The organism is Massilia pseudoviolaceinigra (assembly GCF_030846505.1).
GTDB lineage: Bacteria > Pseudomonadota > Gammaproteobacteria > Burkholderiales > Burkholderiaceae_D > Telluria_A > Telluria_A violaceinigra.
This window is the reverse complement of record NZ_JAVCWL010000011.1, coordinates 55469-113139: the sequence shown is the minus strand read 5'-3', so window position 1 is coordinate 113139 and position 57671 is coordinate 55469. Positions and strand designations below refer to the sequence as shown.

Below are 57671 nucleotides of genomic sequence, written 5' to 3'. Positions count from 1 at the left end.
AGTGCCGATCTGGTCGGGGTGGAGTCGCTCGGACTGGTGCAGGTATTGAACGACCCGCGTACCAGCATTGCACAGTCGCTGCACGCCATCGTAACAGCAGAGCTAAGTGACAAGGCAGGCTGGGAAACCCTGGTAGCGCTGGCGGACGAGCACGGATTATCGGACATGGTCGACCGTTTTACACAGGCGCTGAACGAAGAACGCGAGCATCTGGCGCTGACCCAAACGTGGTACGAAGAGGCTATCGGGCTCACTTACGGGGATGTGGAGGTCGACGAGCTGCCGGCGCAGTCGCAGTTGCAGTCGCCACCGCCCCCTTAATCCCCGGGCACGACGGCTGGAGGCTTGCGGACTTTCGCGGTGACGGGAGCACCCGATACAACCGGTGTGACCGGTGCGCGTTTCTGCGGCCGATGCGACCGATGCAACCGGCGCGACCGATGCAAACGGCGCAGACGATGAGGCACAATCTGGCCGTAGTGCACGGGTGCGCTACGGCGGCCGGGTGCGCTGCTCCGGTCACGTTCGTTGCGGCGATTGCGTTCGCTGCCGCGGTCGCCAGGGCTGTCGACGGCAGCGTTACACGTGCTTACCCCCCGCCCGGCACCTTGACGACCCGGTTATTCACGCCCGAAATATTCTTTTTGGGTTCGGCAGTCGATTTCCAGCGGACGCTGTTATTCACGCCTTCCACGGTCAGGGGCGCTTTCGGGGCCAGTTGAATCGTGACGGAATTGCCCGAGCCGGACACTTCCAGCGCGGAGCACACGCCCGAGAACGTAATCACGTTGTCGGTTCCTTCGATGACCGCGCGGCGGCCATCGCACGGGAATGAACGTCGATGGCCATTGCCGCTGACTTGAACCTTGTCCTTGCCTGACGCAACGGCGCCAACACTGTCTTCGTCAGCAACAGCCACGCCGGGGGCACCAAAGGCGGCAACGGCCGCCATACCCAATGTAATCAGTACACGTAATGACATCACAACCCTTTCAAGAAATCGTTGCCGAAATTTCAATATTTCAATATAAATTCGACAACTTTCATGTTCCACCGGCGGGCGTTATCGTTACCCATGGGGGAATCCGCTTTCGCTGCGCCGAACAATCTATCATTTCAATGGCAGCTTGACGATCTGGTGTTTTCCCCCACTCAGGTCTTGGTTGGGCTCGCCTGTGGACTGCCAGCGCACCTTATGGTCGGCACCGGCTACCGTCAGGGAGCCCTGCGGCGCAAGTTGCACGGTAACGCTGTTATTCCCGCCCGAAACGTCGAGGCTCGCACACACACCTGTAAAAGTGATAACGTGGTCGGAACCTTCGACCACCGCCTTGCGTCCATTGCATGGGAAGGTACGCTGATGGCCGTTGCCGCTGACTTCGATCACTTCCTTGGTCACGGAAATCGCGCCCACCCCCTTTTCCTGCGCCATGGCAGCGCTGTGCAAGCTCACCCCGGCAGCGAAGACGACGCCAGCGGTGCGCACAAAATTGGTATTAAACAACATCGAGCCCCCCTTATCGAGAAAAAATGTTATCTAAATTCTAGCATTACATTCAAACAAGGCGTACTCATCTGATGGCGCAACGAGCGTGCTCCGCTTGCTGGCTGACGACAAAGATGTGCTCAGGCGCCCGGTTTAGCCCTGGGCGTGAATCCAATCCTTGGCCCGATCGCCGCCATTCGCCGACGCGCCAGGATTTTCGGGCGTGCCGTTTTGTCCTACAATGCTGGATGACCCAAATTTCGCTTGTCCTGCCGTTCGCCTTGCCCCCTCCCGAGCTCGCCCCCGATTTAATCCGCGCATTGCAGGCGCCCGCGCTGGCTGCGCTCATCAGCCGCACCACGTCCCGCCAGCAACTTCCGGTCGATGAGGGCCTGCGCGCCCTGCCCCACGAAGCCTGGCTGGCACGCGCCCTGGCGGCGTCCGGCGACGGCAAACCGGCATTTGCCAGCACCGTCATGAAAGGCCACGGCCTGGCGCCGGCGGAAGGCACCTGGTTCATCGTCCACCCGGCCCACACCCAGATCGCCCGCAGCCATTTGCTGATCGCCGACATGCGCCGCCTGCAGTTGTCCGAGGCGCACGGGCGCGTCCTGTTCGACATCGCCAAGCCTTACTTCGACGAATCCGGAAAAACGCTCCTGTACGGCGACGCGGGTACCTGGTTCATGCGCGCCGACGACTGGGCCGACCTGGAGACATCGACACCCGATTCGGCCGTCGGCCTGAACCTGACCGACTGGATGCCCAAGGGCCCGCCGGCGCGCGCATTCCGCATGCTGCAAAACGAAGTGCAGATGCTGTGGTTCGAGCATCCCGTCAACACCGAACGCGAAGCGCGCGGCCTGGCGGCGATCAACTCCTTCTGGCCGTGGGGTGCGTCCCCGGCCGGCGCCAGTGTCGACACCTCCGCGCTGGCCACCAGTGAATCCACGCCGTGGATGACGGCGCTGGCCGGGCATCCGCAAGCCGCGCCCATCGCGTCGATCGACGCCATGGCCGGGAAATCGATCCTGGTGTGCGATGCCTTGAGCGAAGCGGCCATGTCCACCGACTGGGCAGGCTGGCTGCAGCACATGCATCGCCTGGAGCAGTCCGCCTTTGCCCCTGCGCTGGCCGCGCTCAAGGACGGCCGCGTCAAGCAGCTGCAACTGGTCCTGAGCCACCGCACCAGCCAGATCGCTTTTACCACCACCCGCTTTTCGCAACGCGCCTTCTGGCGCCGCCCGACCTTAGACAGACTGCTGCCATGACCCGTATCACCACTCGCCCCTGCTCTTTCCGTACGTCCGAAATGCTGCGCCAGACCGGCGTGCATCCCGTGCTCGCGCGCCTGTACGCCGCGCGCGGGCTGACCGACGCGCGCGAATTATCGAGTGAGCTGGGCAGCCTGATGGCGCCCGCCGGCCTGCTGCACATCGACGCCGCCGCCGTGTTCCTGGCCGACGCCATCAAGGCTGCCAAAAAAATGACCATCGTGGCCGACTACGATTGCGACGGCGCCACTGCCTGCGCCGTCGCCCTGCGCGGCCTGCGCGCGATGGGCGCCACGGTCGACTACATCGTCCCCAACCGCTTCGAGTACGGCTACGGCCTCACGCCCGAAATCGTGGAACTGACCGCGCGCGAAAAGGCGCCGGATATCATCATCACCGTCGACAACGGCATCGCCAGCATCGACGGCGTGCTGGAAGCGAAGCGGCGCGGCATCGACGTTGTCGTCACCGACCACCACCTTCCCGGCGACACGCTGCCGGAAGCGCGCGTGATCGTCAATCCGAACCAGCCCGAATGCGGCTTTCCCAGCAAGCACCTGGCCGGTGTCGGCGTGGTGTTCTACGTACTGCTCGCACTGCGCGCCGAATTGCGCAAACGGGGCGTATTCGATGCCCAGACCCAGCCCAAGCTGGACAGCCTGCTCGATCTGGTCGCCCTGGGCACCGTGGCCGACGTGGTGCGGCTCGACTCGAACAATCGCATTTTGGTGGCGCAGGGTCTCAAGCGCATGCGCGCGGGCCGCATGCACCCCGGCGTGGCCGCGCTGTTCCGCGTGGCCGGACGTGAAGCGCGCAGCGCCTCGCCGTTCGACCTGGGTTTTGCGCTCGGTCCGCGCCTCAATGCCGCCGGCCGCCTGGAAGACATGTCGCTCGGGATCGAGTGCCTGGTCACCGACGACGACGGACGCGCCTGGGCCATCGCCCAGCAGCTCAACGAAATCAACCTGAAGCGCCGCGAAATCGAGGCCGACATGCAGGACACGGCCCTGCTGCACCTCGACGCTTACGAGCCGGCCGACAGCAACACGATCAGCGTGTTCGACGAATCCTGGCACCAGGGCGTGATCGGCATTGTCGCCTCGCGCCTGAAAGAAAAATTCTTCCGCCCGACGATCACCTTCGCGCCGGGCGCGGAAGGCTGGATCAAGGGCTCGGGGCGGTCGATTCCGGGCTTCCACCTGCGCGACGCGCTCGATCTGGTGTCGAAGCGCGCGCCGAGCCTGATCGACAAATTCGGCGGCCATGCGATGGCGGCCGGGCTGACCATTCGCGCCGACGCGTTCGAGGCGTTTTCCGCGGCGTTCGAGGAAGTCGGGCGCGCCTGGCTCAATACGCAGCAGCTCGAACGCATCATCGAAACCGACGGTCCGCTGGAAGACGCCTATTACACGACGGAATTCATCGGCCTGATGGACGGCCAGGTGTGGGGCCAGGGTTTTGCGCCGCCGGTGTTTTGCGATGAGTTCCGGGTGGTCAGCCAGCGCATTTTGAAAGAACGCCATCTCAAGCTCCAGCTTGAGCGCAACGGCCAGCGTTACGACGCCATCTGGTTCGGCCACACAGCCTCGGTCGGCGAGCGCGCACGCGTGGCATTCCGCCTCGACGCCAATGAATACAACGGCGTCACGCGCGTGCAACTGCTGGTCGAACACGCCGAGCCGGCGTAACTTCGCCTGAACAGGCCGAGCCGGCACAAGCCCGGCGTCCGACGCGGGCGCGGATCGCCAGCGCCAGTTCGCCGATCCGGCCGGCCCCGGCACCGCTTCGCCGGACGCCAGGCATGGCGGACGGGAAGGAACTGATCCGCCCAACCCGAGCGCGGGAGCGTAAGGCCGGCAAGTACGTGTGCGTTTGCCGCGCATAAAGCGCCCGCGCCCTCAGAACAGCCGGGTCATGCACGTCCCCGTGGCGCTCAGCCGGCTCCAATCAAGCTTCCAGCACGAGATACCACTACGCCGGGCTATCCCAGCGGCGAAATCGAGACTTTCTTGCTCGCTCCGAAAACGCCTGAGCAAGCTTAGCTGAGGCGGCGGGCGCGCAATTCGCTTATTTTTCACATCCCCTGCACGGCACAAGACAACGGAGTAATAATGGACTTCGTCCGGCCCTTCGCCATAGATGTGGTCATCGCAAATCAATGCCAGATCCGCGAATGCCAACCTGGTGTCCTCGTTCGGCATGCTTGCGTCGGTGTAGCGGATGTACTTGTTCCAGCTACGATCGTCGAAATCGATCCAAGTCTTCGTTTCCCATACGGACCCTTCTTTATAGCGCGCCGCCACGTAAGCCCATATGCCCACGCCCATGATGCAGGCAAGGTACAGCGAGAAAAGGATGTCCTTTTGCCAGATAATGTTGGACAACCCGCCGAAGGGAGCAAGCAACAGGACGGCACCCGCCACGGCGTAGATCACGGCTCCTAACATCGCATCGGCTGAATGTTCCTTGAGCGTCCATTCCTTCGATTCAAGCTCCCAGCGCAGGCCTTCGCTGAAGTCCGGAAACGCTTCGCCGGTACGCGCCTCCCCACTGGGGACATGGCCGTCCGGCACGCCGACGGCATCCGGCCCGTTTCCGCTCGCTGGTGCATGATTCGACATGGTTCTGCTGGGTTCTTCACTCATGGGTGTGCAAGCAAGCAACTTCGGCGTTTCCGCCCCCGTAAATCAGGACAACTTTTCCAGCATCGCCTCGCCACCTTCAAGCTCCGCCTCCCTGAACTGCCAGCATGAAATTGCACAACGCGCCGCCATGGCCTGGGTAAATGCAAGGCACTCCTTCTCGGTGTCGAAGTGCTCCACCTGGGTCAACGGCCAGGGCTGCCGATAACGGACCAGATTGTTCACCTCACTCAACAAGCTTGTGTAGCCCATCCCATCTTCATACATTTCCGCACGGGATACCGCCGCGACGGCCTTCAGCGGAAGCGACCTCGATTCCAGCGGTTTGCTGCCGTCGAGGTAGTGCCGGCGCGTATTCCACGTACGGTTCCCGAAATCGATCCATTCACGCGATGTCCAGACCTGGCCCGGCTTCGCCTTTTGCTTCCTGTAACCCCACACGGCGCCAGCAGGAACGGCGACCATCCAGATTGCCTGCGTGACGCTGTTTTCCCCGACGATGAACTCCAGAAGCACTGTGAAAAGTTTCGCCAGCGCAAGAGCAACGACGCCGTAAATAAAGGCCGCAGCCCTGGCCATCACCACACGGTCATCCTCCGTCGCTTCCCGCGATTCGAGCACCCAGTGATCCGGTTCGTCGCGGCCAGACGCCCCCCGGCCATCGGCAAATAGTTGATTCACGACGCGGGGGATATGCGCTTCGGGGATAGGGCGAGGAATCTTGGACACGTCTGCTTGACACCACACATGAAGAAATTGGCGATATTATGAGGCTTCGCCGATTTGAAAGAAAAACAATGTTGCTCCTGCCTGCAAGTCTTGCCGCGGCTGTTGCGCTGCATGTCAGCGCGGCCGCGTTACCGCGCACAGACGAGCCGAACAGTACCAGTCATTCTTTGTGCAAGCTCATGAACAGTTTGATGGCGATTGGCTTGCACACGACACGAAGATAGAGTATAAATACTCCATAACCGGAGCCCATCATGAATCTTGCCTTCGCATATCCAAAAAGTCGCTTCGAGCCGGCCGTGCTCATCGACCTGAACGCGCGAGCGGAGCGGGAGCGCCTGTCCAAATCCGCGCTCAAGGGGTTTTTTGCCCTCATGACCGCCTGGAAGTTGCGCGACGAAGATGCCCGCGAACTGCTCGGCGGCATGTCCTCCTCCACTTTCTATGAGTGGAAAAAGAACCCCGACCGCGTCCTCGAAGTCGACCGCATTACCCGCATTTCCTACCTGCTCGGCATCTACAAAGCCCTTCACATTTTGTACGGCGACAAGCTTGCCGACGAATGGGTCACCCTCCCGAATACCAATCCTATCTTTGCCGGACGCACGCCGCTGTCGCAAATGCTGGCGGGTGGTTTGTTATCCATGCAAACGGTACGCAAGCTGCTCGACGCGCGCCGCGGAGGTCTCTGACTTGACGGTCATTCCCAAGCTCACCAATTTGCGGCAGTTCGATACCTGCCGCCTGATCCCATCCCGCTTCGCCGACGTGGAAGATTCCGTGCTCAGCCCACTGGCCGAGGATCGTGATGTCTTGCGCGACCTGTTCGATATCGATAACGCCACCAATGAACGCCTGCGCGGCGAATACGGCAGCCTGCCCGGCATTGGCGTCGACGAACTGGTCTTTGGCGTGCCGAATTTCCGCATCATCAACGCGGCCTACACCTATCCGCGTCCGGAAGGCAGCCGTTTCAACGATGGCGAACGCGGCGCCTGGTATTGCGCCTTCGAGGCTGAGACCGCCCTTGCAGAAATCACCTTCCACAAGACCGTCGAGTACCAGGAAATTGGCCGCTTCGACGACAGCGTGACGTATCAGGCGCTGATCGCCGATTTTACCAGCACATTCCACGACATTCGCGGGGTCGATGCCTTTGCGAGGTATCTCGATCCGACCAGCTACATCGACTCCCAGGACCTCGCCACGCAACTGCTCGAGAGCGGTTCGATGGGCGTGATCTATCCCAGTGTGCGGCATCCCGAAGGCACCTGCCTCGCATGTTTCCGTCCCGCCCTGGTCGGCAATGTACGCAAGGGACAGGCCTACCGCCTTACCTGGTCCGGCTCGCCTACCCCCGTCATCGATATCATCTGAACCATCGTTTTACGATCGACTCCACCTGAACTATTGAGTAACTGTATGAATACCAAGCCTGAAAACGATACCGAACTGCGCGCCAAGATCAACCTCGAAACCGCGCGCCTGCCCTGGTCCGAACTGGAGCGCCATTTTGCCCAAGGCAATGTAGTGTTCGTCAGCGCCGACCTCGACCTGGTCGACGTCGCCGTGCGCATATCGCACGATGACAAAGACAGCATCGCCCGCTGGATGGGCGACGGCAAGGTCGGCAAAGTGTCGGATGCGCAGGCGCAAGCCTGGACCGAGACCGCCGCCGTGTTGTGGACCTCGGTCGTCCATCCTTTCATTCTGGTGCAGCCGGAAAAAGCCGTCCTGCACTGAGCCGATTGCGGCCTGGCGCCGCTTTAGGATCGACCCTAGCACGCCGCGGATAATCTCCCGCCCGACCTGCGAGCCGATGCTGCGCACCGCCGACTTCACCATTGCCTCCACCGGCGATTGGCGCTTGCGCAGCCGTGACGGTTGACCAGCGCCGGCAGCAAATCGCGCAGGCGCGGCGGTTCAGATGCATTGCTTCTGGCAATCGGCAACGGCATGGACATGGCGGCAATCTCCTGGGTGCGAAGGGATATTCATCGTACCTCATGCCTTTGACATCGATCGATGCAAGTTTCCCGGCAATGGTCAAAACGTGATTCAATACGCCCGCAGCGATTTGCCGCAGTTACTCTTCGTCGGAGACCAGGATGCGTTCGATTATTTTTCTTCTTGCCGCGTGACTGTGCGCCAGTGGCGTTCAGGCCGCAGGTGGCATCACGGCTGGCGGCGTTGTTTTGCTGCAGCCTGAACAGGTGATCGGCGCCAGGGTCAGCGTGGAAAAGCTTGCGCCTTACCTCAAGCAAGTGGACGCTGCCGCGAATGGAATATTCAATGCCGCGAAGGCCGTGCCCCCCACCGGTGGATTCCTGGTGGTGGCGATTCGTCCGGGACAGCAATCGAAATTCTGGCTCGATTTCACTCCGCCGCTGCCGCCAGCCGTGGCAAACGGCCTGATCGCCGCCGCGCAAGGCGTGAAACCGCCTGCCGTCAACGGCGGAACAGTGCTGCTCGCGATGAAATATGGCGTCGCCGGTGGCAAGGTGCCAGCGGGTCCAATGCCTTCCCCGGCGGAGTGGGCAACCGTAGCCAAGGCGGCAGGAAAGCCGCTGGAGATTGGCGATCTCGTCGATCGCATCTGGAAGTAAGTGCGAATAGGCGGACAATTGCTGCTGTTTGCAAGAAAAACCCGGAAGAATGGCGGCGGAGCACGCTTTAGTCGGCTGTCTCGATGAGCCGCCGCTTGCGCGGTGCGGACATGAGATAGTTGTCGTCGGATGCCTGCCTATATTGACTGACTGAACACATGACCGTGAGACGAAATTAGATGGCCGATGGCTTGAGCAGATTGCAGGCAAAGGAAGCGATACACAAAAATTGTGGTGCGGGTTGGTTACCTTTGGCTGATGAAGTTTTCGATAAACTACCGTCAAATATCATTATTACCTGTGCCTTTCAAAAATTCGGCGCATTGCGATTTGACTGGGATCCCCGGGACGATGGGGAGTTTGATGCCTTCCTTAAGGATGTGGCACAGCGCAGCTTGGGCATGTGCGAAACTTGCGGGGAAGCTGGTATCGAGATGATTATTGATAGCTGGGTTGTCACACGGTGTGATCCGCATTGCGCAGGATATGTCTGGCGCAGCGACCAGCCTTGATTATTGGGCCGTGAAATGGCAACTCAATGACGAACAGGGGCAACGATTCGAGATCGGAAGCCGGCCGCGATCCGTCGCCACCGCACAGGCGGGAACAGATGCGTTCCCGCCAAGTTTGTATCGCAGCCTGCGGCTCGATCAAACACGTCCACCGACTTGCGTGGAATTAACTAGATCGGGGCGGTACCGTGCGCGACCCGTCGTTCAGACTACCCGCTCCACAAACCCCATGCCAACAAACACCCGTTCCGCGTTGCCGCGTTCCGCCTGAAAGTGGTGCATGCGGCGCTCGGATTTGTTCTTGCCCTCCTCCGTCTTCGCCAGCTCCCCCAACTTGCTGAGCAACAGCTGCGCCGCAAGTCGCTTGTTGGCATGCTGGCTGCGCTCGGTCTGCACCTTCACCGACAAGCCCGATGCCACATGGGTCGCCCGGATCGCGCTGTCGGTCTTGTTCACATGCTGACCGCCCGGCCCTGAAGCGCGCGTCGCTTCATACCGGATCTCCCCGAACTCGGCCGACACGGCCGGCGGCGAAAAGGCCGCGCCGCTCAGGAACCAGTTCTTCCGCTTATGCATCTTGCGGTAAGGACTTTCGCAGATCCACTGGATGCTGCCGCACCAGCGCGCAGCAAGCGCCCCTTCAGGTTCCGCAGGACCGTCCAGCTCCAGCAGCACGGACCGCAAGGTCCCGCCGACGGGGCCGTCGAGCTGCTCCACCACGCTGACCGTCACCCCCGCCTTCTGCGCCTCGCGGCTCAGTTGCGCAAGCGCCTTCGTCACTGCCAGGCAGCATTCCACCGGGCCCGTATTGGCTGTAATTTGTAACCAGATCATCAGCAGCACTCCCCACGCGTTTTGTAGGTCAGCACTGGTTTGCTTCTGGATACCACCCTCACCAATCCCGCGCCCACAAGCGAGCCGAGCACGCTGTCGACATTCTTGTACGCCTGGGGCGCTTCCTCATAAATCAGGGCACGGTCATTGCAGATGACGCGCCCGCCCATCGACGTGCGGCTCAATTGCGCCGGCGTCGCCAGTTTGTCCAGGCGGCCCTTGCAATCGGTACGCATCCATTTGCGCCCTGCTCCGTGCGCCAGCGAATGCAGGCTCAGTTCACCGGCCGACAGCACCGGTTCGATCAGATAGCTGTAGTCGTCGCGCGAACCGGGCAACATCACCAGCCCCTGGTCGCTCGGCGTGGCGCCTTTGCGGTGCAGCCAGCCTGCCTGGCCATCAATGCATGCCGGCGTCACCGTGTTGTGGTGAACGTCGAGCACGCGCACGGCTTCACAACGCAGGCGATGAAAAATCCGCGCCGCGATCAGCGAGCGATTTACTTCCGCATATTCCAGCGCTGCGTCATGTTCGCGCAAATAAGCGAGGGCTTCCGGGCTGGCGTCGGCCAAACCGGCATGACTGTGCGCGTCAACATGCGCGCGCAAAATCACCTGGCCAAGACCACGCGAACCGCTGTGCACCAGCAGTTGCAGGCATTTGCGCGCCAGCGCCGTGCGCCCCATTACCTCTTCATCTTCGACAGCGTCGATGGCCTGAAGTTCCGCGAAGTGGTTGCCGCGACCGATGGTGCCGAGCGAGCGCAGCGGCGCAAGATCCAGACCGGCCGCAGCCAGCGATGCCGACAATGCGTCGATGCGTGCCGGCCAGGATGGATCGAGGCGCTCCAGAGCGGCCCATTCCTCCTCGTCGATCACGTCGTCGAGGTTGCCGATCTGTTTGTCGATCTTGTCGAGTTTGGCCTTACCGGCAAGGATGTCGGTTTGCCACAGGGCCATGCCGCAGCCGATGTCGTTGCCGACCAGTGCCGGATACAGGCGTCCGGTGGAGAAGAAGGCGGCCCCGACGGGATAGCCGCGGCCCGGATGCAGGTCGGGCAAGCCGACCACGCGCTGCATGCCGGCCAGTGCGGCCGTGGTTTTGGTTTGTTGTATTGCTGCGTCTTCGAGCCACAGACGGTCGGACGCGATGATCGAAATACGATCAGAAATTTGCTGAACAAAATTGCCCATGTGATGCCAATCCAAAAAAATACGATACGGGATTGGGCGCTGGCGGAGCGCTGACGATTAACTCGTCAAGGGAGGGCTAAAACGATGCGACAGACGGGCGAATGCCGTCGGTTCAGTGCAGGATATAGCCAGCCAGACCCAGAAAAAGAGCGTTTATGTTCAGTTTTTGCATGATCGATCTCCTTTTCTAAAATGGTTGGCCTGCTTGGGAGTGCGATAGTAGGTGATTTTTTTCGGCGACGCAAGTACTAATTTGCCATGGCTTCGTCACGCGCGGACGTTGTTGCCTAACCGAGGTCTGACCCCGGTTAAGCAACATGTTGACTTAGCGAACGGCGCAGAAGCCGAACGATTGTGTCGCTTTCGGCTGCACTGTCGCGTTGTATCCCTGGCCCGATGCCGTCAAGATCGCGCCAGTCTGGGTGTAGACCGCGTTCCACAGATTGTTGATCTTGCCCTGCACTGGTACCTGGATCTTCCACACCACCGGCGACGTACCGGCGTTGTTCACTGCAACATCGGCGCAATAGCCAGCCGACCAGTCGGACGTGATCTTTACCACTGCCGTGACCGACGGTGTCGGCGTCGGCGTCGGCGTTGGCGTTGGCGTTGGCGTTGGCGTTGGCGTTGGCGTTGGCGTTGGCGTCGGCGTCGGCGTCGGTGTCGGTGTCGGTGTCGGTGTCGGTGTCGGCGTCGGCGTGGGTGTCGGCGTCGGGGTTGGCGTTGGCGTCGGTGTCGGTGTCGGGGTAGGCGTCGCACCCGCCCACAAGTTCTTCAGCAATGCCATCTTGTCCGGCCAGACCGTTTTCCAGTCATCCTGCAAGATACCGCCGGTGTCGCCGCTGTTCGGATTGAGCGTCCAGTAGAACGAACTGATCATGCCGCGCTCTTTCAGGTATTTCACCAGCGCATCCTGCCAGATCTTGTCCTTCGCATGGCCGCCGTGGCCGTACTTGCCGCCCCACTCGCCCAGCACCACCGGATAATCCTTGGCGAACTTGCCCCACTGCTGATCCCAGATCGCAGGCATGTTGGCCGGGAAGTTAGGCGCCCGGAAGTAGTCCATCTCGAACACATCAGGACCGTACACGTGCGGCGACAGCACCAGCTTGTTACGCGGAATGTCGAGCGTCTTGCAGTTCAGCGGTTCCAGGTTGCCGCCCCAGAAATGGCCGTACTGGCCCTGGCAGCCGCCTGAATTGCTGCCAATGCCTTCGACGAAAATGAGCAGGTTGGGATTGACCGCAAGGATGCGCTTCGACGCGCGCTCGGCCGCGAGGTTCCAGTCGGTACGCACATTGCCCGTACCCCAGGTCGCCTGGCCATGCGGTTCGTTCTTGATGTCCAGGCCGATCAGGTTGCGCAGGCCGGAGTAATGCTGGGCCAGGTATTCGAGGTCGGTCAGCCACTGTTCCTCGGTGTACTGCGGCGTGTTCCACAATTCCGAAATCGCGTTGCAATCCGGACGATGGTGATCGAGCAAGATGTAGATGCCGCGACGGTCGACTTCTTTCAGGAACACGTCGAGCCACTGGCGCGAATTCAAGCCCACCAGGTCGGGATTGACCAGCGCGTCGATGTTCGGCTTGACCGAGTCGCGAAAGGTGGCCGGGCACACGGGAATGCGCAGGGCGTTGAAGCCGTTGGCCTGCACCTGGTCGAGCATGCTCTTCCAGTTGCGCGTCCACAGGCCGTGCACCGAGCCGTCATAGGTCTCGAAACCGAACCAGTTCACGCCCTTGAGCACGACCGGACGGTTCGCATCGTCCAAAATCTTGTTGCCGGATACGGTAAAGGCGTGGCCCGCCGTGGCTGCGAAGGCCAGGGCCAGCGACAGTGCCAGTTTGCTTACAACTTTCGGGGTAATCATCGTGCATCTCCAATATAAGTGAGAGGACTTGAAGCGGGCCGGTTAGAGCCCGGCTGGTAGCGGCCGGTAACCGGTGACCGCTGCGACCGCGGCACCCGGGAAGGTGCCGACTAGGGCGTTGTAGCCTTCGGCCGATTTTCCGTAACGGTTGCGGGCATCGGCCAGCGCAATCTCGTCTTGCGGCAATTTGCCGCGCAGTTCTTTGAGTGATGACACCGTTTCCAGCTCGGGCGCGCCACGCGTTCCCGCCAGGCGGTACAGCACGCCGGTCAGCTCACCCTGGTAACGTTTGTAGGTATCGACCGCTTCCGCGTCGTTCAGCACGTCGCTGTTGGTCGGCAGCGCACTGGCGCGCACCAGGCTGGTCCGCGCCTGGTCGATGAAGGCCGGATCGAGTCCGCCGGCCCGCGCCGCGCCTTCGAGCGCCGTGCTGGCCAGGCGCGCGCGCTCCGCGTGGATCTGGGTCAGGTCGCGCCAGGCGTCGGTCCCGCCCGCCCTCGCGGCGCTGAGTGTGTTGTAACTGATGCCGGCGCCGACGCCGGCGACGGCGAGTACGACCGCGAGCACTGCGATTCCGGCTTGTGTTGAACGAATCGTCATCGTCGTCCTCCTCTGTTTTCAAATGCCTGTTTCAAACGCAAAAAATCCGCGCGGGCCACATTCGGCCCGCGCGGACGACTAACAGTTACTTGACAGCGATGGTGCAGCTACGGCCAGCCCAGCTCAGGCCGGTCGGCAGCACTTTCGCGCCGCTGTACGACAGTTGCATGCCGAACTCGACATTGCCGCCGGCAGCGATCGTGCCGTTCCAGGCCGTCGGAGTCACGGTGAACGCACGGCCGCTCTGGGTCACGGTAGCGCCCCACGAGTTGGTCAGCGTAACGTCGTTCGACGCGGTCCAGTTCAGTGCCCAGCCGGTAATCGGCGCGGTGCCGGTGTTACGCAGCGTGACGCGTGGAACCTGGCCAGCACCCCAGTCGTTGGTGGTGTCGAAATCGACAGCGCAACCGCCGGTCTGCACATCCTTGTCCGCTTCGGTGGCCACGGCGTTGACGGCCGCTGCCGTCGGCGCGGTGACTGCGAAGGTGGCGCTGCCGTTCAGGCTATCGGCATCGACTGCCGCGGCAACCGTCACTGGCTGGGTCACGTTCCAGTTAGCTGGCGTGAAGGTCAGCGTTGCACCACCGGCGACCGACAGGTCGGTGTCGCCGGTCAGGCGGGCGACGCTGACCGTGACGTTCGCTTTAGGAGCTGCACCCAGGCGGACCTGGAAGGTGCGCGATGCGCCTTCCGGTACGCTCAAAGGCGCGCCGGTCACAACCAGGCTGACCGGAATCGCGACATCGCGGTCGGACTCGGTGGCCACCGTGGTGGCGCTCAGGTAGCCAGGCGCCGTGAACGTGTAGTTGGCGCTGCCGTTGAGGGCGTCGGCATCCGGTGCGGCGTTGATCGACACGGCCTGCAGCACGTTGAAGTTAGCCGGCGTGAACAGCAGGCTGGTCTGAGGCGTGTTCAGGTCGACGTCGCCGCCGGCTGCCTTGGCGATGGCCACCGTGACGTTGGCGGCAGGCGCCTTCGACAGGCTGATGCGCACGCTGTTCGAGCCGCCTTCCGGCACGCTCAGGGCGCTGGTGCTGGTCACGATCGACGGCGAGTCGCTGCCGCCGACGATGTTGGCGTAATCGGCCAGTGCATTGGCGATGTCGGCCTGAGCCCAGAAGCGGTGGTAGCGCCAGGTTGGTGCCGGGCCGCCGTCCAGGTAAGCTTTCAGCTTGGGCCACTGCGGATCGTCCTTGTATTTCGGACGGATGCTCAGGAACGTCGCGCTCGAATCGATCACCGCGCCCTGGGCGTTGGTGCCGGTCCAGCCCGGTGGAATGTACACGCCCGAACCGGTCGCCGGATCGTAAGGCTGGGTGAAGCGCTTGTAGTCGGCGCGCGTTTCGTCGACCACCAGGCCAACCGAATCCTGGTGCTTGGCCCACATGCGGTCGAGCAGTTGCTTGGCCAGCGTCTTGGCAGGCTGGTTGTTGGCTTTCGCGCCGTAGTAGATCAGGGTACGGGCAAAGGCGGCGGCGATACCGACGTCGTTGGTGCTGTCGACAATTTTCACGCGCAGGTTGGCATTCGCGCCAGGGGTTGCCGCGTTCCAGGTGTCAGGCTGGCCGCTCCATGCCAGGGTATTCGGGATGGTGTAGGTGCCGTCCGCTTTCAGGACCGTGTTGGCCGATGCCCAGGCTACCCACTTGTCGAGAACCGTCTTGGCGCGCGCGTCGCCGCTGGCGTAGTAGTACTCGGCCACACGCTGCATCGACCAGGCCTGGAAGCCGAACCAGGTGTTCGACGCCGGATCGTGGTAGACCGGTTTTTCGTCGTAGAACATGCCGTGGAAGGTCGCGGTGCCTGCCGGTGGGGTCAGGTAATCGCCGCCCCAGCTGTTGGTCGCGCCGCCGGCGATCGCGCCGTCAGCCGATTGCAGCCAACGGTAGAATTCCATCTGGCGGGTCAGGCTCTTGCCCCAATCGCCAGCAGCGCTAGGCGACAGTGGCTTGAATTCGGCCTGGGTCGACAGTGCCCATGCTGCCAGCGGATTCTGGTAGCCGAAGTGGTTGTGGCTCGAACCGATGCGCCATGCCCAGCCGGCGTTGGTGTCGGTTGCGCCGCCCCAGGCGTAGTACCAGCTCATCAGGTAATGCTGATTGTCGCGTTCGCCTTGAGCATTCGGCTGGCCATTGCCGCCTGGGCAGGAATTGGCGTTGGTGCAATTGCCGATCTTTTTGAAGTACTTGTCGAACATGGCGTAACGCAGGAAGTCGCCCATCTTCGCGGCCTTGGTGACCAGATCGGCCACTTGCGCGCTCTTGCCCTGCTGCTTGGCCCAGACCGACGCCCAGTACACGGCTTGCACGGCACGCGCATCGGCGTCAGGTGCATTGGTGTAGCGGAACTGCTTGGCGCGGTTGTTGTCGCCGATGAACAGGCCGAGGAAGCCTTCGCCGCCGCCGTTTTTGCCCCATTTAAAGGTTTCGCACGATGGGTGCGGAACGGTTTCCCACACCGATTCCTGCGAACCGCGCTGGAAGGTGTTGATGTACGAGGGACGCGTGGTGCCGTCGCCGCATTTGCCGTAGCCATACCAGTTATCCACGTCCAGCAGCCAGTGCATGCCGTAGATATTGCTGGTGCCGTAAGCGGTTTTCAGTTCGTTGGCGATCGGATCCTGGCCGACCGGCACGCCGCCGTTCAGCGGCGCAGGGTAGCTCTTCGGCAGGTCGTACTCGGCGGCGTAGGTCGCCGGCTTGCCTGGATTGTAGAAGTTGTTGGTCGGCTGGTCGGACTGCGATGGAATGATGTACTTTTCCATGTTGGCCCAGGCCGCGTTCAGCGGGCCCCAGTCGCCGGTGGCGCGGCCGTACTGCGCTTCCATCCACAGCCAGTAGCTGTACGCTTCCGACGTGGTTTCGTGGCCGTGGTCCGGTGCTTCGACCATCAGCGTTTCAATCGAGTGGTACGGCACGCCTTCCTTGCTGAAGTAACCGTTGGCAGGATCCTTGATCTTCTTGTACTGGGTCAGGAAGCGCTGCGTGTATTCCGCATCGGCGGCGGCGTGGGCCGTTGCCATCATCGGCACGCTGATCGCGGCCACGCTGGCTGCCGTGACGGACAGGGCCAGCAGGCCGCGCATCGCGCTGCGCGCCAGGCGCCGGCCGCTGCCGCTGTTGCGCAGGGCATCGGTGACGGCGTTCAGTTTAATTTGTGACATCGAATTCATTCAGGAGTCTCCTCGCAATTGTCGTACTTTATGGCGTCCGTGAATCACGTACGCCGGCATGGTTGCCGCCCTCTTTCCGGATGCACCGGTACGGATGGCGGATGTTTCATTTTTCTTTCCCGCGTTCCGATCCGTGGCGGGCGGCCATGGCGCGGTTCACGTTGCGCCGGCCGCTACCTGCCGAAGCAGGAATCGACTTGCGCCCGAAGACAGGTGGATGCCTTCGCTGTCCGCATGCGCCGCACCTTCCACTGCCCAGAGCAAGGCTGCGGCGCATACAGGACCTGCACGGTGGGGCCGGCCATGCCGTCCCCGCACTAAGCAGGCTTGAAAACGTTTTCAACTGTTTTTCAAAAAAAACGATCAATTGACCGTTTTTTGTTGAAAGACCCTGGCTGCGGACGTGTCCGGGCCGAGGCCAACCGTCGCTGCGCAAAACAAGCCGTTGGCTAGGTATTGACGCAATGTATCCGCTGCAAAGGTTAAATGTCAAGAACACAAAAATGCGTGTTTTTGCATTGCACATATAGCAATTGCTGAACGAAAACAGGTGTGTTCCGTGTGGAGGGTTTGGGAACCGTTTCCAGAAAAAAGAACAAGTATCTCCTGCAACAGCGGGCCTTTCACAGCTTTCATAGAAAAACAGGGCAAGAAACACGCAAAATAATGATGTTTCTTGACCAATACGACCTGCGAAAAAGAAATGTTAAATTCCATGGCGTGCATATGCCCAGAAGGCCGCTGAACCGCCTGTCGCGCGACGCAAGACGCGTGGCGAAAAACGGACGTTGAGAAATTTAATCACCTTTGAAATCGCTTTCATGCTAAATAAATCTTTACTTGTTAGATTTATCAAAGCGCACCCGGAAAAACACGTTTTCCAGGCCGCTGGCGGTGCTACCATCTTGCGTCTTTCTTATTTCACAACACGTCAGAAAGTAACGCCGCATGCCAGCCTGCCAGATCGACCACATCACCGTCACCGCCCCGACGCTCGCCGAGGGCGCCGCCTGGGTCAGGGAGGCGCTCGGCGTGAGCGCCGCGCCGGGCGGCAGACATCCCATTATGGGCACGCACAACCTGCTGCTGCGCCTCGGCGACGCGCTGTTCCTGGAAATTATCGCGGTTGACCCCGACGCGCCGGCCCCGGGCCGGCCGCGCTGGTTCGCGCTCGATACGCTGGGGGCAGGGTCGGCGCCGGCACTGTCGGCCTGGGTTGCCCGCACCGATAACATTGCCGCTGCCGCCAGCGCAGCCGAAGCGGTCGCTCCTCTCGGCCCCGTCACGCCGATGGGACGCGGCGCGCGCAACTGGCTCATTACCATTCCCGCCGATGGCGGCATGCCGATGGACGGCGTGGGTCCCGCGCTGATCGAATGGGATGCCGGACCGCACCCGGCGGCCGGCATGGCCGACCTGGGCCTGACGCTGGACCGGCTCGAGCTGTTCCACCCAGAGCCGCTGCGCGTGCGCGCCCTGCTCGATGCAATCGGCATGCATGCGCCGGTATCGGTGGTGCGCATCGACGCCGGCGCCAGGCCGTATCTGCGCGCCCATATCGACACGCCGGCCGGGCCGCGCACGCTCTGACAATCCTGACCACCCACATCAACGAGGAAAAAACCGATGAAATTTCTGAACATCGCCGTGGCTGCGGGCGCCGCGCTAAGCTGCACAATGGCCTACGCCGCCAAGGTCACCGAACTCAAACCTACCGACGTCGATGCCTTCCTCTCCAAACCCGGCTACGTGGTCCTGCAACTGACTTCACCTGACCGCGGCTGTAAATACTGCATTGGCGCCGACAAGACCTTCGACCAGGCCGCCGCCGAATCGACCGACCGCAACACCGTGTTCGCGCGCGTGCAATGGCCGCTCTGGCACAAGGCGCCAAAGATGGGCACGCGCATCGGCATCGGCGGCGTACCGCGCCAGATCGTGTTCAAGGACGGCAAGGAGCAGCGCCAGGCCGGCGGCCGGCCCGAAAGCGCGAGCGCGCTGCTGGCCCACATCGAGAAGATCCGCCAGCTGCCGCCGGCGCCGGGCAAAGATGTCACTTACGAGCCGGAGGCTGCGGAAGCGGCACCCGCCCCGCAGGCAGCGCTGACGGCAGCCCAGCAGGACGTGCTGCGTCTCTACACGCGCAAAGACCTGTTGAAGGAACTGGTGGCGGCGTGCGCCAGGGTCGCGCCACCAAAAGCGGCGGCTTACGAACGCGCCTTCCAGACCTGGACGGTTGCCCATGCCGGTGCGCTCAATGAAGCGGCCATGCTGAAACTGTCGCGCACCAGCCGCGAAGACGCCAGCGAGGAAGCCGCGCTGGCGCAGGGCGAAATGCGCACTGTCGAAGCATGGATGGCGAAGGATCTGAACATCACGCGGACCAAGGGGCCGGGCGAGGACAGCTGCAACGGCCTGACGGCGTACCTGGAGGCGGCCAAACGCTGATCCAGGGTGTGTGTGACTGAGCGGCGCGAAGAGGCTCTATTCCGATAACGTTGTAGCGTCGTTTCTGGCAATGCCAGGAACGACGGGACAATTGTGGCTTTCTCTTCGATTCAGTCAGACACACCCTGGTGGCCGTGCGCGCGATGGGCCATCGCGTGCGCCGCTTCGCGCAGGAGCTGGGCGGCGCGCTGCGGGTCGCGCGCATATCCCATCCCGCCTTCCTGCACGTACATGGCGATCTGCTGCAGCGCCTCGGGATGCTCCAGTTCAGCGGCCGCTTCCAGCCAGCGCCGTGACGCGGCCATGTCCCCCGCGCTGCCCTCCCCCGCCGCCAGCATGGCCGACAAGGTGAACATGGCCGGCGCATGGCCGCGCCGGGCGCTCGACTCGATCAGCGCGAAGGCGCGCTGCGGGTCGCGCGCGGTGCCGATGCCGTTGCGGACCATGCGGCCCAGGTCATACGCGGCATCAGGGTCCTGCGCCGCGGCGCCCTGCAAGCGCGCCAGGCCGGACGGATCGAGCGGCTGCGCGTGCGCCAGGGCGCAGCCGCACAGCAGCGCCGCCAGCAGCAGGCGCCGCGTCATTTCGACAGGTCGACCGAGTACAGCGCAAAGCCCTTGCCCAGGCCATCGTCGGCGCGCAGCATCGACACGTTGCCAAGGCCAGCCTGCCGCGCCAGCGGCAGCAGCCCGGGCGCCGAATGGAACACCACCGGCCCCGCAGTGCGCGTTTTGGCGAAGCGCCAGCTGCGCTGCTGGCCGTGCTGCGCGCGCGTCAGGTTCTTCACGTCCTTGATGTAGGCGATCAGCACATCGCGGTTGGCGTCCGGCGCGGCAATCGCGGTCTTGCTGCCGTCAAGTCCCGGAAAACCGCCACCGCCGCTGGCGCGGTAGTTATTCGTCGCCACCAGGAATTCATTCGAGGCGTTGACCGGTTTGCCGCGAAAGCGCAGGTTCCTGATGCGCTGGCCGGGCGCCTTGGTGACATCGATTTCATAGCTGACATCCTTCGACGTCAGCGCATCGAAGTTATAGGTCGGAAAAGCGGTGTTGACCAGCTCCTGCGGCGTCGCCAGCTCCGGGTCGATGGTATTGAAACGCTCCGCCGCCCGCTCCAGCCAGTCCTTCAGTTCCCCGCCATTGACCTTCACCGCGTACAGCGAATTCGGATACAGATACAGGTCGGCCGCATTGTTGAGGGCCAGGCTGCCGGCTTTGACGTCGGTGTAATCGGTCACGCCGGCGGTGCCGCCCTTGAACGGCGACGCCATCGACAGCACCGGCAAGGCCGCATACTGCGGCATGCTGGCCTTTACGTACTTGATCACATAGTCGGTCTGCGCCTGATTGACCACCGTGATGGCCGACACGTCGCCCGCGTCGGCAAAATAGGTCGACATGCGAAAGTGCGTCGCGCCGACCGGCGTTTTGACGTAGCGGATGGTCGCTTCGTGTTCGGCCGCGACGAGCGCGGCGATGGCCGGATCGGGCGCGATGAACGATTTATCGGCCTGCTGCGCGCCGCGCGCCTCCACAATCGTCTTGCTGCGGTCGACCACCCAGCGCTGGCCATCGTACGACAGGTGCAAGCCGATCACGCCGAGGTGCTTGCCCCACAGGTTGGCCATCACGGTCGGCACGCCGTTGACCAGGCCCTTGACCTTGTCCACGCCCGGCAGGTTGAATTGCGGGACCGTGCTGGTCGCGTTCGGGAACGGCAGGTGCGAGTGCCCGATCAGCATGGCGTCGATGCCCGGCACCTTGGACAGATGCCAGTTCCCGTTTTCCATCGACGGCGCGTAGGTACTGTCGTCAAGGCCGCCGTGCGAAATCGCCACCACCAGGTCGGCCCCCTCGGCGCGCATCTCGGGAATGAACTTGGCCGCGGTTTCGCGCAGGCCCTCGGTGTAGACCTTCCCTTCCAGCCAGCGCTTGTCCCACGACAGGATGGTCGGCGGCGCGAAGCCGATGATGCCGACTTTGAGCGTCGCCGTCACCGGCTTGCCGTCGGCGTCCAGAGCGGTGATCTGCTTGTCGATGATGCTGTACGGCGCAAACAGCGGCTTGCGCGTCTTGAGGCTGTAGACGTTGGCCAGCACCTGCGGGAACGCCGGTCCGGCGCAGCGCGGCCTGGCCGCATCGACGCCATCGACCTCGAAGCGGTTGCCGGTCACCTGGCTCAGGTACGCCAGGCCGTAATTGAATTCGTGGTTGCCGATGCCGCCGCCGTCGTAACCGAGCTTGTTCATGACCTTGTAGATGGCCAGCGTCTGGTCGCACTTGAGCGGATTGGCCAGTGCCTGGTAGTCGGCCAGCGCGCTGCCCTGGATGGTGTCGCCGTTATCGAACAGCAGATTGTTCGGGAATTGCCGGCGCGCCTGGGCGATCAGCGAGGCGGTGCGGTCCAGGCCCAGCGACGGCTCCGGGGACAGCTTGAAATAATCGTATCCGAGCACGTTCGAGTGCAGGTCGGTCGTTTCCATCACCCCGACCACTGCGGTCGAGCCCGCGGGCGGGTTGGCGGCGCCGGCGCCGGCGCAGAACATCAGGGGCAAGAGGGGAATGAAAATTTGATAACGCATAGGGGCGCTTTCGGGCAAGTGGGCAGGGGATGGTCTGGGCATCGTATGGCGCATGATACGCAGCGCCGCGACCCCGATCAAGCCAGGCGCACGGCGGGGAACGGAAATGTGGCGCGCTGGGGTATAATCGAAGGTTCGATTTAACCAATTCAATAAGACCGGAAACGCCATGGAAGCCGAACGCATTAACGCCCTCTCCGCCCTGCTCAACGACCTGACGGATCGTGAAGCCGAACTTCGGAGGTATCTTTGACTTCGATAAAAAGTCAGAGAAGCTCGAACAAGTCAACGAAGAACTAGAAGATCCGACCGTCTGGAACGATCCGAAACGCGCCCAGGATCTCGGTAAAGAGAAAAAGGCACTCGAAGGCGTAGTGCACACGCTGATCAAGGCCGACGCCGACCTGAAGGACGCGAACGACCTTTTCGCGATGGCGCGCGAAGAAAACGACGACGACACGCTCGAAGCGGTCATCGTCGACGCCGACGCCATCAAGGCCGTGGTCGAAGCCATGGAGTTCCGCCGCATGTTCGGCAATCCGATGGACGCCAATAACTGCTTCATCGACATCCAGGCCGGCGCCGGCGGTACCGAAGCCCAGGACTGGGCCTCGATGCTGCTGCGTCAATACCTGCGCTATTGCGAACGCAAGGGCTTCAAGGTCGAGATTCTCGAACAGTCCGATGGCGAAGTGGCCGGCATCAAGACCGCGACCCTGAAGGTCGAGGGCGAGTACGCCTACGGCCACCTGCGCACCGAAACCGGCGTTCACCGCCTGGTGCGCAAGTCGCCGTTCGACTCGGCCAACGGCCGCCACACGTCGTTCACCAGCCTGTTTGTGTATCCGGAAGTCGATGACTCGATCGAGATCGACGTCAACCCGGCCGACATCCGCGTCGATACCTATCGCGCGTCCGGCGCCGGTGGTCAGCACATTAACAAAACCGACTCCGCGGTCCGCATGACGCACGGCCCGACCGGCATCGTGGTCCAGTGCCAGAACGACCGCAGCCAGCACCGCAACCGCGCCGAAGCGATGGAAATGCTCAAGGCGAAGCTGTACGAGCATGAACTGCGCAAGCGCATGAGCGAACAGCAGAAGCTCGAAGACTCCAAGACCGATGTGGGCTGGGGCCACCAGATCCGCTCCTACGTGCTCGATCAGTCGCGCATCAAGGATTTGCGTACCAACTTCGAGACTGGCAACACCAAGGGTGTGCTGGACGGCGACCTGGACGACTTCATCTCGGCCTCACTCAAGCAAGGCGTGTGATTCATGACCGCTACCCGACGCGCATTCATCTTCGACATGGACGGCACGATCGTCGACAACATGTCCTTTCACACCGAGTCCTGGATCGCCTTTTTCCAGCGCCGCGGCAAGGACATCGACGCCGACGAATTTTTCCGTGCCACGGCCGGCCGCCAGGGCAAGGAAATCATCCGTTCGCACATGGGAGAGCACCTCAATGACGACGAGGTGCGGGTCCTGAACGACGAAAAGGAACTGGTCTACCGCGAGCTGTACGAGCCGCACCGCAAAACGGTGACCGGCTTCGACGGCCTGATCGCGCTGGCCAAGGAGATGAATGTTGCGTTGGCCGTGGCGACAGCCGCGCCCAACGCCAACATCACCTTCACGCTCGACGGCCTGGACCTGCGCCGCCACTTCGACACCGTGGTCGGTGCGGCTGACGTTGCGCGCGGCAAGCCGCATCCGGACGTGTTTTTGCTCGCGGCCGAACGCTGCGGCGTCGCGCCCGAACACTGCATCGTGTTCGAAGACGCGCCGTTGGGCGTGGAAGCGGCGCGCCGCGCCGGCATGCGCGCGGTGGTGCTGACCACCACCCTGCCCGCCGAGGCCTTTGCCGAATTCGACAACGTCGTCCACATCGCCAGCGATTTTTCCGAGCTGGCGATCGACGCACTGTTTTCGTCCTGATTTATACGTAATCCCATACCTGCATCAACCCACATAGCGATACTCACCATGACTACGGACATCCAAGACCAAGCACCCGCCCCGGCAGATGAAAACAAATTGATCGCCGAACGCCGCGCCAAGCTGGCTACGCTGCGCGAAGGCGGCATCGCCTTTCCTAACGATTTCCGTCCGCAGCACAAGGCGGCGCAACTGGTCGAGGAATTCGGCGGCAAGACGCGCGAGGAACTCGAAGCGACCGAAGTGCCCGTGGTCCTGGCCGGACGCATGATGCTCAAACGCGAAGCCGGTAAAAAAGCCGTGTTCGCAACCCTGCAGGATTCGTCCGGCCCGCGCGCCGACGGCCGCATCCAGATCTACGTCACGCTCGACAAAACCGGCGAAGCGGCCATGGAAGCGTTGAGCCACTACGACCTGGGCGACATCCTGGGCATCGAAGGCACGCTGTTCAAGACCAAGACCGACGAACTGACGGTCAAGGTGTCGACCCTGCGCCTGATCACCAAGTCGCTGCGTCCTTTGCCGGACAAATTCCATGGCCTGTCGGACCAGGAAACCAAGTACCGCCAGCGCTATGTGGACCTGATCACCAACGACCAGGCGCGCCGCACGTTCAAGGCCCGTACCGCCGCCATGTCGTCGATCCGCCGCTTCATGGAAAAGAACGAGTTCATGGAAGTCGAAACGCCGATGCTGCATTCGATTCCTGGCGGCGCCGCAGCCAAGCCATTCGTCACCCACCACAATGCGCTCGACATGGAAATGTTCCTGCGTATCGCGCCGGAGCTGTATCTCAAGCGCCTGGTGGTAGGCGGCTTCGACCGCGTGTTTGAAGTGAACCGCAACTTCCGCAATGAAGGCGTCTCGCCGCGCCACAATCCTGAATTCACGATGATGGAATTCTACGCGGCCTACACCGATTACCAGTGGATCATGGATTTCACCGAAGCGGTGATCCGCCAGGCCGCCATCGACGCGCACGGCACCGCGGAACTGACCTATGGCGGCAAGCCGCTTGACCTGTCCAAGCCGTTCCGCCGCATGACCATCGTCGGCGCCATCAACGCCTACGCGCCGCACTACACCGCGGAGCAGCTGCAGGATGCGGAATTCATCAAGGCCGAACTGCTCAAATTCGGCGTGAAGCCGTTTTCGACCGCCGGCCTGGGCGCGCTGCAACTGGCGCTGTTCGAAGAAACCGCCGAAGCGCAGCTGTGGGAGCCGACCTTCATCGTCGACTACCCGGCCGAAGTGTCGCCACTGGCGCGCGCGTCGGACACGGTAGCGGGCATCACCGAGCGTTTCGAGCTGTTCATCGTCGGCCGCGAGCTGGCCAACGGTTTCTCGGAGCTGAACGACTCCGAAGACCAGGCAGCGCGCTTCCTGGCGCAGGTCGCGGCCAAGGACGCGGGCGACGACGAGGCGATGTTCTACGACGCCGACTACATCCGCGCTCTGGAATACGGCATGCCGCCGGCTGGTGGCTGCGGTATCGGCATCGATCGCCTGATCATGCTCATTACCGATTCGCCGAACATCCGCGACGTGATTCTCTTCCCGCACCTGCGCCGCGAAGAGTAAAACCGAAGGGCGGGCGCCATGCCCGCTTTTTTTTGTAGGTCATACACGCGCTCAACTGCGCGCTTCCACCCGTATCCTTTGCTCCGTCGTCTCCGGCATTGCCGGAACCGACTTCCCGCGCCAAGGCGGCACTCGGCGGGAACGACGGCGATTACCATACCCCTCCGTTCGAACAAACATTCTATCGAACGCCCCCGCACTATCGGTACACTCCTTGATTCCATTGCAATATTACAAACAAGCGAGGAACCCCCATGTCTGCTACCACCTACGTCCCTTACAACGACAATCTGGAACAAAAGCAGGAAAACGAGGATGCGATCATCGACAGCGTGGTCGAATCGATGATGCGCGTAAACATCCGCGTGTTCGACAAACACCGCCACGCCAAGCGCGATGCCCACGCCAAGTGCCACGGCGTGATGGTCGGCCACGTTACCGTCTACGACAACCTGGCCCCGCACCTGGCCCAGGGCGTGTTCGCGCGTCCCGCCACCTACCCGGTCGTGATCCGCCTCTCCACAGCACCCGGCGACATCCACAGCGACAAGCTGCCGTCCCCGCGCGGCATGGCAATCAAGATGCTGGGCGTCGACGGCCCGCAGTTCCTGCCCAACCGCCAGGACGCGACAACGCAAGACCTGCTGCTGGTGAACCATCCCGTGATCGCCTTCGGCCACGCCGCCGCCTACCTCAAGACCCAGAAGCTGCTGGAGAAGCACGCGGACGACCCGGACATGGTGCGCCGCATCGTGGCCGCCCTCGCCCGTGGCGGCAGCAAGGCGCTGCACGCGCTGGGCATCGAGAACCCAGTCGTCGACACGCTCGGCGCGCCCAACAACCATATTCTCGGCGAGACCTTCTTCAGCATGGCCGCCGTGCGCTACGGTGACTACGTGGCCAAGCTGTGCGCCGCGCCGCTGTCGGACAACGTGCGCGCCCTCACCGGCCAGCCGCTCGGCGACGACGCCGACGACTCGGCCCTGCGCAACCTGGTGGTCGACTTCTTCTCCGGCCAGGGCGCCGAGTACGAGCTGCGCGCGCAGCTGTGCACCGACATCGCCACCATGCCGATCGAAGACGCCTCGATCGAGTGGCCGCAGGAAGATTCACCCTACCAGCCCGTCGCCAAGCTGACCATCCCGCCGCAGCAGGCTTTCAGCCCGGCGCGCCGCGTGTTCGCCGACGACGTTTTGTCGTTCAACCCGTGGCACTGCATCGAGGCGCACCGCCCGCTCGGCTCCATCATGCGCGCGCGCATCAAGGCCTATGAAGCGTCGTCCAGATTCCGCCACGAGATGAATGCGCAGCCGCGCATCGAAATCGACAGCATTGGCCAGGTACCGGATTAAGCAATCCCGCAGTCAGCAAGCAGCATCACCATTTTTTTAAGACCCAAGGAGCAATCATGAGCGACATCACCCCACAAAATAAATCTTCCAATGACCTCGCGGACATCAAGCGCAAGGTCCAGGAGGTCCTGGGAGACGCCCCCGACCTGCTCAAGCTCGCGCTCGAAAACATGCTGCGCGAGCAGGATCCGAATACCGAAGGCCACGCGGGATCGGCCGGCCGCATCGGCCGCCAGTCCGGCAAGATCTCCGAACTCACCGCCATGGCCGACCTGAAGCCGGGCGGCGCCGACCGCCTGCGCCGCATCTTCAAACTCGTCAACGGCAACTTCAACGGCGCGCAGAAGGTCTCGACCCTGCACGACATGCGTTTCGTGTTTTTTGAAAACGATACCAAGATCCTCTTCGCCACCACCTACGATGGCGACTGGGATACCTACATCGAAGACTTCGCGACCAAGATTCCCGACCTGATGGACTTGCTGTTTTCGTCCGTCGAAGGCTGGCCGGGCATCACTGATCCGGGCGTGAAAGACTTCATCGCCGGTCACCAGATCACCGCCGACGGCTGGTACGTCGCCAATCCGAACCTGTCGGTCGTCGAAACGCGCCGCCTGCAGAAGCAGAACGACGCGCTCCAGGAATTCCTGGACAAGATTGCGTGAGGTTCCCATGACAATCATCGATACACTCAAAAACCTGGTCCATTCCTCGCCGACGCTGGAACTGGACGATATCCAGGCCACCATCCTCTTCAAGCGTCCCGACCCTTACTACGGCACCCACGTGCTGCTCAAAATCGACGATGCCGCGGGCGGCCGCGCGCTGCTCTCGCGCCTGGCGCCGCACGTGCGCAGCGCCGCTGACGCCCGTACCAACACCACCGCATGGATCGCCGTGGCATTGAGCCACGCGGGCCTGGTGGCGCTGGATACTCCCGAGGATTCGCTGGCCAGTTTCCCGGCCGCCTTCCGCGCCGGCATGGCGGCGCGTGCCGACCGCCTGCAGGACATCGGCCCGAGCGCGCCAGCCAACTGGGAAGCGCCCTACGGCAGCGGCGACGTGCACGTGACGATCTCGATCTTCGCACCCGATGAAGCATCGTGGAAGCATGCGCTGGCCACCGCGCAGAACGAATTCAAGGGTCTCGAGGGCGTGACGCTGCTCGGCATGCACGACTTCGGCGCGCAGCCTGGCAGCCTCAATCCCTTCGGCTACCGCGACAACATCAGCAACCCGGCCATCGACGGCGGCATCGAAGACCTGCTGCCGGGCCAGGGCGACGCGATCAAGGCGGGCGAACTGATTCTCGGCTATCCGGGCGAATCGGGCGTGCCGATGGCGATGCCGCAGCCGGAAGCGCTCGGGCGCAACGGTACCTTCGTCGTGATCCGCAAATACCAGGCCGACGCCGCCGCGTTCAACCGCTTCCTGCGCGATAACGCCGACGACGAAGCCGGCCAGGAACTGCTGGCCGCCAAGCTGGTGGGCCGCTGGCGCAGCGGCGCGCCGCTGACACTGGCGCCGGAACAGGACGATCCGGCCCTCGGCGCCGACCCGAAGCGCAACAACGACTTCACGTACAAGGATGACCAGGCCGGCCTGCAGGCGCCGCACGGATGCCACATGCGCCGCATGAATCCGCGCGACAGCAAGCTGGCCGTGCTGACCGACGTGAATATCCACCGCATCATCCGCCGCAGCACCACCTTCGGCGCACCGTGGCGCGCGGACCTCCTCGAAGACGACGGCCAGGAACGCGGCCTGTTCTTCATAGGGATCAGCGCCAAGGCGCCCGAGACCGTGGAGTTCATGCAGGCCGAGTGGGTGGACCATGGTAATTTCATGGACCTGGGCAAGGAGCGCGATCCGATCCTCGGCCAGCAGGATGAGGACAGCACCTTCACGATCCAGAAACGCCCGGTGCGTCAGCGCATCCACGGCATCCAGACCTTCTGCACGGTGCGCGGCGGCGAATATCTGTTCATGCCCAGTCTGACGGCGCTGCGCTGGCTGGCGGGCGAAGGCCGCGAAACGGCCTGACCGCTGCGCCATGGGGGCGTCGGCTGCCGGCGCGTATCCACTTTATAATGCACGCTCTCTTTTTCAGGACGAGCCACATTGTGAATACCGACGCCAGTTCGACGCCAGTTCGACGTCCCTGGCACGCCTGCGCAGCATGGTCGCCACGCGCGCCGTGAGCGAAGGCCGCACCGATTCCATCTGGCCCGGCCTGCGCTACTACCGCTTTTCGACGCCGCTGCGTTACGACAAAACCCAGACTGTGTCCTGCTGGGCGGCCATCTACAAGGTATCGCCGGCCGGCGTCGTCATCCTCGTCGCCGGCAACCGCGACGCGCGCGGCGCCATCGACGCCCAAGGCGCGGCGGCCCGCTTCGACAACCCGCAAGACGTCGCGGTCGACGCGAATGGCGTTGTCTACGTCAGCGACCAGGGTCGCGAGGCGGCCAGCTTGCGCCGCATCGACGCCGCCGGCAACGTGACCACCATGGCTCTGCACACCTTCCGCGACGGCACCGGTGGCGCCAAGCCAATCACTCTGCGCGCGCCGTCAGCGCTGGCGATTGACGCCACCGCCAACTTGCTGCTCATCGAAGGAAACCTGATCTACAAGCTCACGGCGGGCGGCACCGCCACTATTGTTGCCGGCAGCGCAAACGGCGGATGGGCCGACGGCGACGCCTTCAACGCGCGCTTTTCGTCCCCGTCCGGCCTGGTCATCGACGCGGCGGGCACGCTGTATATCAGCGATACCGGCAACGCCAGCATCCGCAAAATGGCCACCGATGGCAAGGTGCAGACGCTCGCCGGGCGCTACGAGCAGATTGGCTCGGCCGACGGCCAGGGCAACAAGGCCTCGTTCAACCTGCCGCGCGGGATCGACGTGGACGCTGCCGGCAACGTGTTCGTCAACGATGCGGGCAACAAGACCGTGCGCAAGATCGCGCCGTCCGGTGTCGTTACCACCGTGGCGGGCACGCCGGTTCGGCCGCGTTCGAGCGGGTCGATCGACGGCCTCGCCCAGGACGCGCGCTTTTACGCACCGAAGGGAATTAGCGCCGACGCAGCCGGCAACGTCTTCATTGCCGATTCGCTCAACCACGCCATCCGCAGAATCAGCCCGGATGGTGCCGTGACCACCCTGGCCGGTTCGGCACGCGTGAGCGGCACTGCCGATGGCACCGCCGGGCAGGCCAGCTTGCGCCTGCCGACCGAACTGTCCGTTGACGCCAGCGGCAATCTGTTCGTGTTCGACGTAGCCAGCAGCCAGGCCCCGGGTATCAGCCTGGTACGCAAAGTCAGCACGGCCGGCGTGGTCACGACGTTGCAAGTGCCGGTCGACCCGCGCGATGTCACACCGGCCGGCAAGCCTGCCACGGTCACGCTGGCGACACTGACCACCGACGCGGCGGGCAATATCTACCTGGTGAGCAGCGCCACCAACGCCAATAATTATTGCCCGACACCGAAAGATCCGGGATTTTGCGACAGCCTGCGCCGCATCGCACTGCGCCGCATCGCAGCCGACGGCAGCGTCACCACCCTGGCGGAAAACTACAATGGCACCTCGCCGGGCGTGTTGATGCTGGGGTTCCGCTACGGCGGCATGGAGGTCGACAATGCCGGGGCCGTGTATCTGTCGGACCTGGAGAGTAACGTCATCTGGAAGGTAAGCGGCGGCGCAATGACCATCTTCGCCGGCACCCCCGGCAAGGGTGGCGCGAGCGACGGCAAGGAAGAAGCGCGTTTCTCCACGCTTGGCCGCATGGCCTTCGACAAGGCCGGCAACCTGTTCGTCGCCGACACCGGTAACTTCACGATCCGAAAAATCACGCCGGCCGGCGTGGTGAGCACCCCGGTCGGCACGGCGGGCAAGAACGACCTGGCGCTGGGCAGCTTGCCGGGCAGCCTGCCCGCGGTGAGCGGTATCGCCTTCGATGCCAGGGGCGCGATGTATCTCACCGTGGCCGATGGCGTCGTCAAGGTGGTGCTGCCGTAAGCCGCGGCGCGCGTGCGCGCCATGGCGTGGTCGCGATTCGCTATTCCGGCATTTTGGCAAATCCCACCGCGAGGCGGTTCCACCCGTTGATGGTTGAGATCAGCAAGGTGAGATCGACCATCTCCTCGGCGCTGAACTGCTCCGCCAGCGCCGCGTAGCTTTCGCCGGTGTCCGGCTGCTGCGCGAGGCGCGTCATGGTTTCGGTCCAGCCCAGCGCGGCCCGTTCGCGCGGCGTGAAAAACCGCGTTTCGCGCCACACCGACAGCGCATGCAGGCGCCGTTCGGCTTCGCCGCCCTCGCGCGCATCGGTCGCGTGCATGTCGACGCAATACGCGCAGCCATTAATCTGCGAACTGCGCAGCCGCACCAGCTCCGCCAGCGGCTTGTCGATACTCGACGTGGCGATGTATTGTTCAAGCGCCGCCCAGGCCTTGACTGCCTTCGGTGAAGCGGTGTAAAAATCGATGCGTTCCATGCTGACTCCTTTTTGGTAGGTTGATTAGTTGGCCGTACAATCATTAGACGAGCCTGTTGCACCGTTTGTGACAGCTTTCCTCAAAAAAGAATGAACGACACCTTTACCCGCCAGTTCCACCAGCTCCGTCCACGCCTGTTCGGCATCGCCTACCGCATGCTCGGCTCGCGCGCCGACGCCGACGACGCCGTGCAAGACACATGGCTGCGCTGGAACGCCAATGACTCGCGCGCCGCGCTGGCCAGCGCCGACGCCTGGCTGGTCACCGTCGTCACGCGCCTGTGCATCGACCGCCTGCGCAGCGCCATCGCCGAACGCGAAGCTTACATCGGCCCATGGCTGGCGGAACCGATCGTCACGCGCGCGAGCGACCTGCCCGAGTCGCGCCTGGAACTGGCGGGCGACGTTTCGATGGCCTTCATGCTCATGCTGGAGCGCCTCGGTCCAGAAGAACGCGCGGTGTTCCTGCTGCACGAGGTGTTCGAGTGCGGCTACGGGGACATCGCCGCGGCCGTCGGCAAAACCGAAGCCGCATGCCGCCAGTTGCTGCACCGCGCGCGCGAACGGGTGCGCGCCGAGCGGCCGCGCTTTACTGTGAGCGATGCAATGCATATGGATTTATTGGGACGCTTCGTGACAGCCGCCCAAAGCGGCGAACGCGCGCAGCTGGCGCAGTTGTTCGCACCGGACGCCTCGTTCACGGCCGACGGCGGCGGCAAGGTATCGGCCATCCTCAACGTGGTACGCGGCGCCGACAAGATTGCCCGCTTCTACGAGAGCATGGCGCGCAAATATGGGCACCTCACCACGTTCGAGCACGCGGCCATCAACGGCCAGCCAGGCCTGCTGCGCCTTGTCGACGGCAAGCTCGATTCGACCATATCGTTCGATATGGAAGATGGCAGGATCAGCGCGATCTATGTGGTGCGCAATCCCGACAAACTGCTGCGCGCCGGCTGATGCGCAACTCACTACATATATAGGCTTCCTGCTCCGGGCAGGTCCGCAGGCGCTGAAAGTGGCCCTGCCGACGGCTATCAAAATCCGTCAATCTACGCGCAGAAACGTTACAATTCTGGCATGTATTTTATTCAACGATCCACACCGCACAGATGCCAGCACATCATCGCCGCCAACCCATTTCGGTGTGCCGTACTGAGGACAACATTCTCCCTGACCCTGTTCGGACTCGTCGCGCTGCCAGTGAAAACGCACGCGTAAGAGCCGGCAGTCGTGACAGTGACAGCCAAGAAAGCGCCAGTCGTTAAAAAGCTCGATAAGACTGTCTATGACGTTTCCAATATGGCCAGGGCGGCAAACGGTACAGGCCAGGATGTTTTGCAATCGACTTCCGGGGTATCGGTAACGGCCGACGGGCAAATTGCGGTCAAGGGAAATACCCAGGTCACCGTCCTGGTCAACGGCAAGCCGACGGCGATGATGTCCGGTGACGAGCGGGCGGTGGCGCTGCAGACAAGAATCTCAGCGTGCATGGCAACCTGGCGTACCGCCGTGACGGCACGCAGAAATCGCGCCGCTCGGCGGTCGACTGGAATAATCCTGTCAGCGGCCAAGCCGGAAGTACAGTACAGACGTCGGAGATATTCGTGCGCCGCAAAGTCCAAAGCGCGGCACTGGGTGCCGATTATGCCCTCAGCGACACGGATAGCCTCAGCCTGTCGGCACGCTATAACGTCCGCGCGTCGCGCGAGCGTATGGCGCTTCGGGTAAGGCCGGCGCAGGGCGGCATGCAGACCGGGCGGTGGCAGGCATTCAATCCCAGCCTTCACCTGAAATATGCGGCCAGCGACAAAAACGACCTGACGCTCAGCTATCGGCGCAGCCTCCAGCGGCCCGATCCGCGCGATCTGAATCCGTTCACCACCTACGTCGATGCGCAAAACCTGAGCCGTGGCAATCCCGGCCTCAAGCCGCAGCTGCTGACCTCATGGGAGATCGGCACCGACGCGGACATGGAGCACCTGAGCGGCAGCGTGAGTGCCTTCTAACGCACCAGCCGCGATACGGTGGCCGATGCACGCAGTTTTGCCGACAACGTGCTGATCACATCGAAGCAGCATGGCGGCCAGGCGCGTTCGGCCGGCGTTACAGGCTCTCTCGACTGGACGCCTGATGCGAAGTTGAGTCTGGGCATGGACGGCGGCGCCTATCGCGTGGTGCTGTCCACGCCCGATTTGTATGGAGCCGTGCGCCAGGACGGCATCGCGGGCTATCTCAACCTGAGGGCAAGTTACAGCGCAGGACCGGACAATCTGTCGCTCGACGCGCATGGCCAGACATCGAGCATCACACCGCTCGGCCGGCATGGCGCGACCAGCAATGTGAACCTGAGCTGGAAGCGCCAGCTGACCAAGACGCTCAGCCTGACGGTCGACGCCAGCGATATCTTCGATGGCAGCAAGCGCACCTACCGCACCGACGCGAGCACCTTCCGCCAGACTGGCTACGCTCATTTCGCCGCACGGCGCCTCTATGTGGGCTTTGTAAAAAAGCTCGAGTGACGCGAACGACTGCAAAGCGGTGCGCGCCGGCCGGCGCGCACCATGCGGCTTAGGTAACCACCCGGTAGCACGGCGTGTACGCCTTGCCCGGCAACTTCATCCGGCTCTGCGCGACAAACGACGACAGCAGCGCATCCATCGGCCCCATGATGGCGGCGTCGCCATGAATCTCGAAGTGCCCGAATTTTTCGATGGCGCGAATGCCCTCGTCCTTGACGTTGCCAGCCACCACGCCCGAAAACGCGCGCCGCAGGTTGGCCGCCAGCAGATGCTTTTCCTGATTCTTGTGCAGGGAGAGGTTGCGCATGTTCTCGTGCGTCGGCCGGAACGGACGCTGGAATTCCTCGTCGATCTTGAGCAGCCAGTTGAAATAATAGGCATCGCTGCGCGATTTGCGAAATTCGCGCACCTGGCGGATCCCCAGCTGCATCTCCTTGGCCACCATTTCCGGATCGTCGATGATGATCTTGTAGCGCTTCTGCGCTTCCTCGCCCAGCGTATCGGCGATGAACTGGTTAATCTGGATGAAGTAGTCGCGCGCCGTTTCCGGTCCGGTGAAAATGAGCGGATAGGGCATGTCGGCGTTATCCGGATGGAGCAGGATGCCGAGGATGTACAGGATCTCTTCGGCGGTGCCGGCCCCGCCCGGGAACACGATGATCCCGTGCCCGGTGCGCACGAACGCTTCCAGCCGCTTTTCGATATCCGGCATGATCACCAGGTCGTTGACGATCGGATTGGGCGATTCGGCCGCGATGATGCCCGGCTCCGAAATGCCCAGGTAGCGCCCGCCCGACAGGCGCTGCTTGGCGTGGCCGATGGTCGCGCCCTTCATCGGCCCCTTCATCGCGCCCGGGCCGCAGCCGGTGCAGATGTCGAGGTCGCGCAATCCCATCTGGTAGCCGACTTCCTTCGAGTAGTTGTATTCGATCCGGTTGATCGAGTGCCCGCCCCAGCACACCACCAGGTTCGGATTGCGCTGCGGCTGCAGCACATTGGCGTTGCGCAAAATATGGAACACCGAATCGGTGATCCCTTCCGTGCGCGACATGTCGAACTTGGGGTTGTCAGTCACTTCACTGCTGATAAAAATGATGTCGCGCAACACCGCGAACAGGTGCTCGTGAATCCCCTTGATCATTTTGCCATCGACGAAGGCGATCGCCGGGGCGCCCTTGATCTCCAGCTTGATGCCGCGCTCGCGCTGTACGATGCTGATTTCAAAGGATTTATATCGTTCCAGCAGTTCTTTTCCATCGTCGATGGTGCTGCCGCAGTTCAGGACCGCGAGCGCGCAGTTGCGGAAGATTTGATACAGGCCGCCCTGGCTGGTGTCGAGCAGTTTGAAGACTTCGGCTTTCGAGAGCACTTCCAGCTGGCCTTCCGGCGAAATCAGGGTGTCGACAACGTCATGTTCCATAGTACAAATCCTTTTCGATTCGGTGTAACAAACAAGCCTGCAATGCCAATATACGACAACTCGCCGCTCTTGGGGGGCACAAGTTCCGCTGTGCTTGCGCCGCCTCGTTTCATGGCTTAATTAGCACATCTGGCAAAAATTCGCTGAGCATAGTCGATTTACATTAAAATGCGACCCTATTGGAAAACCGGGGTCACGAGCCGCGGCTGTCCATATGATTTATCCAACCATAACCATATTCAGGAGAAACCGCATGAGCGGTGCCGCTACCACACCCCACCAGGAAGTTGTTATCCCGGAGTTCAAGGAGATCTTGGGTCATCCAAGTCCCCTCTGGATGTTGTTCATGACCGAATTCTGGGAACGTTTTGCGTTCTACGGCATCCGCTGGGCGCTCGTGCTATATATAGTCACGCAGTTCTACGATGGTAATCCGATCGGCGAAAAAGAAGCCGGCCTGACATATGGTTCCTACCTCGCGCTGGTGTACGCCGGCGCCGTCTTCGGCGGCTATGTCGCCGACCGCGTCATCGGCTACCAGCGCTCGATCCTGATCGGCGCCGCCTTCATGGCCGCCGGCCTGTTCGCCATCACCATCCCCGACGAGAATATCTTCAAGCTCGGCCTGGCCACGATCATCGTCGGTAATGGCCTGTTTAAACCGAACATTTCCACCATGGTCGGCAAGCTGTACACCATGGACGACCCGCGCCGCGATTCCGGCTTCACCGTGTTTTACATGGGTATCAACGCCGGTGCGTTCATCGCTCCGATCCTGACCCAGATCCTGGCCCAGAAAGTATTCAACACCGGCGATATCCCCTCCTACAAGGTGGTGTTCTTCGCTTCCGGCATTGGTATGCTGATCAGCCTGGTTTGGTTCGCCATCGGCCGCAGCGCCCTCAAAGGGATCGGCGCACCACCGCCGGAAGGCCAGAGCCCGATGCGCATGCTGATGGTCGTCGGCGGCGCACTGCTGGTGATCCCGGTCGTGTACTTCCTGCTCAAGGCAGGCGCCGGCAACCTGCAGATCGTCCTGACCATCCTGTTCCTGATCCTGGCCGGCATGCTGATGGCCGAAGGTATCCGCGACGGCAAGGTCGCGCGCGACAAGACCATCGCCATGATGATCATCTTCGCCTTCAATATCCTGTTCTGGATGTTCTTCGAACAGGCCGGCAGCTCGTTCACCTTCCTGGCCGAGAGCATCGTCGACCGCAAGGGCGCGCTGTCGATCATCACCGCACCGTTCGGCATGACCGAATTCCCGACCGCCTGGTTCCAGAGCGTCAATTCGGTCGCCATCATCGTCTGCGCCCCGATCATCGCCTGGATCTGGGTCGTGATGGCCCAGCGTAACGTGAACCCGTCGATCCCGCGCAAATTCGGCATCGGCATCATCTTCAACGGCCTTGCCTTCGGCCTGCTGATGTACGCGCTGTCGCAACTGGTCGATCCAGTCTCGCTGAAGGTGCCATTCTGGACCCTGTTCGCGGTGTACTGCATCCAGTCCATCGGTGAGCTGTGCCTGTCCCCGATCGGCCTGTCGATGGTCACCAAGCTGGCGCCGACCCGCCTGGTCGGCCTGGGCATGGGCGGCTGGTTCCTCTCGACCGGTATCGGCAACAACCTGTCCGGCATTTTCGCCGGCCACGTCAGCGGCGATTCGGGCCTGTCGGTTGCTTCGGCCCTGAGCGGCTACACCTTCGGGTTCTGGTCGCTGATGATCGGCGGCGTGCTGCTGTTCCTGCTCGCACCGGTGATCCAGAAGCTGATGCACGGCGTGAAGTAAGCGTCGTAGTACCATGAACAACGGCGGCCCACGGGCCGCCGTTGTCGTTTACGACCGCGTATCTACGAGGACTGTTCCAGCGCGCGCTGCATTTCGTTCATCTCCGCCACCAGCCAGGCGCGAAAGCGCTGCACCTTGGGCATGTTCTCCTTGCTGCGGTTGACCATGAAGCGGTAGCCGCTGCCGAAGGGCGCGCTGCGGCAGCTGATCTGGCGCAGCGACCCTTTCAGGATATCCTGGAACGCGATCCCGTACGCCACCAGCGCAATCCCCTGCCCAGCCACCGCCGCCTGCGCCAGCACGCCCCAGTGGCTGTAACCGCGCGAAAAATCGTATTTACCCTTCAAGGCCTTGTTCTCGTTGAGCAGCTGCAGCCACGATTCGGTCGAATTCTCGTACAGAAGCGGGAAATTGGGCAGGTCGGCCAGGGTCAATTCGGCTTGACCCGGCGCCAGCAGATCGGGACTGTAGACCGCGATCAGGCGCTCGCGAAACAGCAGCGCCGGGTCGCCATCGCTCACCGGCCCGTAGCGCACCGCCACGTCGCTGCTGTCGTCTTCCAGGTTGACCGGCGCGTCGTTGGAATCGAGGCGGATATCGAGTTCCGGATACAGCTTGGTAAACCGGTGCATGCGCGGCACCAGCCACTTGATCGCGAACGAATGGGTGGTCGAAATGCGCAGCACCGACTCCTCGTCGCCGCCTTGCAGGGCGCCCACCTTGGCGCGCAGTTCGATCAGCATGCGCCCCACCGCCACCGCCAGCTCCTGGCCCTTGGCGGTCAGGGTCACATGGCGCGGATGGCGGATGAACAGGGCGAAACCGAGGTTTTCTTCGAGCTGCTTGACCTGCTGGCTGATCGCCGCCGGCGTCTTGTGCAGCTCCTGGGCGGCCAGCTTGAAGCTGCCCCAGCGCGCGGCGCAGTCGAAGTCGACCAGGCCGGAAAGCGTGCGCAGCGGCTTCATGCATATCCCATGAATAAGATTTTCTTGCTCATCGGTTCAATTTTTCTCGGTTGTTGAATCGCCATACTAAGCAGAAAATATACTGGAATCAACAAGGGAATGCGATGCGCAAGAATATATTGGTGATAGGGGGTACCCGCTACTTCGGCAAGCTGCTGGTGCAGCGTTTGCTCAACGCGGGTCACCAGGTGACGATTGCCACGCGCGGCATCACCGCCGACCCGTTCGGCGCGCGCATTTCCCGCATCCGGGTCGACCGCCGCAACGAGCACGCCATGCGCGCCGCGTTTGCGCACCTTTCGGCCACTGACGGATACGACATCGTCTACGACCAGATGTGCTACAGCCCTCTCGACGCCGCCATCGCCGTCAAGGTCTTCACCGGCAAGGTGAAACGCTACATCGTCGCCTCCACCATCGACGTCTACCGCGACCTGCTCGGCCGCCAGGATGCGCCGTTCGCGGAAGACGACATCAATATGCTCGCCCAGCCGATCGACACGCGCTATCCGTGGCACGACACCAGACTGGCCACCCAAAGCTACGTGATGGGCAAGCTGCAGGCCGAAGCCTATCTGTACCGCGACGGCTCGCTGCCCCTGGTGACGGTGCGCATAGGCCACGTGCTGGCCGGCGCCGAGGATTTCACCGGGCGCCTGGCCCATTACGTCGACCTGGTGCGCCAGCACGCGCCCCTGCGCTACGCCAATGCGGCCGCCGCCAGTTCCTTCATGAGCGCCCAGGGCACCAGTAATTTCCTGCTGTGGGCCGGCGCCCAGGATTTCCTGGGACCGGTCAACGCGGCCTGCGACGGCGGCCTGTCGGCGTTCGACCTGTACCAGCGCATCGGCATGCTGCTCGACGTGCCGGTGCGCGCGCTGCCGGCCAAGCCGCCGGTTCCCGCCGGCGAACTGAGTCCCTTCGACTATCCGGCCCCGTACATGATGGACACCGCCCGCGCGGCGCAGCTGGGCTACCGCTTCGGCCACAGCGACGACTGGCTCGATCACCTGATCCTGCAGCACGACCTGGCCTTCGTCTGAGCGGTCGCGGGGCCGCGAAAGCGATCGACTATAATTCGCCGGACAGGGCCGTCACTGTTGGCACGGCCCGCCCTGGCGGACATCGTTTTGACTACAGACACCTTTTTCCAGCGCTGGATGACGCGCAAATACATCATCCGCGCCCTGCTGCTGGCCATTGCCACCGGCCTGCTGATGGTACTTGGCTTGCTCGGCTACTTTTATGGCGTGATCGTGCCGCGCGTGCCGGCCATCGACGCGGTGACCGACTACCGCCCCAAGATCCCGCTGCGCATCTACACCGCCGACAATGTGCTGATCGGCGAATTCGGCGAAGAACACCGCGACTTCATCCCCATCGAGCAGGTGCCGCCGATGATGAAAAACGCCGTGCTGGCCATCGAAGACACGCGTTTCTACACGCACGGCGGCGTGGACTGGATCCGCGCGGCGGGGGCGGCGCGCGCCAACCTGCGCGGCGGCTTTCGCGAAGGGGCGTCGACCATCACCATGCAGGTGGCCCGTAACTTCTTCCTCACGCGCGACAAGGTCCTGGGACGCAAGGCCGATGAAATCGCCCTCGCCTTCAAGATCGAGGACGCGCTCAAGAAAGACAAGATTCTCGAACTGTACATGAACCAGATCTTCCTGGGACGGCGCTCGTACGGCTTTTCCAGCGCCGCCCAGGCGTACTTCGGCAAGCGCCTCGACCAGCTCTCGATCGCCGAAATGGCGATGCTGGCCGGTGTGCCGCGCGACCCGGTCGCCAACAACCCGGTCGTCAACCCGCGCAACGCCAAGCAGCGGCAGATGGTCGTACTCAGGCGCATGCGCGAGCTGGGCTACCTCAGCGACGCCCAGTACGCGAGCGCGAAAGAGGAGCCGATGCGGATCGCCGCCAAGCGCCAGGAATTCGACACCCACGCCGAATACGTGGCCGAACTGGCGCGCCAGGTGGTGTTCGACCAGTACCGGGATGACGCCTACACGCGCGGCATCAGCGTCTACACCACCATTCTCAAGGCCGAACAGGACGCCGCCTACGACTCGCTGCGCCGCAACGTGCTGGCCTACGACCAGCGGCACGGCTACCGCGGCCCGGAATCGTTCATCGACCTGCCCTCCGACCCGGAAGAACGGGCCGACGAAGTACGCGAGGAGCTGCGCAAACGCCCCGTCAGCGATGGCCTGATTCCGACCGTGGTGACCGAGGTATCGGCCAAAATGGTCGCCGTCGAAACCATGGACGGCGAGCGCATCGAGATCACCGGCACCGGTTTGCGCTTCGCCGCGCCCGCGCTGGCGGCGGGCGCCAAGGCGGCCATCAAGCTGCGCCCCGGCGCGGTGGTGCGCATCGCCCAGGACAAGAGCAAGGGCAAGGATAAGGAGAAGGACGACAAGCCGTGGTCGATCGTCCAGCTGCCGCAGGTGGCGGCCGGCTTCGTGGCGATCGATTCGGCCACCGGGGCGTACCACGCGCTGGTGGGGGGCTTCGATTACGGCCTGCACAAGTACAACCACGTCACCCAGGCCTGGCGCCAGCCCGGCTCCGCGATCAAGCCCTTTGTCTACTCGGCCTCCATCGAAAAGGGGTATTCGCCGGGCACCCGCATCCTGGACGAAGCGCTCCAGATGCCGAGCGGCGCCGGCGCCACCTGGTCGCCGCAGAACGACGACGGCAAATTCGACGGCGACGTGTCCATGCGGCGCGCGCTGGTGCACTCGAAAAACGTGCCGTCGGTACGCCTGCTGCGCGCCATCGAGGTCGGCTACGGCCATGAATTCCTCGGCAAGTTCGGCTTCGACCTGACGCGCCACCCTAAAAACCTGACCATGGCGCTCGGCACCGGCGCGGTCACGCCCCTGCAGCTGGCCGGCGCGTATGCGGTGTTCGCCAACGGCGGCTTCGCGGTCAAGCCCTACCTGATCGCAAAAATCACGGACGGCAACGGCACCATCCTGCTCGAGACGCCGGTGCCCGCGGTCGGCGAAGAGAGCACCCGCGTGATCGACCAGCGCAACGCCTTCATGGTCGACAGCATGCTGCGCGACGTGACACGCTTCGGCACCGCCGCCGGCGCCACCAAACAGCTTGGCCGCAGCGACCTGGCCGGCAAGACCGGCACCACCAGCGACGCCTTCGACGGCTGGTTCGCCGGCTATGCCGGCAACGTGGTCGGCGTGGCCTGGATGGGCTACGACGAGCCGCGTTCGCTGGGCGGGCGCGAGTTCGGCGCCACCCTGGCCATGCCGATCTGGATCGACTACATGCGCGCCGCGCTCGACAAGCGCCCCGTCAAGGAACGCGCCGTGCCGGAAGGCGTGATGCGCGAGGATGACGACTGGATCTATGCCGAATACGCGGGCAGCACCGAATTCAAGACGATTGACATGGACGCGCTGCCGGGTGAATCTGGAGAGCCTGGCGAACCGGCCGTGCCGGGCCAGGCGCCGGTTCCAGGCTTGCCCGCCGTGCCGCCGGTGCCGCCGCAGCCGCCGCAGCCGGTGCACGGCGCGGAATCGCAGGCCGGCGGTTAGCCGATGGCCCGTCGGTTCCGCCATTGGCGGAACCGACTTCCCGCAGACGGGAACGACGGCGCTGGTGGTTAGAGCCACGGGGTAGTAACGGAACCGACGCAGTATTTGCATTTCGCTTCCGCGTTTGCGCTTTGCCAGCTATGATGAGACGCTTTTTTAGCCCCCCTTTCTCATACTGGAGCAGTCGATGGCGAACGTCGCCCTAGCCGGACCAAAAGAAATCACGATCAGGGGAGTCCTCCTCGGAATCGTCATCACCCTCGTCTTTACAGCCGCCCAGGTCTACCTGGGCCTGAAAGTCGGCCTCACCTTCGCCACCTCGATCCCGGCCGCCGTCATCTCGATGGCGCTCCTGAGCGCCTTCAAGGACGCCACCATCCAGGAAAACAACATCGTCCAGACCATCGCCTCGGCGGCGGGCACCCTGGCATCGGTGATCTTCGTGCTTCCAGGGCTATTGATGATCGGCTGGTGGGCGCACGTACCGTTCTGGCCGACCTTCGGCGCCTGCGCCATCGGCGGCGTGCTGGGCGTGATGTATACAGTACCGCTGCGGCGCGCGCTGGTGTCGCAGTCCGACCTGCCCTATCCCGAAGGCGTGGCCGCAGCCGAAGTGCTCAAGGTCGGCACGTCCTCGCGCAGCGGCGCGGCGGAAGGCAAACTCGGTCTGATGGCCGTCATCTGGGGCAGCGTGACCTCGGCGCTGTTCGCGGCCGCCGCCGGCGCCAAGCTGATGGCGGCCGAAGTGGCCGTCTATTTCAAAGCCGGTTCCGGCGCCACCGGCATCGGCGCCGCCAGTTCGCTCGCGCTTCTGGGCGCCGGCCACCTGATGGGCATCACCGTCGGCATCGCCATGCTGGTCGGCCTGATCATCGCCTGGGCCGTCCTGGTGCCTGTATTGACGTCGATGGACCCGATGCCCGCCCTGTCGGCCGCCGACCACGCGCTCGGCGTATGGAGCAAACAGGTGCGCATCATCGGCGCCGGCACCATTGGCGCCGCCGCCATCGTTACCCTGGCGGGCCTGGGCAAGCCGGTGCTGGGCGGGCTCAAATCGGCTCTCGAAACGGCGCGCAAGGCCAAGATGACCGGCGCCGAAATTCCGCGCGCCGACCAGGATCTGCCGATCTTCATCGTCGGCCTGGTCACCCTGCTGGCCATGGTGCCCGCCGGCTGGCTGCTGGCCAGCTTCCTGCAGGGCGGCGTTCTGTCGGGCCTCGCGCTGCCGCTGGTCGCGGTGGGCGTCGGCTACATCCTGGTGGCCGGCGTGTTCGCCGCCGCCGTGTGCGGTTATATGGCGGGCCTGATCGGCTCATCGAATTCGCCGGTGTCCGGCATCGCCATTCTCACCATCCTGGGTGCGTCGCTGAGCGTCGGTTTCGTCGGCAAACACATCATGGGCCCGGAAGTGGCGCATGCACTGGTCGCTTATGCGCTGTTCGTCACCACCGTGGTGCTGGCGGTGGCCGTTATCGGTAACGACAACCTGCAAGACCTGAAAACCGGCCAGCTGGTTGGCGCCACGCCGTGGAAGCAGCAGGTCGGCCTGCTGATCGGCGTCGGTGCCGGTTCGGCCGTGGTGCCGCTGGTGCTCGAACTGCTGAACCGCGCCAATGGCTTTGCCGGCGCGCCGAACGTTGGCGTGATCTCGGATAATCCGCTGGCGGCGCCGCAAGCCACGCTGATCTCGACCCTGGCCAAAGGCGTCATCGGCAATAACCTCGAGTGGAACCTGGTCGGTTACGGCGCCTTGCTCGGGCTGCTGCTGGTCGTCGTCAATTTCGTCGTCAAGAAGGCCAGCGGCGACCGCTACAGCCTGCCGCCGCTCGGCGTGGGGCTGGCGATCTACCTGCCAAGCGCGGTGACCGCGCCGGTAGTGGTCGGCGCCGTCGCCGGCTGGCTGTTCGAACGCGCCGTGAGCAGCGCGACCTGGGGCGAAACGGCCAAGCGCATTGGCGTCCTGATCATGTCCGGCTTTATCGTCGGCGAGAGCCTGTTCAACGTCGGCCTGGCCGGCTTGATCGTCGCCTCGGGTGTGGGCGAACCGCTGGCCATCGCCAACGGCATGAGCGAAACGACGCACATGCTGATCGCTCTGGTGCTGGGCGGTGCGATTGTCAGCGGCCTGTATCGCTGGGCCGCGCGCAACGCACAAAAAATCGCTGCCTGAGTACCCAAGCGCCTCCCCGGCGCCTGTTCCTTCGCCCAGGATGCCGGCCGGCGTCCTGGCGAACCATGGATGAGCTCGTTCGATGCTACACTTATTGTCGTTCGAATACTATTCCACGCACGATGGCGCCATCCCGACTCAGTCTCCTTATTGCCGCCCCCATCGTGCTGGTGTCCGCCCTTGCGCTGGGCCTGGGCGTGGTGCTGCAAGCGACCCGCCTTGACGACACCACGCGCGCCATCGACGAATCGCGGCTGCGCTTCACCCTCGACGAACTGCGCACCCTGTTCGAAGGGCGCATTGCGCTCGGCCTGCCGCTCAACGCCCTGCCCGACGCCGCCGCGGTGCTCGAACGCGAACTGCGGCGCGACCCCGACATCGTCTCCATCAGCGTCATCGACAACGCCGCCGCCAGCGTGTTTCACGCGGGCGCCGCCGACGCCGGTGCTCCGGCGCTGCTCGGGCAGGCCGCCGCGCGCGACTGGCTGCTGCGCGAACCGGGTTTCGTCACGCTCGGCGCGCGCCTGTCGCAGCCGGGCGGCACCCCGGCCGGCACGCTGCTGCTGCGCCATGCCACGCACCGCCAGGCCGGCGCCATCGCGCTGGTGGCGCGCGAACTGACCCTGGCCACCGTGTGCGCGGTGCTGCTCACCACCTTCTGTTTCGTGTTCGGCGTGGACCTGCTGGTGCGGCGCATGGACGGCACCCTGGCGCGCATGAACGCGGCGCTCGGCCTGCCCCCCTCCGGCGACGGCGCCGCGCCGCATGCCGCCGCACTGGTGGGCGACGTCAACCTGATGGCGACCAACGCGCTGCACGACCTGGCGGCGGCGCGCGACACGCTGGCCCCGGCCCCCGAATGATGCACGTGCAGCGGGGCGACCGCGAACTGTACGCGCGCCCCACGCGCCGGCTGTGCGCCTTCGTGCTGGCCGTGATGCTGCTCACGCAAGTGGCGCTGGCCGCATATGCCTGGTCGCTGTCGGACCAGCGCTTCCTGCCCGCGCTCGAACGCAAGGCCGAGACCATCGGCCAGGCGCTGGCGGGGCGGCTGGCGCGCGCCATCGACCAGGGCACGCCACTGGCGCAGGCCGCGGGCAGCGCCGGCGCGTGGAAAGCACTCCTGGCGCGCCATAATGACATCGCCTACATCCTTCTCACCGACGCCAGCGGCAAGGTGCTGTACCGCGGCGGCAAGGGCGCCGAAGTGATCGCGCCGGAGAACTACCTGGACACCCGCGCCGACATCGTGCACCGCTACGTCCGCCATGGGCAGGTGCACGTGGGCGTGGAACGCGGCTATGTGCGAACGCAAATGTCGGCGCTGCGCTACGATCTGGCGGTGCTGCTGCTAGCCAGCCTGTGCATCGCGTTCGAGGCGCTGTGGTTCATCGTTACCCTGAATTTTTCGGCTCCCGTGCGCCAGGTGATCGCCGTCATGAGCCACATGGCCGCCGGCGACTTTCGCCACCGCGCCGCGGCCGGCCCGCCCGATGGTCTCGCAGCGCGCCTGAATCTGCTTCAAGCGCGCATCAACGACGGCTTGCGCGAGGTCACCCGGCGCGCGGCGGCGCCGGCGCAGCAAGCCGTCGGCGCCATTGTGCTGCGCCGCCTGCGCGCACGTTATCGCTTCGACGAAGACGGCAGCGGCGGCCCGCTGGCGCGCCAGCGCATCGTCACCGTGCGCCTGCTCGCCTTTTTGTGCGTATTTGCCGCGCTGCTGGTGCAGCCGGTGCTGGCGCCGCACGCGGGCGCCTCGCCCCTGCCGGTCAGCGCCTTCGTGCTGGCGCTCATGCTCACGCTGGCCTGGGCCGGCCCCTGGTCGGACCGGGTTGGCCGCCGGCGCGGCTATGTGGCCGGGGCGCTGGCGACGGCGGCGGCCCTGGCCTGCACCGCGCTTGCTCCCAATCTGGCGGCGCTGCTGCTGGCGCGCGCCGCCGGCGGTGTCGGCGTGGCGCTGATGCTCAGCGCCTGCCACGGCTACGTGCACGACAACGCCGACGCCAGCGGCAACGCGCGTGGACTGGCCCTGCTGGCCGGCGGCGCGGCACTGGCGGCCTGCTGCGCGCCGGCTGCCGGCGCCGTGCTGGCCGACCATCTCGGTTACGCCGGAGCGTGCTTTGCCGGCGCCGCGGTCGCGCTGGCCGGCGCTGCCCTAGCGGCGGCCGTGCTGGACCGGCGCAGCGCCCGCCCGCGCTTGCCCATACCCGTGCAGCCCCCGTCCCTGGCGGCGCCCGCCGTCGTGGCTGCGGCCTGCCTGTACCCCGGCGTTTTCATGTTCCTGATCCCTTTGACAACGGCGCAGCTGGACGACGCCGGCTGGTTTCCCCTCCTCGGCGGCCTGGCCGCGGCGCTGCTGGCGCTCCTGTGCGCGCGCATCCGTCCACCGGGCCAGGGCTTGTGCCTGCTGGCGGGCGTCGCCGCGGCGGCAGGTCCCGTCGCCGCCGCCCTGCTCGCGCGCGATTTCGGTCCGGCCGGCGCCATGCTGGTGCTCGGCGCCGCCACCCTGGGCGCGGCGCTGCTGGCGGCGCTCGGCCTGGCCGCTCTGAACCGTCCACGCAACGCGGGCGCGCCGCTCGCGGTGCCCGAGCGCTTGCCCTAGCCCGGGTGCCCCGGCCCGGGCGGCCCTGACCCGGGCGGCCCTGACCCGGGTGGCCCTGACCCGGGCGGCCCTGACCCGGGTTTTTTGCCGTTTCAGGCCGGACAAAGCGTACCCTGCGTGCTAGCATGGCAGATATGCGACCGCTGCCTACCATCGGCGCCGGTCCACCTTCAGGAGCCGCCTTGTATTTTTGGAAGCAACTTTCACCGTCCGCACCGCACCGGCTCGCCGCCGGTACGGCTTTTGGCATGACCGACACCGGCACTGTCCGTCCGTCGAACGAGGATAATTTCCTGATCGATGCCGCCCTCGGGCTGGTGGCCGTGGCCGACGGCATGGGCGGCCATGATTCGGGCGAGATCGCCAGTGCCGACGCTCTCACGTCGCTGGCCCAGTTCCTGCACGCCAGCACCGATGCCGACAGCAACGGGGTGCCGCCCAACTTCCGGCCCAGCCCGTTCGACCCCGGCGCCACCGATCTGGACGGCATCGCGAGCGAGGCGGCCCTGGCCGCCATGGTCACCGTGCACGACGCCGTCGAGTATGCCAACCAGCGCATGTACCAGACCAATCTGGCCAACCGGCGCGGCGATGGCGGCGGCATGGGAACCACGCTCACCGGCCTGTGGCAACCCGAACCGGGCGGCCCGCTGCTGGTGTTTCACGTCGGCGACAGCCGCCTGTACTGTTACCGCGCCGGCCAATTGACCCAGCTCACGCGCGACCAGACCATGTACCAGGAAGCCATCGAAGCGGGCGCAACCGGACACTTGCCGCCGCGCAATCTGCTGCTGCAAGCGCTCGGGCCTTCGTGCGACGTCCATCCGGACTTGCGGATCCAGGCGGTGGAAGCGGGTGATGTGTATTTGCTGTGCAGCGACGGCCTGTATGGCGCAACGTCCGACGAGCGTATCGCCGCCCTGCTGGCGGGTGCGAGCGCGGACCGGCTGGAAGAGTGCTGCAAGGAACTGATCGCCACCGCCTTGCAGGACGGCAGCCGGGATAATATAACGGCGGTGTTGTTACAGTGCGATTAACAGGCTGGCAACGGTGCTGCGTACCGGTTAATACCCCATTCCGGTCACGGTTACATGGGCCCAAATCCAGGTTCGCGGCTCGGGATCGTCGACCTGAACCGACTTCACCACATCCACTTTCACTGTCGTGCCTGGTCCCAGTGCGCCAATGCTCTTCTCCATCGGTGGGCGTGATTTATCAACCATTTCCTTCGGCGGCAAACTACGAACATACACGGGCGTTATGACCGTGTAAGTGGAACCAGCCGATGGCAGATTTGCTACCCGCAGCGTTTTCGGCGGCTCGATTCCATCCGCCGCGCTGCGTCCCCACTCGCCATCGATGCGCGATCCCACGTAGATCCACCCGACGCTCCCGACACGCACGGTAGACGAAGTCGTTTCCGAAGGAGGTATCAGCTGCTGCGTTTGCGCGGCTTGTCCGCCAACTGGGTCGTTGGCGCCAACAGAAGCGCCCTGCGGCTCTTTATACACGGATAGTCCGGCCGACGCGGCGGCGCCTGCCGACCCCGGTACCCCGGTAGCAGCGAGGGACGGACCAGGCTTGGCGTCTGAAGCAGCCCCCGGCGTCTTGCCTAGGAAAAGAAGATATGCGGAAATAATGGTACCGAAAACCGTTATCAACGCCACAACAATTTGGGTATTGATCTTCGTGGACGGAGCGCGTGCCGATATCTTCGCGCTGGCATCGGTGACGCCGGACGGCAGGTCGACGATGAAGCGGATATAAGGTGGATCAATCCGGATTTTTTCAAGCGGAATGGTCTCGCCGTTCATCCGGAACTCCGTCACCTTCGCGCCCTCTTGCGCCAGCGGGGCGCAAAACCAGCCGAGGTCGCGGTCGTATTTGGAGGCGATCAGGCAATACCAGTATTCATCCATGTTTTACCTTAGCTAAACTGGAGCAGTCATCGCCCTCGATAAATCATAATGCGCTCAGGAAATTCGCGTATCCGCATCCCGCACGATTTTGATCGCGTTCAATCCTCAAATTGGGTATCGTGGAAATGTAGTCCTAGTGTATACCTCATGCGGGCGGATGCTCCGGCAACCGCATGTGTGTTCAACACGCGCCACAAGACGAAATTCCACGCTGCCGGACGATTCCGACCGATGTTTCTACTGAGTAATGGGGTAAAATCCCGGTGAGGGCCTTTGTGCAGGTAAAAAGAGAAACGCGATGAAACGGTGGTTAGATCGATTGTTGGGCAGCGACAGTGAAGAAAGCAAGCCTGCGCCCGCCCCTGTCGCGCCCGCTCCAGTGCGTGTGCGCGCACCCGACCCCGTGCACGCGCAGCAGGTCGACGCGCTGTTCTACCGCTGGCTGGCCGGCATTACGCCGAACAGCGGCCCATCGAGTGATGAAAAAGTCATCCTTGTCGATCTGGCCTACATGGGCCAGCTGCCGATGGACGAGATCACCCTCGCGCCCAGCATGCCCGCCCTGTTTCCGCAATTGCTGCGCAGCATGCGCGACAATACCGTTTCCGGCGCCGACCTGGCGCGCCAGCTGTCGCAGGACAAGGAACTGGTCGCCGAGATACTGCGCGAAGCAAACCGTCCCTGCCACCATCCCCACTACCACACCAACGACCCGGTCACCACGGTCGAACGGGCCACCATGCTGCTGGGGGTGAACGGCTTACGCATGCTGATCGGACGCGCCTCGCTACTGCCGATCATCATCAGCATGACGCCAGGGCCGTTTTCGCAATTGTCCACGCCGCTGCTGTGGCGCCAGTGCGAAAAATGCGCGCTGGCGGCCAGCGTGCTGGCGCCGGCGGTGCGCGCCAGCCCGGTCGAAGCGTATTTCGCCGGGCTGCTGTACAACCTGGGCCTGATCGTTTCCTTCCGCCTGCTCGACCAGGTCAATACCGAGCCCGCGCTACCGCAATCGGAAGCGTTCATCATCGCCCTGCACGCGCAGGCGCGCGCCTTGTCGGTGCGGATCGCCGAGGCGTGGGGCTTTCCTGATACAGTGACGTCCGCCATCGAGCAGGCCGGCCAGCCGGACGGCACGCCGCTCTCGCAAGCGCTGGCGCTGGGCGACATGATCAGCCGCCTGCGCATGCTGGTCGACTCGGCCCACTTCGAGGCCGACGACCCGTTCGTGCTCGAAGGGCTGGACGCGGCCGGCCTGGCCTGTTTCGATGAACTCCAGAATGAGGATGAGTGATGTCGTTCGAGATTGAGGGAAAGCTGGTAATCGGCGTGGCGTCGAGCGCCCTGTTCGACCTGACCGCCTCGCACCAGGTGTACCTGGACAGCGGAGCGGACGAATACCGCAGGTACCAGGAACGCAATCTCGACGTCATTCTGGGCAAGGGCGTTGCGTTTCCCTTCATCCGCCGCTTCCTGGCCATCAACAAGGTCTTCCCGCGCCACAATCCCGTGGAAGTGGTGCTCTTTTCCCGCAATTCGCCGGAAACGGGACTGCGCGTGATGCGTTCGATTGCCCACTACGGCCTCGATATTTCGCGCGCCGCCTTCATCACCGGCAAGTCGCCCTACACCTATCTGCCGGCGTTCAATGCGGCGCTGTTTTTAAGCGCGAACGAGGAAGACGTCAAGAGCGCCATCGCGGCCAATTATCCGGCCGGTCTGGTGCTGCCATCGAAAATCGTCGATGAGGACGACGACGTCGAACTGCGCGTGGCCTTCGATTTCGACGGCGTGATCGCCGACGACGAATCCGAGACCATCTTCAAGCGCAATAACGATCTCGAAGAATTCCACGCGCACGAAACCAAACACATGTCCATCCCCCACCAGCCGGGGCCCCTGGCCGAGATGTTCCGCAAGCTGTCGCTGATGCAGCGGCTGGAAGAGCGCGCACAACGGCGCGACCCGGGCTACAAGAAGGTGCTGCGCATCGCCATCATCACCGCCCGCAACGCGCCATCGCACGAACGCGTGGTGACCACGCTCAAAAGCTGGGGCGTGTCGGCCAGCGAAACCTTCTTTTTGGGCGGGATGAACAAGACGCGCGTGCTGTCGATCTTCAAGCCGCATATATTCTTCGACGACCAGCTGACGCACCTGACGTCCTCGCCCGGAGGGACGATCCCGATGGTGCATGTGCCGTTCGGGATTGCCAATCGCCGTCCGGCGTAGGACTCCCGCGGGTCGCCGGCCGGGCGCAGTCACCGTTACCCATATCCAGCTATAATTAGCCGTCCCGCTCACAGCCCGCAGCCCGCATGCCTTTCGATTTAAAGAAATCACTCCCGAAATCCGGTAACCGCTTCGCCCTTCCGACCCTGTACGGATCCTCGGACGCGTATGCGCTGGCGGTGGCGGCGCTCGAACTCAAATCGGCAAAGCAGATGCTGACCGTGATCGTGGCCAACGCCAGCGACGGCCAGCGCCTGCTCGATGAAATCCCCTGGTTCGCCGACGGCAAGCTGGCCTGCCACCTGCTGCCGGACTGGGAAACGCTGCCCTACGACGCCTTTTCGCCGCACCAGGACCTTGTCTCCGAACGCCTGGCCACCCTGCACGAAATCCAGAACGGCCAGTGCGACGTCCTGATCGTGCCGGCCACCACGGCCCTGGTGCGCCTGGCGCCGCCATCGTTCCTGGCCGCCTACACCTTCTTCTTCAAGCAGGGCGAAAAGCTCGACGAAACGCGCCTCAAGGCACAACTGACCCTGGCTGGCTACACCCACAATTCGCAGGTGATGTCGCCCGGCGAATATTCGGTGCGCGGGGGCCTGATCGACCTGTTCCCGATGGGTTCCGCGCTGCCCTACCGGCTCGACTTGTTCGGCGACGAAATCGAAACCATCCGCACCTTCGACGCCGACACCCAGCGCTCGCTCTATCCGGTGCGCGAAGTGCGCCTGCTGCCCGGGCGCGAATTCCCGATGGACGAAGCGGCCCGCACCACCTTCCGCAGCCGCTGGCGCGAACGCTTCGAGGGCGACCCGTCGCGCTCGGTGGTGTACAAGGACGTCAGCAGCGGGATCGCCTCGGCCGGTATCGAATACTACCTGCCGCTGTTCTTCGAGCAGACCGCGACCCTGTTCGACTACCTGCCGCAAAAGGCCAGCCTGGCGCTGGTGGGCGACATCGACGGCGCCATCAAGCGCTTCTGGCTCGACACCGAATCGCGCTATCGCTTCCTCAAGGCCGACCGCGACCGCCCGATCCTGGCCCCCGATGAACTGTTTCTCTCCGACGAGAACTTCTTCACCCTGGCCAAATCGTACGCTCGCTGGGTTCTCACCAAGGACGCCGACCTGCAGGCGTCCGAACTGTCGGCGCCGATTCCCAACATTGCGGTGAACCGCCGCATCGACGATCCACTGACGAACCTGCGTTCCTACCTGCTGGAGAACGACAAGCGCGACAAGCGCGTGATGATCTGCGCCGAATCGAACGGCCGCCGCGAAACGCTGCAGCAGTACTTCAACGAATACAAGCTCGCGCTGGTGCCGGTCGAAGGCTTCGCCGGCTTCGTGCAGTCCGACGCCAGACTGGCGCTGGGCGTGGCGCCCCTGCAGGCCGGCTTCGAATTGTCGGAGCTTGGCACCGGCAACCTGATTTTCATCACCGAGACCGAGCTGTATGCGGGCTCGGGCCGGCGCGCCGGCAAGAAGAAGCAGGAAGGCGTGACCCAGGTCGAGTCGATGGTGCGCGACCTGTCGGAACTGAAGATCGGCGACCCGGTCGTGCACATCAACCACGGCATCGGGCGCTACATGGGCCTGACCAGCATGGACCTGGGCGAAGGCGAAACCGAATTCCTGCACCTCGAATACGCCAAGGACACCAAGCTGTACGTGCCGGTCTCGCAGCTGCATGTGATCTCGCGCTACTCGGGCGCCTCGCCCGAAGACGCGCCGCTGCACGCGTTGGGGTCGGGCCAGTGGGAAAAAGCCAAGCGCAAGGCGGCCGAACAGGTGCGCGACACCGCCGCCGAACTGCTTAACCTGTACGCGCGGCGCGCGCTGCGCAAGGGCCACTCCTTCGAATACTCGGCGCACGACTACCAGAACTTCGCCGACAGCTTCGGTTTCGAGGAAACGCCCGACCAGGCCGAGGCCATCAACAACGTCATCAAGGATATGACCGCCGGCAAACCGATGGACCGCCTGGTGTGCGGCGACGTCGGCTTCGGCAAGACCGAGGTAGCGCTGCGCGCCGCCTTCATCGCCGTCATGGGCGGCAAGCAGGTCGCGATCCTGGCGCCGACCACCCTGCTGGCGGAACAGCATGCGCAAACCTTCGCCGACCGCTTCGCCGACTGGCCGGTGCGCATCGCCGAACTGTCGCGCTTCCGGACCGGCAAGGAAATCAACAACGCGATCAAGGGCATGGCCGACGGCACGCTCGACATCGTGATCGGCACCCACAAGCTGCTCTCGCCGGACGTGCAGTTCACCCGTCTGGGCCTGGTCATCATCGACGAAGAACACCGCTTCGGCGTGCGCCAGAAGGAAGCGCTCAAGGCCCTGCGCGCCGAAGTCGACGTGCTCACCCTCACCGCCACGCCGATTCCGCGCACGCTGGGCATGGCGCTGGAAGGCTTGCGCGACTTTTCGATCATCGCCACCGCGCCGCAAAAGCGCCTGGCGATCAAGACTTTTGTCCGCAGCGAAGACGGCTCGATCATCCGCGAAGCGTGTTTGCGCGAACTCAAACGCGGTGGCCAGATCTACTTCCTGCACAATGAAGTCGAGACCATCCAGAACCGCTTCGCCATGCTCACCGAGCTGCTGCCGGAGGCGCGCATCGGCGTGGCCCACGGCCAGATGCACGAGCGCGACCTGGAAAAGGTGATGCGCGACTTCGTGGCGCAGCGCTATAACATCTTGCTGTGCACGACCATCATCGAAACCGGCATCGACGTGCCGACCGCGAACACGATCATCATGCACCGCGCCGACAAATTCGGCCTCGCCCAGCTGCACCAGCTGCGCGGGCGCGTGGGCCGGTCGCACCACCAGGCCTATGCCTACCTGCTGGTCACCGATGTGAGCAGCCTGACCAAACAGGCGCAGCGCCGGCTCGACGCCATCCAGCAGATGGAAGAACTGGGCTCCGGCTTTTTCCTGGCGATGCACGACCTGGAAATCCGCGGCGCCGGTGAAGTGCTGGGCGAGAACCAGTCCGGCGAAATGCTCGAAATCGGCTTCCAGCTGTACTCCGACATGCTCAACGAAGCGGTCCGTTCGCTCAAGGCCGGCAAGGAACCCGACCTGGCCGCGCCGCTGGCCACCACCACCGAAATCAACCTGCACGTACCGGCGCTGCTGCCGGCCGACTTCTGCGGCGATGTGCACGAACGCCTGTCGATCTACAAGCGCCTGGCCAACTGCGGCGCGCAGGAAAAGATCGACGACATGCAGGAAGAGCTGATCGACCGCTTTGGCAAGCTGCCCGACCCGGTCAAGGCCCTGATCGAAACGCACCGCCTGCGCATCGCGGCCAAAACGGTCGGCATCATCAAGATCGATGCCCACGGCGAAGCGGCCAGCCTGCAGTTCATGGTCAATCCGCCGATCGACTCGATGCGCATCATCACGCTGATCCAGAAGAACCGCCACATCAAGCTGGCCGGCCAGGACAAGCTGAAAATCACCGCCAGCATGCCCGATCTCGCGGCGCGGGTCACGCAGGTCAAGCAAACGATTAAACAACTGTTAGCGTAAAACGAACATGACGACCATGAACCTGGTGCTGCAAGGCCCTGACACGACCATCGACACCCTGCGCCGCATTGCTGCACTGGCCAATCCGGCGCGCGTGAGGGAGCTGGGGCCGCACGCGATCCGCTGCGAACGGATCGATTTTTCCAAGGTCCTCAAGCAGACCATCGAGGTGGCTGCGGGCGCTGCCCGCATCGACGCCACCTTCATCGCGCCCGGGCGCACGCTGGCCGACTTCCGGCTGGTGGCGATGGACATGGACTCGACCCTGATCACCATCGAATGCATCGACGAAATCGCCGACATGCAGGGGCTCAAACCCCAGGTGGCGGCCATTACCGAAGCGGCCATGCGCGGTGAACTGGAGTTTTCCGAAAGCCTGACGCGGCGCGTGGCGCTGCTCGCGGGCCTGGACGCCTCGGCGCTCGAGCGCGTGTATGAGGAACGCCTCGCCATTTCCATGGGGGGCGAAGCGATGCTGGCGGCAGTGCGCGCGGCCGGCCTGCGCACGCTCCTGGTGTCGGGCGGCTTCACCTTCTTCACCGAACGCCTGAAAACGCGCCTCGGGCTCGATTACACGCATGCGAACGTGCTGGAAATCGTCGGCGGCAAGCTGACCGGGCGCGTACTGGGCGGGATCGTTGATGCCGAGGAAAAAAAGCGCACGGTCGAACGCGTGTGCGCCGACATCGGCATCGACACGTCGCAAGCGATCGTCATGGGGGACGGCGCCAACGACCTGCGCATGATGAGCATCGCCGGCCTGTCGGTGGCGTTCCGCGCCAAGCCCGTGGTGCGCGCCCAGGCCGACGTGGCGCTGACCTATACGGGCCTCGACGGCCTGCTCTCGATCCTCGCGTAAGCTCCCCGCCTGTACCTCGCATGCTTGCAATATTTCCAAACCGCGGTCAGACCTTCATGCCGCTAAACTAAGCTCCGTCATTCCTGCCATTGGCAGAAATGACTTCCCGCGCAGGCGGGAAAGACGGTTTTGAGGTTTGTGGTCAGAAAACGGCTTTACTTAACGCCATTAAGGTCTGACCCCGATTAGGAAACTAAACCGCGAGGCTGCGCCCCATGCGCGTGAGCCGGATCGCCACCCCGCCGGCGAGCGGCAGGACGATCGGTTCGATTGCCACGAAGCCGTGTGCCAGGTACAGCGGTTCCCCCGGCATGGTCGATACCAGTTCGAGCGATCGGAAACCCGCCTGCGCGGCTGCGTCGATGCAGTGCCGCAGCAGCATGCTGCCTAGCCCTTTGCGCGCCAGCGCCGGGTCGACGAAGAACGCGCGGATGCGCGCCGGCTCGGTGGCCGGATCGAGCAGGCGGTCATTGCCATGCTTGGCGCCGTCGCCGCCGAAATCGGTGGCGCGCCGGCTCCAGCCGCCGCAGGCGACCACGGTGTCGCCATCGTCGATCGCAAAATACGTCCCGTCTTCCACCAGCGCGCTGTCGACGCCGAACACCTCGCGCGTGACGGCCGCAGCTTCCTGCGGCGTGTAGAACCCTGCGGCCAGGCCAATGCCGGAACGCTCGATGAGGGCTTCGAGCTGCGGTTTTTCGGACAGGCGCGCCAGGCGGATGGTGAAAATGCGATCTCCAGGTGTGAGTGTTCAAGCAATTATAGGCGAGCCGAGCGGCCAAAAAAAACGCGCACTCGGGGTGCGCGTTAAAGGAGACGACGGGGTGCAGCGGCAGGCGCGGTGGAACGCCGTCCGCCTATCGTCTGGCTGTAATCCTCGTTCGATCGAGGTTATGCGGGTTCTTCGCCTGCTCCACTGGCACGGCGTTGATTGTCAGGATGCCCCAGATGAAATCGTTGGCGACGATCTCGGCCGGCAGTTTCACCGTACCCATGGGGTGCGATGTGAGCTGTTTGATGTACGGGCTGCCGTCGCGGCTGAAGCCGGCGCTGGCGTGGCAGGAGATGCACGAGGAACGCTTGATCGGAATGCCCGCCGCAACGCGCTCGGTGAACGAATTGCCGTGCATGAGCGGCTCTCCCCCGGGCGCCACGAAGGCGATTTCGGACGCCTTGAGGCAGTAGTTGTGCCACGCCGGTGCCACGCGCTTGACCTCGAACAGTTTTTTCAAGGCCGGCGTCTTGGCGCAGGCGCCGTACTGGCCGTTTTGCGTGCCCGCCAGCGGGACAATCCTGCGCCGCGCGGCGCCATAGCTGTCGTTGCAGCCCATGGTGTCGCAACGGCCCGGATTGAGGCGGTGCTCGAAGCTGGCCCACACCCAGTTCGGTGCATCCTTGGAGCTGATGTGCATGGCCACCATCGCAAAGGTCGTGTCCTGCGCGCTGGTGGTGTGGAACTGGGCACGCACCTGCGCCGCATTGAGGCGCACGCCGTTGCGTCCCAGCCAGGCAACCAGGGTATCGACCGGCACCCAGTCGGCCTTGACCTGGACCGCGTCGTCCGGCAGCGACACGCGCCAGCCGCCCTGCGCCTTCTGGTAGGCGGCGGCCAGCCCGGCCTGGGTGTGCAGCTGGTTCTGCACGATGTAGCGGTAGGTGGCGAGGTTGCGCCTGACTTCTTCGGCAAAGCACGGCGCCTGGCCGGGCTGCGGGGCTTCGACAGGAAAATTGCCCGAGGTAGCATTGGCCACCGCGCCGCAGTCGCCGCTGGGCGCACCCAGGCTGCCGTGGGGCGCCAGCACGCGCTGCAGCACGCTGCTGCGCAGGCGCCGCGGGCGGGCGTCCTCGCCCGGCCAGGCCGGGGTCTCGGTGTAGATGTCTTCGTCGGCGGCCCAGGTTTCGAATTGAACCCGGCCGCGCCCTGCCGGTGCCACGATGCCGGCGAAGTGCTGCCATGCCAGCCGGTCCGAGTGGACGCCGCTCGCCAGCAGGCCGCCGCTGGCACCAACCGCGCCGGCGGCGCGCGCAGGCAGGTCCACCGCCATCGCCAGCAGCGCCATGCCGATCAGGATCCAGTCACGCAGCTTCAAGCATGACTCCATACGCGGTAATGCCGCTCGGCGGGGCGGATTTTTGCACCTTGCGGGCGGCGAACCACCCGGTCAGGCGGCCGTCCTGGCTGCTGATGATGGGACACGAGGCGCTCAGCATCGTGCCGCGCCCGTTCTCGCCCACCAGCGCGCCGCCGCCGGCCACCACGGCATTGCCGTGGGGCGCCGCTACCAGCGCGCTCGGGTAGCCGGTCAGCAGGCTGGTGTTCGATACGATGTGGGCTTCCAGCGCCACGTCCGGCCCGGTGCGGATGCCGATCACGAACGCGGTCACGCGCGCCTGGTCGGCCGCGTCGTGATCGCGCCCGGAAGCGCTCCAGCCGCAGATCTTGCCGTCGGTGCCGATCAGCGGGTAGCTGGCGGTGAGCATGTTGCCGTTCACGGGCGTGGCGTAATTGTCCTGGGCGCCGCCGCCGGTGCCGATCCAGCCGGCGCCGAGCTTGACGCTCACGCCCGGCTCCGACACCAGCGCGCTGGTGGCCGAAAACACTTGCTGTTCGACCTTGACCGGCACGCCGTCGCGGGTGATGCGGATGCCGACCGCGTACACCGCCAGCGGCACCGGGTCGGCCAGGCCGAAATCGCGGCCGGCCGCGGTCCAGCCGTTGAAGACGCCGGCGTGGTTGCGGGTCGGGTAGCAGGCGGTCAGCGTGTTCGA

48 protein-coding genes and 2 pseudogenes (2 of these 50 running past the window's edge) are annotated in these 57671 nt (G+C 63.8%); 30 read left to right on the top strand and 20 right to left on the bottom strand.

What is annotated here, in order from left to right; translation table 11 throughout:
* On the top strand, nucleotides 1-321 hold the 3' end of the coding sequence (locus RBA40_RS12910; protein ID WP_306648258.1) for a ferritin-like domain-containing protein. It extends 468 nt beyond the left edge of the window; only the last 321 of its 789 coding nucleotides appear in the window; the start codon falls outside the window, past its left edge; its stop codon occupies nucleotides 319-321.
* A 268-nt stretch (nucleotides 322-589) separates the two neighbouring features.
* Here the strand turns inward: RBA40_RS12910 and RBA40_RS12905 are convergent, their stop codons facing one another.
* Together RBA40_RS12905 and RBA40_RS12900 are read right to left on the bottom strand one after the other, a co-directional pair.
* Complete coding sequence (locus RBA40_RS12905; protein WP_306648257.1) at nucleotides 590-1054, bottom strand: DUF3060 domain-containing protein; 465 nt, start codon at nucleotides 1052-1054, stop codon at nucleotides 590-592.
* 57 nt (nucleotides 1055-1111) lie between these two features.
* Nucleotides 1112-1507 carry a DUF3060 domain-containing protein gene (locus tag RBA40_RS12900; protein WP_306648256.1) on the bottom strand — a complete coding sequence of 132 codons (396 nt, stop codon included), beginning with the start codon at nucleotides 1505-1507 and terminating at the stop codon, nucleotides 1112-1114.
* A gap of 227 nt (nucleotides 1508-1734) precedes the next feature.
* Here RBA40_RS12900 and RBA40_RS12895 point away from each other — a divergent pair, with 227 nt between their 5' ends.
* Together RBA40_RS12895 and recJ are read left to right on the top strand one after the other, a co-directional pair.
* Entirely contained in the window at nucleotides 1735-2757 is a 1023-nt protein-coding gene (locus tag RBA40_RS12895; RefSeq protein WP_306648255.1) for a hypothetical protein, read from the top strand.
* Nucleotides 2754-4448, top strand: coding sequence for a single-stranded-DNA-specific exonuclease RecJ (recJ, locus tag RBA40_RS12890; RefSeq protein ID WP_099879550.1), 1695 nt, complete (start codon nucleotides 2754-2756; stop codon nucleotides 4446-4448). The genes RBA40_RS12895 and recJ overlap by 4 nt, the downstream gene beginning before the upstream one ends.
* Before the next feature lie 210 nt (nucleotides 4449-4658).
* On the opposite strand, the gene RBA40_RS12885 is transcribed toward recJ, so the two are convergent.
* On the bottom strand, nucleotides 4659-5405 hold the full coding sequence (locus RBA40_RS12885; RefSeq protein WP_306648254.1) for a hypothetical protein: 747 nt from the start codon (nucleotides 5403-5405) through the stop codon (nucleotides 4659-4661).
* 42 nt (nucleotides 5406-5447) lie between these two features.
* Complete coding sequence (locus RBA40_RS12880) at nucleotides 5448-6131, bottom strand: hypothetical protein (RefSeq protein WP_306648253.1); 684 nt, start codon at nucleotides 6129-6131, stop codon at nucleotides 5448-5450.
* Nucleotides 6132-6385: 254 nt separating this feature from the next.
* Here RBA40_RS12880 and RBA40_RS12875 point away from each other — a divergent pair, with 254 nt between their 5' ends.
* The 3 genes from RBA40_RS12875 to RBA40_RS12865 are packed head-to-tail and all read left to right on the top strand — an operon-like array spanning nucleotide 6386 to nucleotide 7874.
* On the top strand, nucleotides 6386-6823 hold the full coding sequence (locus tag RBA40_RS12875) for an MbcA/ParS/Xre antitoxin family protein (RefSeq protein ID WP_099879556.1): 438 nt from the start codon (nucleotides 6386-6388) through the stop codon (nucleotides 6821-6823).
* Between the two features lies 1 nt (nucleotide 6824).
* Complete coding sequence (locus tag RBA40_RS12870; protein WP_306648252.1) at nucleotides 6825-7508, top strand: RES family NAD+ phosphorylase; 684 nt, start codon at nucleotides 6825-6827, stop codon at nucleotides 7506-7508.
* Between the two features lie 45 nt (nucleotides 7509-7553).
* The gene (locus RBA40_RS12865) at nucleotides 7554-7874 is read left to right on the top strand and encodes a DUF2288 domain-containing protein (RefSeq protein WP_099879560.1); all 321 of its coding nucleotides are present in this window, start codon (nucleotides 7554-7556) and stop codon (nucleotides 7872-7874) included.
* Nucleotides 7875-7889: 15 nt separating this feature from the next.
* Here RBA40_RS12865 and RBA40_RS12860 read toward each other — a convergent pair.
* A pseudogene (locus RBA40_RS12860) lies at nucleotides 7890-8033 on the bottom strand (helicase HerA-like domain-containing protein); the annotation flags it as partial.
* 293 nt (nucleotides 8034-8326) lie between these two features.
* Here RBA40_RS12860 and RBA40_RS12855 point away from each other — a divergent pair.
* Both RBA40_RS12855 and RBA40_RS12850 read left to right on the top strand, forming a co-directional pair.
* On the top strand, nucleotides 8327-8737 hold the full coding sequence (locus RBA40_RS12855) for a hypothetical protein (RefSeq protein ID WP_306648251.1): 411 nt from the start codon (nucleotides 8327-8329) through the stop codon (nucleotides 8735-8737).
* A gap of 179 nt (nucleotides 8738-8916) precedes the next feature.
* Entirely contained in the window at nucleotides 8917-9249 is a 333-nt protein-coding gene (locus tag RBA40_RS12850) for a hypothetical protein (protein ID WP_306648250.1), read from the top strand.
* A gap of 204 nt (nucleotides 9250-9453) precedes the next feature.
* On the opposite strand, the gene prfH is transcribed toward RBA40_RS12850, so the two are convergent.
* The 5 genes from prfH to RBA40_RS12825 form a co-directional block, all read right to left on the bottom strand.
* The gene (gene prfH / locus RBA40_RS12845; protein ID WP_306648249.1) at nucleotides 9454-10083 is read right to left on the bottom strand and encodes a peptide chain release factor H; all 630 of its coding nucleotides are present in this window, start codon (nucleotides 10081-10083) and stop codon (nucleotides 9454-9456) included.
* Nucleotides 10083-11276: an RNA ligase RtcB family protein gene (locus RBA40_RS12840; protein WP_306648248.1), complete on the bottom strand. Its 1194-nt coding sequence runs from the start codon at nucleotides 11274-11276 to the stop codon at nucleotides 10083-10085. The genes prfH and RBA40_RS12840 overlap by 1 nt, the downstream gene beginning before the upstream one ends.
* A gap of 325 nt (nucleotides 11277-11601) precedes the next feature.
* Nucleotides 11602-13146 carry a glycoside hydrolase family 5 protein gene (locus RBA40_RS12835; protein WP_306648247.1) on the bottom strand — a complete coding sequence of 515 codons (1545 nt, stop codon included), beginning with the start codon at nucleotides 13144-13146 and terminating at the stop codon, nucleotides 11602-11604.
* Nucleotides 13147-13188: 42 nt separating this feature from the next.
* On the bottom strand, nucleotides 13189-13746 hold the full coding sequence (locus tag RBA40_RS12830; RefSeq protein ID WP_306648246.1) for a LemA family protein: 558 nt from the start codon (nucleotides 13744-13746) through the stop codon (nucleotides 13189-13191).
* 85 nt (nucleotides 13747-13831) lie between these two features.
* The gene (locus tag RBA40_RS12825; protein ID WP_306648245.1) at nucleotides 13832-16909 is read right to left on the bottom strand and encodes a glycoside hydrolase family 48 protein; all 3078 of its coding nucleotides are present in this window, start codon (nucleotides 16907-16909) and stop codon (nucleotides 13832-13834) included.
* A gap of 957 nt (nucleotides 16910-17866) precedes the next feature.
* On the opposite strand from RBA40_RS12825, the gene RBA40_RS12820 reads away from it, so the two are divergent.
* Together RBA40_RS12820 and RBA40_RS12815 are read left to right on the top strand one after the other, a co-directional pair.
* Nucleotides 17867-18508 carry a VOC family protein gene (locus tag RBA40_RS12820; protein ID WP_306648244.1) on the top strand — a complete coding sequence of 214 codons (642 nt, stop codon included), beginning with the start codon at nucleotides 17867-17869 and terminating at the stop codon, nucleotides 18506-18508.
* A gap of 36 nt (nucleotides 18509-18544) precedes the next feature.
* Nucleotides 18545-19366, top strand: coding sequence for a thioredoxin family protein (locus RBA40_RS12815; protein WP_306648243.1), 822 nt, complete (start codon nucleotides 18545-18547; stop codon nucleotides 19364-19366).
* A gap of 110 nt (nucleotides 19367-19476) precedes the next feature.
* Here RBA40_RS12815 and RBA40_RS12810 read toward each other — a convergent pair whose 3' ends face one another.
* Both RBA40_RS12810 and RBA40_RS12805 read right to left on the bottom strand, forming a co-directional pair.
* Nucleotides 19477-19950 carry a tetratricopeptide repeat protein gene (locus tag RBA40_RS12810; RefSeq protein WP_306648242.1) on the bottom strand — a complete coding sequence of 158 codons (474 nt, stop codon included), beginning with the start codon at nucleotides 19948-19950 and terminating at the stop codon, nucleotides 19477-19479.
* Nucleotides 19947-21947: a bifunctional 2',3'-cyclic-nucleotide 2'-phosphodiesterase/3'-nucleotidase gene (locus RBA40_RS12805; RefSeq protein WP_374710488.1), complete on the bottom strand. Its 2001-nt coding sequence runs from the start codon at nucleotides 21945-21947 to the stop codon at nucleotides 19947-19949. Before RBA40_RS12805 ends, RBA40_RS12810 begins: the two co-directional genes overlap by 4 nt.
* 169 nt (nucleotides 21948-22116) lie before the next feature.
* Between RBA40_RS12805 and prfB the strand changes: the two genes are divergently transcribed.
* From prfB to RBA40_RS12770, 7 genes are all read left to right on the top strand, one after another.
* Nucleotides 22117-23221, top strand: a protein-coding gene (gene prfB / locus RBA40_RS12800) for a peptide chain release factor 2 (RefSeq protein ID WP_157778726.1) whose coding sequence is annotated in 2 segments (ribosomal slippage) — nucleotides 22117-22197 and nucleotides 22199-23221 — 1104 coding nt in all. Because the reading frame shifts where the segments join, the coding sequence is not laid out codon by codon here.
* 3 nt (nucleotides 23222-23224) lie between these two features.
* The gene (locus RBA40_RS12795; RefSeq protein WP_306648241.1) at nucleotides 23225-23890 is read left to right on the top strand and encodes an HAD family hydrolase; all 666 of its coding nucleotides are present in this window, start codon (nucleotides 23225-23227) and stop codon (nucleotides 23888-23890) included.
* A gap of 48 nt (nucleotides 23891-23938) precedes the next feature.
* On the top strand, nucleotides 23939-25471 hold the full coding sequence (lysS, locus tag RBA40_RS12790; RefSeq protein WP_306648240.1) for a lysine--tRNA ligase: 1533 nt from the start codon (nucleotides 23939-23941) through the stop codon (nucleotides 25469-25471).
* Nucleotides 25472-25725: 254 nt separating this feature from the next.
* Nucleotides 25726-26823, top strand: coding sequence for a catalase family protein (locus RBA40_RS12785; RefSeq protein WP_306648239.1), 1098 nt, complete (start codon nucleotides 25726-25728; stop codon nucleotides 26821-26823).
* Between the two features lie 56 nt (nucleotides 26824-26879).
* Nucleotides 26880-27488: a hypothetical protein gene (locus tag RBA40_RS12780; protein WP_099879597.1), complete on the top strand. Its 609-nt coding sequence runs from the start codon at nucleotides 26880-26882 to the stop codon at nucleotides 27486-27488.
* Between the two features lie 7 nt (nucleotides 27489-27495).
* The gene (locus RBA40_RS12775) at nucleotides 27496-28866 is read left to right on the top strand and encodes a Dyp-type peroxidase (protein ID WP_306648238.1); all 1371 of its coding nucleotides are present in this window, start codon (nucleotides 27496-27498) and stop codon (nucleotides 28864-28866) included.
* A gap of 136 nt (nucleotides 28867-29002) precedes the next feature.
* Nucleotides 29003-30844, top strand: a complete 1842-nt coding sequence (locus tag RBA40_RS12770; RefSeq protein WP_306648237.1) for an NHL repeat-containing protein — start codon at nucleotides 29003-29005, stop codon at nucleotides 30842-30844.
* 40 nt (nucleotides 30845-30884) lie between these two features.
* Here the strand turns inward: RBA40_RS12770 and RBA40_RS12765 are convergent, their stop codons facing one another.
* Nucleotides 30885-31319: a carboxymuconolactone decarboxylase family protein gene (locus RBA40_RS12765; protein ID WP_306648236.1), complete on the bottom strand. Its 435-nt coding sequence runs from the start codon at nucleotides 31317-31319 to the stop codon at nucleotides 30885-30887.
* Between the two features lie 90 nt (nucleotides 31320-31409).
* Here RBA40_RS12765 and sigJ point away from each other — a divergent pair, with 90 nt between their 5' ends.
* Together sigJ and RBA40_RS12755 are read left to right on the top strand one after the other, a co-directional pair.
* A complete protein-coding gene (sigJ, locus tag RBA40_RS12760; RefSeq protein WP_306648235.1) occupies nucleotides 31410-32279 on the top strand; it encodes an RNA polymerase sigma factor SigJ in 870 nt (289 codons plus the stop codon).
* A 527-nt stretch (nucleotides 32280-32806) separates the two neighbouring features.
* Nucleotides 32807-33841: pseudogene (locus RBA40_RS12755) on the top strand (TonB-dependent receptor domain-containing protein).
* Between the two features lie 49 nt (nucleotides 33842-33890).
* Here RBA40_RS12755 and ppnN read toward each other — a convergent pair.
* Together ppnN and RBA40_RS12745 are read right to left on the bottom strand one after the other, a co-directional pair.
* Nucleotides 33891-35261, bottom strand: a complete 1371-nt coding sequence (ppnN, locus tag RBA40_RS12750; RefSeq protein WP_306648234.1) for a nucleotide 5'-monophosphate nucleosidase PpnN — start codon at nucleotides 35259-35261, stop codon at nucleotides 33891-33893.
* A 193-nt stretch (nucleotides 35262-35454) separates the two neighbouring features.
* Nucleotides 35455-35583 carry a hypothetical protein gene (locus tag RBA40_RS12745; protein WP_306648340.1) on the bottom strand — a complete coding sequence of 43 codons (129 nt, stop codon included), beginning with the start codon at nucleotides 35581-35583 and terminating at the stop codon, nucleotides 35455-35457.
* 24 nt (nucleotides 35584-35607) lie between these two features.
* Here RBA40_RS12745 and RBA40_RS12740 point away from each other — a divergent pair, with 24 nt between their 5' ends.
* Nucleotides 35608-37053: a peptide MFS transporter gene (locus RBA40_RS12740; RefSeq protein ID WP_445352051.1), complete on the top strand. Its 1446-nt coding sequence runs from the start codon at nucleotides 35608-35610 to the stop codon at nucleotides 37051-37053.
* A gap of 62 nt (nucleotides 37054-37115) precedes the next feature.
* On the opposite strand, the gene RBA40_RS12735 is transcribed toward RBA40_RS12740, so the two are convergent.
* A complete protein-coding gene (locus RBA40_RS12735) occupies nucleotides 37116-38018 on the bottom strand; it encodes a LysR substrate-binding domain-containing protein (RefSeq protein ID WP_306648233.1) in 903 nt (300 codons plus the stop codon).
* Nucleotides 38019-38140: 122 nt separating this feature from the next.
* On the opposite strand from RBA40_RS12735, the gene RBA40_RS12730 reads away from it, so the two are divergent.
* The 6 genes from RBA40_RS12730 (at nucleotide 38141) to RBA40_RS12705 (ending at nucleotide 47387) form a co-directional block, all read left to right on the top strand.
* Entirely contained in the window at nucleotides 38141-39061 is a 921-nt protein-coding gene (locus RBA40_RS12730; RefSeq protein ID WP_306648232.1) for a Rossmann-fold NAD(P)-binding domain-containing protein, read from the top strand.
* Between the two features lie 117 nt (nucleotides 39062-39178).
* Nucleotides 39179-41578 (top strand): penicillin-binding protein 1A, encoded by a 2400-nt coding sequence (locus RBA40_RS12725; protein ID WP_374710493.1) that lies wholly within the window; start codon nucleotides 39179-39181, stop codon nucleotides 41576-41578.
* Between the two features lie 187 nt (nucleotides 41579-41765).
* Nucleotides 41766-43748 carry an OPT family oligopeptide transporter gene (locus tag RBA40_RS12720; RefSeq protein ID WP_306648231.1) on the top strand — a complete coding sequence of 661 codons (1983 nt, stop codon included), beginning with the start codon at nucleotides 41766-41768 and terminating at the stop codon, nucleotides 43746-43748.
* Between the two features lie 122 nt (nucleotides 43749-43870).
* Nucleotides 43871-44611, top strand: coding sequence for a hypothetical protein (locus tag RBA40_RS12715; protein ID WP_306648230.1), 741 nt, complete (start codon nucleotides 43871-43873; stop codon nucleotides 44609-44611).
* A complete protein-coding gene (locus tag RBA40_RS12710; protein ID WP_306648229.1) occupies nucleotides 44608-46350 on the top strand; it encodes an MFS transporter in 1743 nt (580 codons plus the stop codon). Before RBA40_RS12715 ends, RBA40_RS12710 begins: the two co-directional genes overlap by 4 nt.
* A gap of 248 nt (nucleotides 46351-46598) precedes the next feature.
* Nucleotides 46599-47387 (top strand): PP2C family protein-serine/threonine phosphatase, encoded by a 789-nt coding sequence (locus RBA40_RS12705; protein ID WP_306648228.1) that lies wholly within the window; start codon nucleotides 46599-46601, stop codon nucleotides 47385-47387.
* A gap of 27 nt (nucleotides 47388-47414) precedes the next feature.
* Here RBA40_RS12705 and RBA40_RS12700 read toward each other — a convergent pair whose 3' ends face one another.
* Nucleotides 47415-48269 carry a hypothetical protein gene (locus RBA40_RS12700; RefSeq protein ID WP_306648226.1) on the bottom strand — a complete coding sequence of 285 codons (855 nt, stop codon included), beginning with the start codon at nucleotides 48267-48269 and terminating at the stop codon, nucleotides 47415-47417.
* A 298-nt stretch (nucleotides 48270-48567) separates the two neighbouring features.
* Here RBA40_RS12700 and RBA40_RS12695 point away from each other — a divergent pair, with 298 nt between their 5' ends.
* From RBA40_RS12695 to serB, 4 genes are all read left to right on the top strand, one after another.
* On the top strand, nucleotides 48568-49563 hold the full coding sequence (locus tag RBA40_RS12695; protein WP_306648225.1) for an HDOD domain-containing protein: 996 nt from the start codon (nucleotides 48568-48570) through the stop codon (nucleotides 49561-49563).
* Nucleotides 49563-50501 (top strand): 5'-nucleotidase, encoded by a 939-nt coding sequence (locus tag RBA40_RS12690; RefSeq protein ID WP_306648224.1) that lies wholly within the window; start codon nucleotides 49563-49565, stop codon nucleotides 50499-50501. The genes RBA40_RS12695 and RBA40_RS12690 overlap by 1 nt, the downstream gene beginning before the upstream one ends.
* 86 nt (nucleotides 50502-50587) lie before the next feature.
* Nucleotides 50588-54043, top strand: a complete 3456-nt coding sequence (gene mfd, locus RBA40_RS12685; protein WP_306648223.1) for a transcription-repair coupling factor — start codon at nucleotides 50588-50590, stop codon at nucleotides 54041-54043.
* A 16-nt stretch (nucleotides 54044-54059) separates the two neighbouring features.
* Nucleotides 54060-54902: a phosphoserine phosphatase SerB gene (gene serB, locus RBA40_RS12680; RefSeq protein ID WP_306648336.1), complete on the top strand. Its 843-nt coding sequence runs from the start codon at nucleotides 54060-54062 to the stop codon at nucleotides 54900-54902.
* 193 nt (nucleotides 54903-55095) lie between these two features.
* Here serB and RBA40_RS12675 read toward each other — a convergent pair whose 3' ends face one another.
* From RBA40_RS12675 to RBA40_RS12665, 3 genes are all read right to left on the bottom strand, one after another.
* Nucleotides 55096-55506, bottom strand: coding sequence for a GNAT family N-acetyltransferase (locus RBA40_RS12675; protein ID WP_306648222.1), 411 nt, complete (start codon nucleotides 55504-55506; stop codon nucleotides 55096-55098).
* Nucleotides 55507-55759: 253 nt separating this feature from the next.
* Complete coding sequence (locus tag RBA40_RS12670) at nucleotides 55760-56992, bottom strand: hypothetical protein (RefSeq protein ID WP_306648221.1); 1233 nt, start codon at nucleotides 56990-56992, stop codon at nucleotides 55760-55762.
* Nucleotides 56979-57671 carry the 3' portion of a hypothetical protein gene (locus tag RBA40_RS12665; protein WP_306648220.1) on the bottom strand. It continues 132 nt past the right edge of the window, so 693 of the gene's 825 nt are visible here — the last part of the coding sequence; its start codon lies beyond the right edge, outside the window; its stop codon occupies nucleotides 56979-56981. Before RBA40_RS12665 ends, RBA40_RS12670 begins: the two co-directional genes overlap by 14 nt.

Excerpts from the sequence above, each read along its gene's own strand:
- RBA40_RS12690 (WP_306648224.1), top strand. The coding sequence starts at position 49,563 with ATGTCGTTCGAGATTGAGGGAAAGCTGGTAATCGGCGTGGCGTCGAGC.
- RBA40_RS12745 (WP_306648340.1), bottom strand. The coding sequence starts at position 35,583 with ATGACCCAAGATCTCCTTGAACTCCGGGATAACAACTTCCTGGTGGGG.
- RBA40_RS12780 (WP_099879597.1), top strand. The coding sequence starts at position 26,880 with ATGAGCGACATCACCCCACAAAATAAATCTTCCAATGACCTCGCGGAC.
- RBA40_RS12865 (WP_099879560.1), top strand. The coding sequence starts at position 7,554 with ATGAATACCAAGCCTGAAAACGATACCGAACTGCGCGCCAAGATCAAC.
- RBA40_RS12840 (WP_306648248.1), bottom strand. The coding sequence starts at position 11,276 with ATGGGCAATTTTGTTCAGCAAATTTCTGATCGTATTTCGATCATCGCG.
- recJ (WP_099879550.1), top strand. The coding sequence starts at position 2,754 with ATGACCCGTATCACCACTCGCCCCTGCTCTTTCCGTACGTCCGAAATG.
- RBA40_RS12815 (WP_306648243.1), top strand. The coding sequence starts at position 18,545 with ATGAAATTTCTGAACATCGCCGTGGCTGCGGGCGCCGCGCTAAGCTGC.
- mfd (WP_306648223.1), top strand. The coding sequence starts at position 50,588 with ATGCCTTTCGATTTAAAGAAATCACTCCCGAAATCCGGTAACCGCTTC.
- sigJ (WP_306648235.1), top strand. The coding sequence starts at position 31,410 with ATGAACGACACCTTTACCCGCCAGTTCCACCAGCTCCGTCCACGCCTG.
- RBA40_RS12885 (WP_306648254.1), bottom strand. The coding sequence starts at position 5,405 with ATGAGTGAAGAACCCAGCAGAACCATGTCGAATCATGCACCAGCGAGC.
- RBA40_RS12695 (WP_306648225.1), top strand. The coding sequence starts at position 48,568 with ATGAAACGGTGGTTAGATCGATTGTTGGGCAGCGACAGTGAAGAAAGC.
- lysS (WP_306648240.1), top strand. The coding sequence starts at position 23,939 with ATGACTACGGACATCCAAGACCAAGCACCCGCCCCGGCAGATGAAAAC.
- serB (WP_306648336.1), top strand. The coding sequence starts at position 54,060 with ATGAACCTGGTGCTGCAAGGCCCTGACACGACCATCGACACCCTGCGC.
- RBA40_RS12710 (WP_306648229.1), top strand. The coding sequence starts at position 44,608 with ATGATGCACGTGCAGCGGGGCGACCGCGAACTGTACGCGCGCCCCACG.
- RBA40_RS12740 (WP_445352051.1), top strand. The coding sequence starts at position 35,608 with ATGACCGAATTCTGGGAACGTTTTGCGTTCTACGGCATCCGCTGGGCG.
- RBA40_RS12835 (WP_306648247.1), bottom strand. The coding sequence starts at position 13,146 with ATGATTACCCCGAAAGTTGTAAGCAAACTGGCACTGTCGCTGGCCCTG.
- RBA40_RS12705 (WP_306648228.1), top strand. The coding sequence starts at position 46,599 with ATGACCGACACCGGCACTGTCCGTCCGTCGAACGAGGATAATTTCCTG.
- RBA40_RS12850 (WP_306648250.1), top strand. The coding sequence starts at position 8,917 with ATGGCCGATGGCTTGAGCAGATTGCAGGCAAAGGAAGCGATACACAAA.
- RBA40_RS12810 (WP_306648242.1), bottom strand. The coding sequence starts at position 19,950 with ATGACGCGGCGCCTGCTGCTGGCGGCGCTGCTGTGCGGCTGCGCCCTG.
- ppnN (WP_306648234.1), bottom strand. The coding sequence starts at position 35,261 with ATGGAACATGACGTTGTCGACACCCTGATTTCGCCGGAAGGCCAGCTG.
- RBA40_RS12775 (WP_306648238.1), top strand. The coding sequence starts at position 27,496 with ATGACAATCATCGATACACTCAAAAACCTGGTCCATTCCTCGCCGACG.
- RBA40_RS12785 (WP_306648239.1), top strand. The coding sequence starts at position 25,726 with ATGTCTGCTACCACCTACGTCCCTTACAACGACAATCTGGAACAAAAG.
- RBA40_RS12765 (WP_306648236.1), bottom strand. The coding sequence starts at position 31,319 with ATGGAACGCATCGATTTTTACACCGCTTCACCGAAGGCAGTCAAGGCC.
- RBA40_RS12825 (WP_306648245.1), bottom strand. The coding sequence starts at position 16,909 with ATGTCACAAATTAAACTGAACGCCGTCACCGATGCCCTGCGCAACAGC.
- RBA40_RS12720 (WP_306648231.1), top strand. The coding sequence starts at position 41,766 with ATGGCGAACGTCGCCCTAGCCGGACCAAAAGAAATCACGATCAGGGGA.
- RBA40_RS12830 (WP_306648246.1), bottom strand. The coding sequence starts at position 13,746 with ATGACGATTCGTTCAACACAAGCCGGAATCGCAGTGCTCGCGGTCGTA.
- RBA40_RS12895 (WP_306648255.1), top strand. The coding sequence starts at position 1,735 with ATGACCCAAATTTCGCTTGTCCTGCCGTTCGCCTTGCCCCCTCCCGAG.
- RBA40_RS12725 (WP_374710493.1), top strand. The coding sequence starts at position 39,179 with ATGACGCGCAAATACATCATCCGCGCCCTGCTGCTGGCCATTGCCACC.
- prfH (WP_306648249.1), bottom strand. The coding sequence starts at position 10,083 with ATGATCTGGTTACAAATTACAGCCAATACGGGCCCGGTGGAATGCTGC.
- RBA40_RS12700 (WP_306648226.1), bottom strand. The coding sequence starts at position 48,269 with ATGGATGAATACTGGTATTGCCTGATCGCCTCCAAATACGACCGCGAC.
- RBA40_RS12820 (WP_306648244.1), top strand. The coding sequence starts at position 17,867 with ATGCCAGCCTGCCAGATCGACCACATCACCGTCACCGCCCCGACGCTC.
- RBA40_RS12805 (WP_374710488.1), bottom strand. The coding sequence starts at position 21,947 with ATGCGTTATCAAATTTTCATTCCCCTCTTGCCCCTGATGTTCTGCGCC.
- RBA40_RS12770 (WP_306648237.1), top strand. The coding sequence starts at position 29,003 with ATGGTCGCCACGCGCGCCGTGAGCGAAGGCCGCACCGATTCCATCTGG.
- RBA40_RS12715 (WP_306648230.1), top strand. The coding sequence starts at position 43,871 with ATGGCGCCATCCCGACTCAGTCTCCTTATTGCCGCCCCCATCGTGCTG.
- RBA40_RS12900 (WP_306648256.1), bottom strand. The coding sequence starts at position 1,507 with ATGTTGTTTAATACCAATTTTGTGCGCACCGCTGGCGTCGTCTTCGCT.
- RBA40_RS12875 (WP_099879556.1), top strand. The coding sequence starts at position 6,386 with ATGAATCTTGCCTTCGCATATCCAAAAAGTCGCTTCGAGCCGGCCGTG.
- RBA40_RS12795 (WP_306648241.1), top strand. The coding sequence starts at position 23,225 with ATGACCGCTACCCGACGCGCATTCATCTTCGACATGGACGGCACGATC.
- RBA40_RS12735 (WP_306648233.1), bottom strand. The coding sequence starts at position 38,018 with ATGAAGCCGCTGCGCACGCTTTCCGGCCTGGTCGACTTCGACTGCGCC.